Source organism: Ancylobacter mangrovi, assembly GCF_024752335.1.
In the GTDB taxonomy this organism is placed as follows: domain Bacteria; phylum Pseudomonadota; class Alphaproteobacteria; order Rhizobiales; family Xanthobacteraceae; genus Ancylobacter; species Ancylobacter mangrovi.
Map to the genome: position 1 here is coordinate 833,279 of NZ_JANTHY010000001.1, position 52,605 is coordinate 885,883.

The window sequence follows — 52,605 nt, forward strand, 5'->3', positions numbered from 1 at the left end:
TCACGGTGCAGTGGACCGGCTCGTCGCGGAGCGACAGGCCCACATAGCCCTGGCTCGCGTCGATGATGCGGGTTGCGCCGCTAATGTGCTTGATCAGCATGACGTCTTCACCCCACGTTCCTTCGGAAATCGATCACCATCCGGGTGAGCTGGCGCACGACGTCATGCTCGGGCACCTTGGCGTCGCGCATGGCGACGGAGACGGCATAGAGCTGCGCCGCGATGAAGAGAGGATCGATGCCTCTCTCCTCCCACCACCATTCCTCGCCATCGCGGTGCTGGGCTCCCGAGCTCATCGTGTGAAGCCAGACACACAGCGGCACTGCCCATTTGTCGTCAGGCTTCGTTCCGATCCCGGTAATGCCCTTGCCGTGCAGCGCGCTGGCGTAGCGGATATGGGCGGCCTCGCCGGCGGGCGCCGTGCCGCTTACGAGGCACGGGAGCTGGCGCAGGATCCGCAGATGGGTCTCGTCCTTCAGGCGGGCCCTCGGCGCCGGGAGCGGGCGCTGACGCTTGCGACGTGCGCTCTTGAGGTTGGGCCTGACGCCCGTCTCGATCCGGAACGCCATGCTCACCGTCCAAAGCGTGTAATCTGATAGTTGTCGCTGCGGCGCGAACTGCCCGAACGCGGCATGCGTGCCGGTCGATAGGCATCCGACGCCGTCGGGAACGGCGTGCCATCGGGTCCACGGTTGGCGATCGACAGAAGGACATCGCCGACGCAGGGGCATCCGGGCTTCGGCCAGTCGGCGAGGTTGCGACCTCGAAGGTGCCGATCAATCTCATCCTGCGACGGGGGCAGCGGCGGCGGTTGGTCGAAGTGGCGGGCCCGGAAGCCATCGTAATGGAAATCGCCGCTTACAAGGCCGCCGGCAAGCCAGACGCGATACAGGTAGGCAAGAACCCCGTATCGGTTCGCCTGCGTCGGCAGCCATCCTCGAGCCTTCAGCAGGTACTCGACATAGCAGTGATCGAGCCAGAATGGCGGGCGCCACCGGGTGGCGCGATCGACCCTCACGGCACCGGCCGGCACGATGGTGCGGCCTGCGATCTTCGTGAGCTGGAGACGGCGCGGTTCAGCCATCGTCCCGGTCCCGCCGCCGCCGCGCCAAGGCGCGAAAGAAGAGCATGCTGGCCAGGCAGATCAGCAGCCCCAGCACGAAACCCGAGATTTGGTAGCGGTTGACAACCAGTAGCGCGATGAGAGCGGAGCGGAGTTCATCCATGGGCCGCTCCCGCGAGGTCGATGTGATGGCGGTGGACGGTGAAGGTATAGGCGGCGACCCAAGGGTCGGCGGCCCACGCATCTTCGCCGTTAATGGCGTTCCAGAGCCACCCGTAGGCCGTGATCGCCGATCGCGACGTCACTTCGCCTTCCTCGTCGTATCCACAATGAAACCGGCCGCTTGGGAGTGGCAGGACTCCCTCTGCCCGCGCATCCTCCTCGCTGATCTCCTGCAAGCGCTGAACGCGCACGTCTGTCACGATCAGGGTGAGGCGGGAATGGCGACGCGGCATGAAGCGACCGAGGCGCTGGTGCCAAGCCGGCGTGGCTGGATCAGACTGATGTCGCCCTTTCCGATAGACCGGCGGTGGGTCGAACAGGACGACGTCATCATCGGGAACGAATCGCCACTTCTGTCGGCCGCCCTTGCGCGTGACCCCTCCGGGAACGGGCTCCCAATGACCGCGCTGGAAGTAGGCCTCGCGGACCCAGAGGCGGTCGCCGGGCTGGATGCGCGACCAATACCGAGCGGATTCGGGGAAGCCCTCTTCGACATGGGTTCCTGATGAGCCGACAAACCCGCCGTTGCGGCCATCCCACGACCAAGCGCCATTAGGCCGTACCGTGGGCTGAGGCTTGATGGTCCGCCGCGTCTGCGTCTTCGCGCCGGCGAGCAGAGCGCGCGCCATGGGCGCCGAGAACGGGATGGGGCGGTCAGCCATGGTCGCTCTCCTTGATCATCCTGCACAGCGCAGCGGAGAGAAAGCCGGCACCGAATCCGAATGCCCCTGCCAGCCAAAGGCTGAGGAGAAGAGACCAGAGCGGGAGCGGGACGGAGATTGTCATATGGCTGGCCTCTCGACGTCCGGCTGGTCGACCGACAGCGCCACCGTCAGCGGCTGGACCCATATCGGGTCGGCGGAAAGCATGAAGCTCTCGCCCGCCCAGGCGAGCAGCAGCGTGCGGCCCATGACGGACGCGATCGCCGCGGCGGCATCGGGCGGCACGGCATTGCCGATGCGCTCGCGCCACGCGGAATCGCTCCGGCCCTCCAGCGTAAACAGCGTCTCCGGGTCGACGAGACTCTGCAGCGCGGCGAGCTCGAGCGTGGTGAACGGCCGATGCCAGGTGCCGTCGAGGGCGCGGATGACGGCGACCAGATTGGTCTTGCCCTCCGGGAGGGCGTCGATCGCGGCGACGGCCGCCCCCGGCGGGCGCGGATCGGCAACCGACCAATGGCCGTTGTTGTTCTTTGCGAAGGCCGGCACCGCGCCGCTCGTCTCCTCCCAGCCGGTGACGCCGTAGTGTCCGCCGGTGAGGTAGACGTTGCGGTCCTCTCGGCTCAAGGCGGCCGGCCGGGGATCGGCGACGCAGAGAGCGCCTGAACCGACCCGATCGGAGCCGATCACGGCCTTCGAGGCGTCATCCCATTCCTGCACTGCCATCTTGTTCTGGTGCGTGCTCGCGGGCCATCCCGTTCGAGGATCGGCGACAGCGAAGGCGCCGTTGCCGGCGGTAGAGGCCGAGATGACGACGCCGGACGCCTCGTCCATCCGCGTGACCCGGTATTTCGTCTGCTTGTAGTCCGGCCGGTCGCTCGGGCGCGGGTCCGCCACGGCCAGGCCGCCGGCGGGGCCGCCCGGGCCGGCGATCGCCGGCGAGGGCGCGCCGAAGGGCACGATCCGGAAGGTGTTGTTGAAGCGCGGGGCGCCCTGCAGCCGAGGATCACACACGGCGTAGGGCCCGGTGCCGACCGAAACGTCGCCCTTCACCGTGGCGGCGGTCCTGTTCCATTCTCGAACGCCGAGCTGGACCGACTTCGGGTACCCGTCGACGCGCGGATCAGCGACGGCGAAGGTGCCGTTGGTCGGTAAGCCGCGGCTGGTCACGGCGCCGCTGTGGTGCTCCCAGGGCTGCACGCCGAGAACGCCGCGCTGCCAGTCGGCATCGGGCGCGATGCCGAAATCCTTCAGGACCCCATCGGCGACACCGAGACGGTTGAGCGAGCGCCAGTCCGAGCCGGCTTCGACGAAGGCGAGGCGCACCCATGTCTTCCACTGGAGCGAGGGCACACGGTGCATCGGCCCGCCGTGCGTCTCGTCGCCCGGCAGCGGGAGCTTCTCGATGATCTCGCCGACACCGCGCAGCCGGCGCTTGGGGGGCTCGTAGAGGAAGGGCGGGACCTTCACCTGGTGGCGGGCGACCAGCAGGAAGCGCTTGCGGCTCTGGGCGAGCCCGCCAATCTCGCCGCAATCATGCGTGGTCTCGGCTACGACATAGTTGTAGCTGCGCAGCAAGGCGACGATCTGGTCGATGAAGTGACGGCCCCGCGTGGCGATGCGCGGCACGTTCTCGAAGATGAACAGCTCCGGAGGGTCGTCCGACCAGGCATCGAGCGCCAGCCACAGGCCGCGGAAGGTGAGCCGGTTGAGCGCCTGGTACTTGGTGCTGAGGCTCTTGGTCTCCGACAGCAGGCCGGAGAAGCCCTTGCAGGGGAACGAGGCGAAGACGATGTGCGGGCGCTCGTAGTGAGCGGCGCGCCGCATGTCCTCCGCGGTCGCCTCGCGCCAGTCTGCCGGCGGCTCGTGCCCTTGGAAGTCGTGATACTGCAGGCGGTCGAACAGGTCGATCACGGTGCCCGGCACGCCGGCCGCGCGGCTGAAATCGCGGATCGCCGCAGCGTCGCTGTCGACGCCGCCGATGCAGCGGAACTTCGCCCTCAGCGAGCCGACGCGCGCCTGTCCCTTGTTGAAGCCCTTGGCGCCGCCGCCGAGGCCGCAGCAGATGTGGAAGTGTCGGATTTCGACGTCGCTCATCACTCCGCCGCCTCCGGCTGATCCGCGGGAGCCAGGAAGTCGAACAGCGTCGGAACGGCCTTCTTGCGTTCGATCGCCTCGAGGTACTTCACGCCGTCGAGGAAATAACTGTGGTTGAGCTCGGCGGCTCGTCCGCGCCGGCCGAGATGCAGGGCCCGGTAGGGCACCGTGAAGAGCCCGCCGAAAGGATCGAAGACGAGCTCGCCGGGCGCCGAGTAGCGGGTAATGCAGCGGTCGACGACATCGAACTGGAGCGGGCAGACGTGGAGCTCCCGGCCGGCCGAGGCCTGCGCCGTGTTCAGCGTCTTCATACGGTCGATGTCGTGCCAGACATCCGGCCGGCTGCTGCCGGGCCAGAGCGCCATGAACACGGCCGGCAGGACGCCGCGATAGTCCAGCTCCTCGCCGATCCGCACATGCGTCTCGTAATCGTAGACGGTCTCCATGCTGAACTGCCTGAAGACCTTGCCGATGACATCAGGATCGAGCTTCGCAAGCTCGTCCGCCGTCAGCAGGCGGTTGCCGCTCGACCGCCAGCGGGCATGCGCGTCGGTCTGCCAACGAGCGCGGGAATAGCCGGTGCCGGGCACCGGGCGTCCCTTGTCGTTGAAGGAGACGATCGCGCCATCGGGCATCTCGACGACGGGCATCTCCTTCACCACGCGCTGGTCGGCATAAGAGCGCGAGCGGTCCGTTGGCAGCTTGCGGAACACCAGCAGGAATTCCGGGCTTCCGAAGCCCATCTTCGTGCTGTCCTTGGCATTCTCCGAATAGCCGAGCCGGTAGGTCTGGTTGTTCTCGCGCACGACGTCGGTGTCGATCACCGCCATGCCCATGTAGGCAAAGCCGTGCCTCATGAAATGGAAGAGCGTCTTCGCGTGGAACGGGTTTACCGTCGGCGTCCCGGCGCCGGTGACGGAGCCGAACAGGATCCGGTCCTTTACGTGGATGCAGCATTCGCGACCGGGCTTCAGGATCCGCAGCAGCTCCGGCGTCAGGAAATCCATCTGGCCGAAGAAGTGCTCATCATCGTCGGTGTGGCCGAAGTCGTCATAGGTCGGCGTGTACTCGTAGTGGTTCGAGAACGGGATCGACGTGACGATCAGGTCGACGGAATCGGCGTCCATCCGCCGGCACTCCTCGACGCAGTCATTGTTCGCCACCTGCCAGCCTTGGCCGCTGGCCTCGATCCGCTCGATGCCGATCGAGCGTTGCAGGACCTCCGCCATGCCGGCGAGACTGAGCCCGTATTTGCGAATGATCTCGCTCATGCGCGCGGCCATTTCCTCATGGCGCGCCCACTTGGCCTCGAGGTCGCGTCGCGCCGGCCGCATGCTCTCGGGATAGATGACGTCGATCTCGACGGGATGGAGCTGGCCAAACCGCTGGATGCGGTGGACCGCCTGGATGAAGTCGTTGAACTTGTGCCCCACGCCGAGGAACGCCGCCTTGTGACAATGGCGCTGCAGGTTGCAGCCGGAGCCGAGCATCACCGGCTTGGCAGCGAGGAACTGGAAGGCACCATCCGAGAAGCCGATGACGCGGCCCTCGCGCTCCTCGAGCTCCTGCGTGCCATAGACGGACCGGACGCCCGGCACCGCCGCCTCGATCGCCCGGCGCTCATCCTCGAGGTCATGCCAAAGGATGCGATGGCTTGTCGGATCGCCGGCGATGATCTCCTGCATCCTGGCGATGCAGGCAGGCAGGGCGGCGCGCCGCTCGCGCGCTTCCTGCGACAGACCTTTGGCCTCGGGACGGATCAGCGCCAGCTGCCCGTCGCGATCGGCCGTCGAGCCGACCAGGTCGACCGGCACCTCATGCCAGCGGACGGTGAGCGGCGGGAGGTCGTAGCCTTCATCGGAGAAACCCAGATCCGACGGCTTCTGGAGGAAGACGGCCCAGGTGGACACCCACATCCAGAACTCATGTTCCTTGTGCGGAAAGAGCGTGAGATCGCCTGCCTTTTCCGAGTTGCGTTGGAAGAAGCGTGTCAGCGCCTGACCCGTATCCATCACGCCAAGGAAGCCGGCGTAATGGATCAGCTCCTTGAAGCGGTTGGGCGAAGGGGTGGCGGTGGCGACGAAGCGGAACCGCGCCTTGTCGAAGAGCGGCAGGAAGGTCTGAAACGTCTTGGAGCCGAAACTCCGCAGGATCGACGCCTCGTCGAGACTGGCGATGGCGAAGTTGCCGGGGTCGAGCTTGCCCTCACGGATGCTCTCGTAGTTCGTCAGGTAGATGTGGTCGCCCTCAGCGCGGGCCGCGTGGAGTTCGTTGTCTGACTGAACGAAGCGAAGCGAGACCGCGAACGCGTCGTGGAAGCGCTCGCGCGCGTCGCGGAAGAACTCCTGACGCACGCCGAGCGGCAGCACGATCAGCGCCTCGCCGCCGACGCGGGCCTTCAGCAGCCGGCAGAGCTCGATCTGCGTCGAGGTCTTGTGCAGACCAAAGCTGGCGAAGATGGCCCGGCGCCCACCCGCCGCTGCCCATTGGACGATGCTTCGCGTGAAGGGCTTGAGCGCCGGGTTGATCCCGTCCAGCGGCACGGAGATGCCGGTCGACGGGGCAACCTTCATTTTCGCTTCGAGGAACCGGCGATAGGAGAGGGGCGCGTTCATGCCACCAACTCCGAACTCGTCCCAAAATCCTCACGGCGGCCGTCCGGCCCTATGGCGTGCAGATGATGGGGAACGCGCCGCACCTCGCGCTCCGCCTCCGCGCGGGTGTACCGGCCGGCGCTCACCACGTCGGTGGTGTAGCCACAATAATCCGCGCGATAATAGGCGTCGTTCTTGCGGGACCAAATGCGGTAGGTCGGTTCCGAGCCGAACAGGATCCGGCGCAGGACGTCCGCCCGGCGGAAATCGTCACGCCGGATGGCCTTGGCCAATTCTGCCTCGAGGCGCACGCGGCGCTCACGACCGTTGCGCTTGCGACGGACGTCCTCCGGGCACTCGACGTAGATATCGCGGGAGCAGACGTTCAGCAGCGCATACGGCCCGGCAACGACCCACCACATGTTGTTGATGTGGTAGAGGGCCGTGCCCCGCACGATCCGCCCCTTGTAGTCCTTCGTCCAAACCGTCATGCCCTGTTCAAGGAGACAGCCGTCGCGGCTACGCCGATTTTCATCGCTCTTGCATAGCGGCCGTCCGAGTGCCTTGTCCGAGTGCCAGCTCTCGGCATAGCTGCTCTCGACGAAAGCTCGGGCGGTGATCTTTCCCGACGAGGGATGAGGTCGCGAACGGCTGACCGAGATCTGAGCCCGTTGTTCGCACCAGGAGGAAATGACGGTTTCGAGCTGTCGCATTCGCAACCGATCGAGGTAGTCGAAACGGTCTATCCTGTTGGAATCGTACCGGTGCCCGTTGACGTGATCGCTCTTCCACGTGGTGGCCCAGAACTCGAAGGTGATCGCGTGCCCGCAGATGTGAAACTCGGCGCGGATCTCTCCCTTGCGGGCGATGCGGTGGTTCTTGGAAATCGACCGGTAGTGCGTGTGCACGCGCGGATCGCGCCCGACCGTCCAGCCCCGCGCACGAAGCAGGCGGATCAGGCCGTCGAAGATCTCGGTCTTGAAGGTTGGATCGTTCGGATCGCTCTGCCAGATGCCGATATGAGCGTCGGTGAGGCGAATTTCGAGGTGCCGGGTCATGTGTCTTGAAAACCCTTCAATCGCAGCCGGGGCCAACGGCGCCGGGATTGTCCGGGAGCGCGAGGTTCATGACGCCGCCCTCCGGTATCCGGCGACGGAAAGGCACTTGAAGATCTCTTCCGCCTGGGCGACGTCGGGGTACTCTTCCGGCGTCCAGTCATCGGGCGCGAAGGTTTCGAAGAACACGCCGAGTGTCTCGATTATCTCGGGAAGAATCGCGATCGCTGCGGCATGCAGCCGGTCCTGATCGCTTATCGGCTCGAACGGATCACCGATGACGCAGACCGGCGTTCCGTCCGCCGCGAAGACGGTGAGGTCGTCCGCTATCGTCCACGGACCGGCGGCCAAGCACTGCTTGCTCATGATCGTTGTTCCTCTGGAGAAAGACCGGAGCGATCAGTCATGGGCGGCCTCTGGCCGATATGCGGCGATCTTCTCCGCCGTCTCCCAGCAGGCGGCGCAGATGTCGTTAAACGACGTGCACCGCGCCGCATGCCATTCCCGCCGATATTCATCGGCGGCATCCGGCGGCATCCTTTCGATCGCGGCTTCGAACAGCCGACGGTCGGACGGGTTGCCCACGAGAAACGACCGGTAAGCCAGCGCATAGGAGGCCAGACGCTCGGCGTCGCTCCAGAGCGCGTCGTACCGAGACCCCAGATCGTCGATCTTCGGTTCTTCGCCGGTCTCGGCGTCCTTCACGAAATACGGACCCTGCAGCATCCGAGCCGCAATGAAGGCCGCTTCCTCGACGGTCGCCCGGAAGGTGATCGCGTCCGAGGGATTGATCAGCTCATAGAGGCGCCGCTCAGACATGGCCGGCCTCCCGCATGAGGTGAAACTCGATGGAGAGATCCGGCGCGCAGAGCGGCGAGCGCGGAATGACGACCGATGCCGCCGGCGCCGTCTCCAGCTTCCCATGACCTTCCAGGAAGACCGACAGACGGATGGCGGTGCCGGTCGGATCCTGCAGGATGCTCTCGAAGGCGATGTCGAGCACCGGCCCGAGGCGGCGAACCGTCTCGCGGGCGCGCAGCTCGTCGGCGCGTAGGCGTGCCGCCATGCGCCGGGCGTCCTGTCGGTTCGCTTCCAGCCCGAGCAGCTTCATCTGCGAGCGGGCCTGCTGGATCGGGTCGCGATGCATCCAGACCGTGAGCGCCCGTGTGCCGATCGGCACCGGGAAGGCGGTGGGGTCGATCCATTTGACCGCGCGCCCGCGCATCTGCCGAAGGGTGGCCTCCTGGTGCTGGCCGGGCCGCATCTCGTCGAGTTCATAAGCCGGACGGCTCCCAACGACCGGAAAGCCGCCGCGGTCGAGCATGGTCATCACCAGCGTGGTGCCGCAGCGGCCGAGCCCGGCGACGAAGATGTTCGGGGCGTCCGTCATGGGCGACCTCCGGTTCCGATCCGCTGGTGCTCGCCGCACGAGCCGTGCATGTCGGTGCGCGGCCAGCCGAGATCGTTTGGCGGGGGAAGCCGCCGGCACTCGCCCCGCTGCGAATAAGCGGGCCCGCGCTTCCAGAAGCGGCAGTTGCGGCAGGCGCCGGGATCGATCGCGGCGCGGCGCAGAATGGCGCGCATGTCCAGTTCGGCCGCGCAGGGACGCCGTATCCAAGCGGCGATGCGCTTGACGAGGTCAGCCATGGCCCTGCACCTCCGGGAAGGCGCGGGCGGCGGCCTGGCGCAGCTCGGCCTCGATCTCGTTCCGGATCCTCGCCAGGGTCTTGTCGACCCATTCGAGCATGTCGTCCGGGTGGGCATCGGAAGGAGGCGGCGATCCCGCAAGCGCCTTCGAAGCGCCGGCACAGAAGCAGGCGGCGCGCCCCGTCATGCCGACAAGGAGGCGCTCGACCTCCGCGGGCGACAGCCCACACGCGACGATGCGCGCCATCAGGTCGTTGATCTGAGCCTTGATCGCCAGCGCGGCCGCCGCGAATTCCGGGGTTGCATGAACCTCAGCCATGGGCGCCTCCCGAGAGGCCGGCGCAAAGGCTGTCGTTGCGCCGGCCGGCAGCGGCGAGGCGGACCGCCTGCCGGCGGTGATCGGCGATTTCCCGTTCGTCGTAGCCGGCGCTCAGCAGGAGAAGCGCGACCTCCCGCTCGTCCGCCAGATCGCAGGTGGATTGCGCCAGGCTGACAGCCATGGCGTCGACGATCTCGTCGTGCTCACGCATGGGGCACCTCGCGCACGTCGTCCTGGAAGGGTTGGGCGTAGGGATCGGATGAGCCCGGCGCAGGGAAATCGTCCTGCCAGGCGGTGCGGAAGCCGACCCAGAAGCCGAGCGGCCCGAAGATCATAAGGCCGAGGAGGAGGCCCAGCAGCGCGCCGCCGAGGGTCAGGAAGGGAAGGGGGCATGCCATCAGGCGAGCCTCCCGATGAAGTCGTTGCCGAGGGCGCGCTCGATATGGATGAGCGCTTCGCTCCTGCGGCCGATCGCCAGCTCGGAACGCGCGAGGCAGATCTCGTCGTTGGGGGAGATCGCTGTGCCTTGTACGGTGATCTTCTCGCGTGCGAGCAACTTCTCGGCGTCGGCACTTTCGATGATCTGCCGGTCGATCAGTTCCTGAAGAAGCTGGCCGGTGTCGAAGTCGCTCAGGTCGACCTCCACCTGCACGCGTTCGATGGTGCCTCGCTGTTTCCAGACCATCACATCGCTCCCGTGAAGACGCCGGCCCAGAAGGCGAGGGCAGAAAGGAAAAGCCCGAGGGCGCAGAGATCACGCAGCATCGCGATGGCCATGGTCGGCACCCTTGTGTGCGGCGTTGCGATCGGCGCGCCTGAGGCGAACCCGGGCCTCGCGCGCCTCGTCCTCGGAGACGATGCCGTCCGGCCACCCGTCGAGGTCGATCCGGGCGGCGCCGGCCGTCATGGCGCGCAGATAGGTGCGGCCGTGGACGTAGTCCGAAAGCGCTTCGTGCAGCCGGCGGGCGCTGATGTCCGGCGCGGCGGCGCGGGTGGCCTGCCGGATGCCCTTCTGCAAAGGCAGCTTGGGCTGGCCCTTGGGCATGAAGCAGCGCGGAAAGCGCTGGACCAGAAGCTCACGGGTCGCCTCGGCGCGGGTCTTGCGCAGGCGCCACTTCTCGACGGGCGTCTCAGCGGCGTTCACTGGCGGGCTCCTCGGTGCGGAACGGGCGGTCACGCATGTCGCGCGAGCGCGCCTTGAGCGAGCGGATGTGGGTGGAGAGCGTCTCGGCGAGATCGAGTGCCTGGAGACGCAGGGTCTCGAGTTCCGAGGCCGCGAGCTCGATGGCGCGGGCCGCCTGGAATTCGGGCGTCCGGGCAAGCTGGGATTCCTCGGCATGGGAATGCGGGATCATGCGCTGGCCTCGTGAAAGAGAAGGGCGGCCGGATCGACTTGGGATTGTGAGGGAGGAGCGATCCGGCCGTGGCGGGACGTGCGGCCGCCGGAGTTGGTTCAGAAGGGGATGAGAGCGTCCTCGTCCAAGCCCTCGATCCCCAGCGAGACGCCGGGATTGAGCATGGTCGTTTCGACATCGACGCGTCGCGACACGCTCACCGCCGCGAGAACGAAGAACGAGACGCCGGGATGGTTTCGGGCGAGACGCGCGGCCTCGTCGCGCGCCGACGCATAGGTCTTGTGCCGAACCGTCGGCTGTCCCTGGCCAAGCCCGTAGACCATCCAGAACATGTGCTGCTTATCGGACATGACGCGAACTCCATCAGCGGTTGGCGTGCCCGGCGGTCGGTCGGGCTGGGGGGAGCGGTTGACCGCCGCCGGGCACGCGTCAGCAGGAGCGGCTGATGGAGTTACGCTAAGTGGGTTATTTCCCACTGTCAATCTATAAGTGGGAAATAACCCATAATTTAGAAAAGCCGACTACCGCCGCCGATTGGACTCGACTCAGGAGCGATCATGTTTGAGGATATGGAACATAACAAGAACATTGCAGGGTGTGAGGTATCATGAACGAAGCGGAAAAAGGGGACTATGATCGCCTGGCGGCGCGCTTCCGGCTGCATCTGAGGTGCGAGCATTGCGTCGCCGAGAGCCAGTTTTTCGTCGACGTCCCGCGCGTGGATGATGCGCCGACCGGGATCGACGAGCTGCTCGAGAGTGCCTTCCTGGAGCGCCAGCGCTTCGTCTGCAGCATCTGCGCTAACCCGATCGGGCTCATTGCTGGCGTGGTGCAGCTGAGACTGCCGGAGGCATGCGATGCGTGATGGGGTCGGACAGGCTCGCAACTATGCCGAGTGGATCGCCATACGCGTGTTGGGCGCTCTCGCGAACGATGCGTTGCGCCTCGAGCGCTTCCTTACCGAGATGGGGATCGAGGCGAGAGCGGTCAGGACCTGCGCAAGCGATCCGCGCTTTCTCGCCTCGCTTCTGGACTGGGTCGCCGAGGAGCCGGCGCTTGCCGAAGCGATCATGTCGGAAACCGGCATACGTGCCGATGACGTCACCATGGCGCGCCATGTGCTCCGCGGAGGCGATGAAGAAACATGCCTGCCCATGCCAGCCGGCCGCCGGCCGCGCCCGCGGCATTTTCCCTGAAGGAGACGAGGTCATGCCCAAGAAGACATTCTTTGTCGTTCAGCCCTTCGAGGCGCTAAAGCGCGGGCGGATTAAGGCCGGCATCCCAATGGAAGCGCGCGATGCCGAGGATGCCAACCGAAAGGCCAAGCGCTTAAGCTTGGTGAAGGCCGGCGCCATCGCCTTTTCGACCGAAGTGGAGACCGAGAGCGGCGATGCTGAGCCGCCGGTGCTGATCGCGGCTTATGGCGACGTTCCAGAAGAAGGGCTCGACGCCAACTAACGGTTCGCGATGTTCTGCTGCTGATCCCAACGCATTATGCTACCGTTCTCGCGAGCCGAATGACGCACGGAGTCTCCTGTGCTGCAGCGTCAGGTCGGGCAAAACATGAATCGTACAATACTGCGGGGGGATAGATGGCGTTCTTCGATGATGACCAACTGGAAGCGCTTCGGATTGAGCAGATGGTGTTCCATCTAGTAGGCCCAACCGAGGAGCATTTCGTTCGACTTGAAGTCATAGAGCCCGGTCGTTTCGCCGGGTTCTTTTTGGAGCGGATTGGCTCGGTCAATGGTGGAGCTCCTTATGTGTTCACCGATGCATCAGCAACTCGCGAGCGTCTTGGGCGGATTGCTGCTGATCCTAGGCGTTTCCAAGAAGAGAGTGAGAAACTGGCCGAAGATTTTCAGCGCCAGCACGGCGGCTCGACCGCGGCGGGGGCCTTTATGGTATTTCGTTTGAGGGCCGGAGAAGAAGAGTATTTTGCCTTGCTCAAGTACGACGACGAGAAAGTGCTCACGTACGATGTGACAGACGCGGCGGGCGGCCGAAAGCGCGTCAGCCTCGACTCGCTGGAGCGGACGTTTGTGCAGAATCGCGAAGCACTGCAGAAGTCCGCGCTAATCCGTTTGACTGATGATGGGGGTGAGTTGACGGTGCTCGATCGTCGCAACCAGCAGAAGGTGGCGAGGTATTTCGAGGCGTTTCTCGCAGCCAAGCGTCTCCACGATGATGCGGAGTTGAGCGAGAAGCTGGTTAAGGTCGTGCGCGACTTGATCCGTGGCAATAAGGACTTGGTATCTCCGGAAGTTTTTCGTGAGGCCAATCGTCGTACTTACGACGCGGCCGCCGGAGGTGGCGCCCTGGGAATTGACGATCAAAAGCGCTTCCTCGAAGCGGTCGTCGGGCAAAACCTCCCGGACGGTCATCCCTTGGTGCAAAAGTTTCGAAATGCGCTGAAGCGAGAGCGGATCGAGGGGGCGCCGGTTGTGCTCACGCCGGAGAAGGTGCGGCCGCCCGCGCTGTGGCGCTATGTGACAAGAAATCAGATCCAAATCCGCGTGCCCGACGACATGTTGGGCGCAATTGAAGTGGAAGATGAACGGATCATCATCCACGATCGCCTTGAGCAGCAGTTCGATGAACCCGAGGGACGTCGCTAATCTCCTCATCGCCACGGCGACGGAGAATGACATTGATGAGCGTCCAAACCTCCTGATCCTCCGGGCGGCGTTGGCGGACGATGATCTGCGCGCTCGGTGGCTTCGATTGCGCGCGGCGCCGCCGTCGTACATTGCTGCGGTGACCATCACCGAGGCGGACGGTGACGGGCAATTGGAGTCCGATGCCGAACCGGGTCCAGAAGAATTTTTTAGAATTTCGGTTTCGAAGCGGCAGGTGGCAGGACGGTTGTGCCTTTTTTTGGCTAGATCAATGACCCGTTGGGAGAAAGATCTCGCGACAGTTGATCACGTTTTCATTGCCGATATGGAGCCGCATGAGACCTTTTCAACATACCGGAACCGCTTACAGCTCTGGACGAATGATGAGCCCGAGGGATTCGCGCCATCCGAACCGCTTCCAGATCCGAGATCCTACGTCAGCGATTTTACCGGCAGAATGCTGGTACCTGGTGATGTAAGGCCGTGGCTGATTAGAGGAGCGCCCGAACGAGTGGGAGAGACTTATGCAGTCTGGGGGATTCTGGCCGCCCGGCGTCTGTTGGCGGCGCTGTCGGATAGAGTGTCGTTTGCCGATGGCGTGACGAATTATCATTTCAGTGGGCCACCTTCGTGCGCGGTGGCGATGAACGACGCCGAGGCGCTAAGCCTCATGCCGCGCCTCCAGGAAGGTGCTGCTTGGGTGTTTCCGGACGCGAAGGACGCAGACACGCGGCACCTGCTGTTGGCAGCCGAATGGGCCAGAACTCATAGAAGAGGCGAATTGCGTGACCTGGGCGATGGTGCGTTGGATTCAGCCAAAGCCGCCTACGCCGCGTATGTTAAATCTGGAAGCAAGGACACGCTGAAGGCGCTGGCAGAACTACGCAAAGCTGTCGTCGATGAGGGGCAGAAGTCCGCTCAACGGGCGCAGGAGCTTGCGGGAGCCATGTGGAAGGACGTTGCGATCGCAGCGTTGCCTTTTGTTCTCAAAATATTACCCGATGCCGGAAAGGCGTCAAGTCAGACGACGGCAGCAATGCTAGCGTTAGGCGCAGTGGCATTTCTGGTGTTTTCGTTCGGCATTCAAGTTTTCATTAATGAGCGGTTTTTTAGGCAACAGAAGGACGGCCGCTCTATTTGGAAGCGCGAGATTAACACGGTGCTTCGACAACAAGATGTAGAGGAGCTTAGCGAGGAGCCGCTTCGCGCGAGCATCGAAGATTATCGTAGGGTTCGTCTAGCGGTGGGGGCTGTATACGCCATTCTTATCTTTATCCTGCTTATGTTTGCTGTCTCCAATCTTAAGCCGTCCGAGATCGCACATGAGCCCGGGTTCAAATCCGGTGAGGCGGCAGCAGCGCACGATCTTGGGAAGCAAGATTAGATCGCTACCGGAACGAAATCGGAATCGTGTTCATGATTTTCCGCACGAGCCCGAGCACCTCGACTGTTCGACCGTCATCGGCCTCGAGGTCTCGGTTCACGACGATCGGCTTGTGCTTCGGATTGGTGGACCGGGGATGAAACTCGTAATGATCCTCGAAGATGGCGAGTTGTTTCACGGAGCGCTCGCGCATCTGCCCGCCATCGCGCGTCTGTTCGATCACAACGACCATGCCGTCCCTTAGCGGGACCCGCCCGCGAAGGTCGTCGAACATCACGCTGATGATTCGGTCCCCCGGCATGATCGGCCGCGGCTTGAGGTCGTTCATCGAGTCGCCGGCGACGTCGTTGGCGAAGAGGCGGCCCTGCGGAAAGTCGGGGTCGCGGGTGTCATAGATAAGCTCGTCCTGGACATCGTCGAACTGATCCACTTCCCGCCAGGATCCGGCTTCGATTGATCCTTGGAGGCGAACGGGAATGAGCGCGGCAGTTACCGGCTGAAGTTCATTGGACGATACGTCCGACTTTCCTTCGAGGGCTGCGTTAAGCTGTTGGACCGACCACCCCAGAGCACGCGCGAGGAGTGGCATGCTCGACTGACGGACCGAGGCCTTACGCCCCATCACAATGTCCCGAATGAAGGTGCGCTCCATGCCCGCTGCTGTGGCAGCTTGAACCGGGCCGATATCGAGTTCCTTCAGGCGGCCTTCGACGACCCGCTGCAGCTTACTCTCCATGTTGGGAATTATCCCACAATTCAAAGTGGGTTACCGCGTGGGAAATTCATGTTGCGAAGTGGGAATAATCCCACTATCTATGCGACATGGAAAATGAGCTCCGGTCCAATCTTCGTGTCTGCGCTGAAGCCTACGCCACGGCTAGAGGTTTCGAGCTGTCTACCGTCGGACGTCTGGCGGCGAATGACGGCAGCTTCTTCTCCAGAATTGCGTCCGGTCGCTCCTTCACCGCACGCAAGTACGACGAGATCATCCGCTGGTTTTCGACGAATTGGCCGTCTGGAGTGGAATGGCCCGAAGGGGTTCCGCGTGCGCCGGTGAACGTGGGCACCATGCCCGACGCCGGCACCTCCGAAAATGATAATCGCGAGGGCGTTTTGCCATGACGAAACGCCGGCAGCCGGGCTCTGCCCATGAGGCTCTCGACCGCATGTTCGACGGGATCGGCGAGCGCCATGGCGAGAAGGGATCGCCGACCGAGGGCGTGCGCGTCGTCGCCTCGTTCCTCGACATCGCCGAACCGACGCTGCGCAAGCAGCTCGACCCCGACCAGAAGGGTTCCGAGGTCTCCTACGCACGCGTCGCCCAGCTCACCCGTCATTTCGGCTGCATCGAGGCCGCCCAGCACCTGGCGCTCTGTGCCGGCGGCGTGTTCCTGCCGCTGCCGGACGGCGAGGGGAAGTTCGCAGAGCTCTCCAGCACGATGATGCAGGAGGTGGGCGAGGCGCTGGTGCAGCTTTCGGCGAGCCTGTCTCCGACTTCGGAAGGCGGCGCGTCGCTGACGCCGCGTGAAATAGCGACGGTGCTGCCTCTCGTCGCCGACGTGCTGGCCGTTACCAGCGCCCTCTACAGCGAGTTGGAGGCGGCTCATGCCGCCAAGGAAGACGCTTTCGACGAGGTGCCGCCGAATGTGCGGCGCCTGCGCGAGTGATCCCATGGCGAGGATCTATGTGCGCACCGCCGATCCTCCCGCCGACCGCCTGCAGGCCGCGCAGCAGAGGCTGCGCGTCGCGCGCAACGAGAAGCGAGCCGAGTACGCCCGGCTCCGCAGGTATCACCGGCCGCGGGCGTCGATCGCCCGGCAGCTTGAAGAGATCACTACGGCGCTGCTGCGGGCCGAACTGAAAACGATGCCGATGCGCCGTGACCGGCCCGTGCCGGTCGCCGATCTCTTCGACGCGTAGCTCCCGCGGCACCGGCCGCACGTCCGCCATCTATCAAGGAAGGGATTCCATGTCCGACCAGCCGAACGACCAACCTTTTTCCGACGCTCCCGCGAGCTTCGCCAAGGAGCAGCTCAAGGCCTTCATCGAGCGTATCGAGCGGCTCGAGGAGGAGAAGAAGGCCATCGCCGACGACATCAAGGACGTCTTCGCCGAGGCGAAGGGGACCGGTTTCGATCCGAAGGCCCTGAAGGAAATCCTGAAGATCCGCAAGCAGGACGCCGACCAGCGCGCCGAGCATGACGCGATCGTCGACCTCTACCTGCAGGCGCTCGGGATGATCGGGTGACGCCATGACGGACGAAACTCCGCGACGTCGCAAGATCGAGCCGCTCGCGCTGCCGGGCATCGAGCCAGGCGGGGCCGCCGCCGAGGTTGCGCGTCCGGAGTTTCGCTGGGTGCGGCCCGGCACGCTCCGCGTGGACGAAAACTACCAGCGCAATCTCTCGGATCGCTCCATAAGCCTGATCCGCCGCATCGTCGCCGATTGGGACTGGCGCCGCTTCAAGCCGCCGATCGTGGTGGAGGTCGAGGGCGCGCTCGACGTGCTGGACGGCCAGCACACCGCGATCGCCGCCGAATCCCACCCGCAGGTGACTGAAATCCCGGTGATGGTGGTTCGTGCCGAGAGCCGGGAGGAGAGGGCGCAGGCCTTCATCGGGCACAACCGCGACCGGATCGCGGTCACGCCGACCCAGCTTCACGCCGCGGCCGTCGCGGCGGGCGATCCGGAAGCGTTGACGGTCGATCAGGTCTGCGCCCGCGCAGGCCTGCGGATCCTGCGTGTATCGCCGGGCAACGGCGCCTTCAAACCGGGCGACACCATGGCAGTCGGCGCTATCGGTGCGCTCATCGGGCGGCGCGGCGCGATGCGGGCACGCCAGATGCTGGAAGTGCTCGGCAAGGCGCGGATGGCGCCGGTGAGCTTCGCCGCGATCCGCGCGACCGAGATGCTCCTCACCGATCCCGAATATGCCGGCGAGATCACGCCGGAGGACCTGTCGAGCGTGATCATGGCGCTTGGCCCCGAAGGTGAACGTCAGGCCAAGCTTTTCGCTGCCAGTCACGGCATTCCGCTTTGGCGAGCGCTCGGCATCACCTGGTTCAAGAGGCGCCCCCGTGGACGAAAGCGCGCGGGTTGAGGCCCTCGAAGCGGAGAGCGAGAGGCTGCGTCAACGCGTCGAACAGCTCGAAGCGGCAATGGGCATGGATTTCGTCGCGCCGGTCGAATGGCGCCTGACGAGCAGCGAGTGCCGCGTGTTCGGCGTGCTGCTGAAACGCGAGGTCGCGACCAAGGACGCGATCATGGCTGCGCTCTATCGCGCAGATGGCCGCGAGGAAGCCGAAATGAAGATCGTGGACGTGTTCATCTGCAAGATCCGCCGCAAGGTGAAGCCGTTCGGCGTCGTCATCGTGACCCGCTGGGCCGTCGGCTGGTCGCTGGAGAGCCGGGCCGAACTCGCCCAGGCGCTCGGAGGCGGCGCATGACCGGCCGTCTCCTGCCCAACCTGACCAATCCCCTCGACCGGCCGGCAGCCGTCGTCCCGTTCCCGGTGGCTCGCCGGGGCGGCCGGCCGGCGAAGCTGCCGGAGGCCGATCTCCGTGCGGCCGTCGAGGAGGGATTGAAGGACCCGGAGATAGCGGAGCGGTTCGGCTGCTCGCGCCAGTATGTCTATCTGCAGCGCAAGCGGCACGGATTGCTCCGCCCGAAGGGACCGCGGCGGAGCAAGTCGCGCTTCGCGCCGAAGGTGGCGACCGATCGCGCCGTGACCATGCCGCCGGTCGACCATCCGGCGCTGACCGAAGACCGCACGCTCTACCCGGCCACGGTGACCGGCGTCGACGGACTTCTGAACGTGCTCGTCTCCGGTGCCAACCACTGGAAGATCGGCGGCGAGATCCGCAAGGGGCGCTGGGCCGGGTTCCCGGTCTATGCGCTGACGCTCGAGGAACGCGCGACCTGCCCGGCGTCGTGCCGGCACTGGCGCTCCTGCTTCGGCAATCACATGCACTTCGCCAAGCGCATCCGCCATGGCGAGGCCCTGGAAGACCGGCTTGCCCATGAGGTGGCCATCCTCCAGTCCCGCCACCCGCGCGGCTTCGCGGTTCGCCTGCATGTGCTGGGTGACTTCTATTCCGAGCGCTACGTCGCGCTGTGGGCTTCATTGATCGCCTGCTTTCCGGCGCTCCACGTCTTCGGCTTCACCGCCCGGATCGACGGACGGCGCGACCCTGTCGCCCGGGCGCTGGTCCAGCTCACGCTCGTCCACTGGGACCGCTTCGCTCTGCGCTTCTCGAACGCGCCGATCGACGAGTGCTCCACGGTCACGGTGGAGCATCCGCGGCAGGTGCCGGCGGACGCGGTGCTGTGCCCGCAGCAGACGGGGAAGACGGAATCCTGCTCCACCTGCGCTCTGTGCTGGCAGAGCCGCCGGCGCATCGCCTTCCTGCAACATTGAGGTCGGTCATGGATACGATTCAGCACGTCACGGAGAACGCGGGCGAGGCATGGGAACGGGTGCGCCGGCGGCTGCGGGTCGAGATCGGCGAGGAGATCTATGGGAGCTGGTTCCCGCGTCTCCGGCTGGAGGGCATGACCGGCGGCTGTGTCCGGCTGTCGGTGCCGACGCGGTTCCTCCGGTCGTGGATCCAGCAGCACTATGCCGATCGCCTCGCCGACCTCTGGCGTGAGGAGGCGGGTGTCGAGCGGATCGACCTGACGGTGCGCACGGCGGCGTTTCGCTCGCCGACCGCAATGCCGGCCGCCGCGCTCACCATCGCAGCCCCGGTGCCGCTCGATCGCGCGCCGCCGCTCGCTCCGATCTGTGTGCCGGACCCGAACGGTTCGCCGCTCACGCCCGGTCTGACCTTCGACAGCTTCGTCGCAGGGCAGGGGAACGCACTTGCTCTTGCCGCCATGCGCAAGGCCGCGGCGGAGGAGGCGCGCTTCAGCCCTCTGCTGCTGCATAGCGGCCCGGGGCTGGGCAAGACGCACCTATTGCAGGCGGCGGCACGCGAGGCCGGGCAGGGCGCCGCGCTCTATCTCGGTGCCGAGCACTTCATGAGCCTGGCCGCCGGCGGCGGCGCGTTCCAGGCGAGCGCGCTGCGCGAGGTGGCTTGCGGCGTCGGGTTGCTGCTGATCGACGACATCCACCGCATCACCGGCAAGGGCGCATACCGGGAATTCGCGGCAATCGTCGAACTCCGGCTTTCCGCGGGCAAGCCGTTGATCCTCGCCGCCGCGATGCCGCCCTCAGAGATCGAGCATCTGGATCGGCACCTGCGCTCCCGCCTCGCGGGCGGGCTGGTCGCCGAGATCGATCCCATGGACGCGGTCCTGCGGCGGGACCTGGTCGCCGCACGGATCGCGGCGATCGCGGTGGAATTGCCCGGGTTCGTCGTTCCCGCCCGCATCGTCGACGCCATCGCCGGTCGGGGCGGGCTGAACGGGCGCGATATCGGCGGTGCTTTGAACTGGCTGCGCGCGCAGTTCGAGCTCACCGGTGCCGTGCCCCCCATCGAGCAGGCCGACGTCATCCTCCGCGGCTTCCTGCGCAGCGTCTTCGGGGGCCATCAGCGGTTGCGGATCGACGACATCATGCGGGCCGTGGCCCGGCATTATCGCGTCTCGCTTCCGGACCTGCTGTCGCAGCGACGCACAGCCGACCTGCTGTGGCCGCGTCATGTCGCGATGTACCTCGCCAAGGAACTGACCATGCGCTCGCTGCCGGAGATCGGCCGGCGTTGCGGCGGGCGCGACCATACGACCGTGCTGTCGGGCGTGAGGAAGGTAGCGAGGCTGGTCGAAGCCGACCCGGACCGACGAGACGAGGTGCTGGCGCTCAAGCGGGCGATCGGAGGCGAGGCATGAGCGGCTGGTACTTCGATCCGTTGCCGCCATTCGGCTTCGACCTCGTCGAAATCGACCCGGCCTGGCACTTCAATCTCTACTCGGCCAAGGGGGCGAGGAAGTCGCCTCAGGCGCAATACGCGACCATGTCGGTCGATGAGGTGAAGGCTCTGCCGGTCGGCAACCTGCTCGCGCCCGGCGGGGTCTGCATCATGTGGACGACCTGGCCGCTGGTGGCGATCGGCGCCCATGTCGAGGTGATGAAAGGCTGGGGCATTCAGCCGGTGACCGGTGGCGGCTGGGCCAAGCGCACGGCGAGCGGCAAGTCGCAGTGGGGACCGGGCTACGTCGCCCGCTCACTCCATGAGCCTTACATCATCGCCCGATTGCCAGACTCGTCCTGGTCGGGCGCGAGCTTTCCCAATTTCGTCGAAACGCTGGAAGCCGATTCCATAGACGGTCTCGCGCGCGAGCATTCCCGCAAGCCGGACGAGTTCTATGCGCGCTGCGAGGCGGCATGGCCGGAGGCTAGGCGCGTGTCGATCTTCGCCCGGCAGACGCGGGAGGGCTGGGCGAGCTGGGGCAACGAGGCGACGAAGTTCGACGAGGTGTCCGCACCGCGCGAGCGGCTCGGCCTTATCCAATCCATATCGGAGAAGCAGTTATGAGCCGTGTCGTAGACGGCCTTTGGGTGGCTGCCGCTGCCGACGGCTTTGGCACCGTAGATTCCGACGAAGAGTTCTTGATCGAGGGGATCGTCAGAACCCTGCTCGATCGGCCATCACAGAATCACGTGCCGCTCGCGCACCCGGCTCTTGCAGATGCCGTGGCTTCTGACGCTGAGCGCGCGGCATCAGTCTATGTGTTCGACGCTTCGGCGGTCCATGTGGCCGAAAGCATCATGGCAAAGGCCGAGCGTTCAGCCTCGATGTGGGGGCTCTTCCGGCCGCCCGCCGATCTCTCCCTCTTTGATTTTCCTCACCCCTTCGGAGACGGCGAGTTTGGACGCGTTGGGGTCCTCGTGAAGAAAGCCGATGGTCCGAACGAGGTCCAACTGGACATCATTACCCTTTTCAAGGGGCGGGTTCGCGCGTGCGCGGTGCTTGATGTTGGACCATCGCAGAGCGGATCCGGATTTGACTTAACCTACACGTGGGCGGCTGAATGGCTGAACTCTATGTCGGCAGACGACGCCGAAGGTGTGTTGAACTGGTTTGCCGGCATTGTCGTAGGTTTGTCCATTTTTCTTAGCATCGGTGGGGCAACGGTCTCGGAACGACGCCCCCTGCGTCGGGTGCAATCTCGCATCGCTCGCCGCCTCCCGGCAGCGCCATGCGTCTATTCATTCAACTCGGTGCGGCTGAACTTCCCCAATGGCGGTATTGGGCGAAATCGACGCGTCACGTTCGAAGGTCGGACCGGCGTCCGCCGACACGAAGTCCGGACACATCTCAGGGAGATCACGCTCAAGTCTGGCGACCGAGTTCTCCGCTGGATAGCCGCGCATTGGCGCGGCAATGCCCGCTTGGGCGTCGTGGTCAAAGAACGGAACGTAACGACCAGGTCGGCGAAGGGGCCGGCATGATGCGCGAAGTACTCACCGATCGCCCCGCTGATGAGGGCTTCGAGATCGGTACGAGCACGGGGCTTGAACGTGTGCTCAAGATCCTGTCCGGGGCGCGCTTTCCGCTGACCGGCGAAAAGCCGCTGCAGGCTGCGATCGAGGCGCACATGATCGAGATCGGTCTCCCCTTCGAGCGCGAGGTGACGCTGGGCCCCGGCGACATCGTCGACTTCATGGTCGGAACCGTCGCCGTGGAGGTGAAGATCAAGGGGCAGCGCCGCGCGATCTTCCGGCAGTGCGAGCGTTATGCCGGCCATGGCAGCGTTTCCGCCATCCTGCTGGTGACCAATGTCGCCATGGGCTTCCCGCCGGCGCTGAAGGGCAAGCCGACGGCCGTCCTCAATCTCGGGAGGGCCTGGCTGTGAGGATGTACGGCACCCTTCACTTCGACGGCGAGCGGTGGGTGATGTCCGGCCTCGAGCCGCACGTCGCCATCAAGCTGAAAGCGATTTTCCCGGGCGTGCCCAAGGCATCGGCTGGGCCGTTCACCTTCCGGGACGGCGTCGCCATGGCGAGTGACCTCGAATGGTTCCTGCACCGCTACCCGATGGAGATGGCGGAGGCGGACCGCGCGCGCATGCTCGCCGGCCGGGCCGCCTTCACGGATCGGCGCAACGACGTCGAGCGCATCTTCGTGCCCGATTGGACGCCGCCGGCGACGCTCGGCTTCCAGCCCGGCCGCGAGCTCTATCGCTACCAGGCGGAGGCGGCGGAGGTCATCCGCAAGCTCGGCAGGCTGCTCCTGCTCGACGATGTCGGGCTCGGCAAGACGGTGACGGCGCTCGGCGCGCTTACCGATGGCGAAAGCCTGCCCGCCGCCATCGTCGTGCAGCCGCATCTGCGCACGCAATGGAAGAAGGAATACGTCGAGAAGTTCACGACGCTGCGGGCGCACATCATCCAGGGCACGCAGCCGTATGACCTTCCCGAGGCCGACCTCTACCTCTTCAGCTATTCCAACATCGCCGGCTGGGTCGACGTCTTCGCTACCGGGAGGTTCCGCGCCGTCGTCTATGACGAGATCCAGGAGCTTCGCACCGGCACCTCGACGGCCAAGGGGCAGGCGGCGGCGATCCTTTCTGCCAACACCCGCATGCGCATCGGCCTGACCGCGACGCCGGTCTACAATTACGGGCCGGAAATGTTCCACGTGGTCGAGGCGATCGAGCCGGGAGCGCTGGGCACCTATGAGGACTTCCTGCGCGAATGGTGCAGCTTCGGTGGCCGCAAGGCGATCGTGAAGGACCCGGACGCGCTCGGCACCTATCTGCGGGAAATCCAGCTGGTGCTGCGCCGCGAGCGGGCTGGCGGCAACGTCAACACCATCCCGATCGAGGTCGACTATGACGAGGATGTCGAGGCCGATTCCCTCGCGCTGATGCGCACGCTGGCCTCGACTGTGGTCAGCGGATCGTTTGCGCAGAGAGGGCAGGCGGCGCGTGAGCTCGACATCATGGCCCGCATGGTGACGGGACTCGCCAAGGCCAAATCGGTCGCGGCCTATGTCCGTCTGCTGCTGAACGAAGGCCTGTCGGTGCTGCTGGCCGGCTGGCACCGCGAGGTCTACGACATTTGGGGTCGGGAGCTCGGCGAGTTCGATCCCGTGCTCTACACGGGCAGCGAGACGCCTTCACAGAAGGATCGGGCCAAGGCTGCCTTCATCAACGGCGATACCAACCTGATGATGATCTCGCTGCGCTCCGGCGCCGGCCTCGACGGCCTGCAGCAGAGATGCAGCCACGTGGTGTTCGGCGAGCTCGACTGGTCGCCCAAGGTCCATGAGCAGGTCATCGGTCGCCTCGACCGGCCGGGCCAGAGCGAGCAGGTGACGGCGATCTTCCTGCACGCCAATGGCGGCTCCGATCCCCTGATCGTCAGCATGCTCGGCCTCAAGGCCAGCCAGGCGCAGGGCATCGTCGATCCGGGCAAGGGTGTCATGCCGGTGATTACGGACGCCAGCCGCATCCGGGCGCTGGCAGAGCGATTCCTCGGAGCAGAGGAGGCTGCGGAATGACGGGCGCGCCCACGGTCTATAGGTCAGTGGCCGAGAGGTGCACCCCGGTTCCATCGCGCCGGTATCGCACCGAGACCGCCAGCTCGATGGGAACCCGGTGCGCCATGAACGCCCGGAGCGGATCTCCGCCCGCGCCGAACTTCTTTCTCAGCGCCTCGGCCGAGATCGAGCACGTCACGTCCTGTCCCGTCGTCGCGTCCCGCATCGGAAAGCGGATGGTCGTTTCGTCGTCGAATGTCGGCTCGCCGCTCACGCGCATCAGCGCCATGATCCACATGCCCCCGCCCCTTGGACACCAATTGTGCAGCACGGCAGCGGCGGAGGTGAGGTAGCATGATCACTGCCTCAGCTCTCATCTCGTGCGCCGCCTCAGCAAGCGAGGATGCGTGATGGGAGATTTCAACCTCATCTCCCCTCCCGCACCGAAGAAAGCGCGCGTGCGGTGCGGCGGCTGGTCTTGGGGGCCGGTCGAAGGCGCGAAGCTGCGGGTGCTGTCCAACGGCGGCGGCATCCAGTCGTCCACGCTGATCATGATGATGTGCGTGGGCGAGTTGCCATGGGTCGACCACATCATCAACGCCGATCCCGGCGACGAGCTATCGGCGACCTATCGCCACCTCGAATGGCTGGAGGCGCAGGTTCTCCGTTACAGCAATGGCCGCGTGATGATGCATCGGGTGAGCCGGGGCGGCCGGCTTTCGGATCGCATCCGAAATCGTGCGACCGGACGCGGCGTCATCAACCAGGACCGCTTCGTCACGATTCCCGCGTTTACCGGACGCGGCGGGCAGGGCAAGCGCCAGTGCACCCGCGAATTCAAGATCGAGCCGCTGGAGAAGAAACAGCGCGAACTGCTCGGCTTTGCCCCGCGCCAGCGCATCCCTGCCGGCTCATGCGAGGTCTGGATCGGCATATCGACCGACGAGGTTGTGCGGGCGGGCGCGGCCTTCACGTCATGGACCGTGAACCGCTACCCGCTTCTCGAAAAGCGGATGTCGCGTATGGATTGCGTGCTCTGGCTGCAAGAGCGCGGGTTCCCGGTGCCGCCAAAGAGCGCTTGCATCTTCTGCCCCTACAAGACGAACGCCGAATGGCGCTGGCTGCGCGACAACGACCCGCAGGCGTGGGCCGATGCCGTCGAGATCGACCGGCTGATCCGAAATACGCCCAGCATGCGCGAGCAGGAGTTCTTGCATCGCGATCGTGTGCCGCTCGACCAGGTCGACCTGCGCACCGACGAGGAAGCCGGCCAGGGCATGCTCATGGTCTGCGAAGCGGGGTGCGGTCTGTGAGCGTGCAAGCCGTCGCCTGGGCTCTGGATCAGTACATCCGCGACGCGGCGACCAAGCTCGTGTTGATCTCGCTTGCGAACTACGCGGACAAGAAGACCGGCGAGTGCTGGCCGACGATCGCCCGCATCTGCGAGGAGTCATGCCAGTCCAAGAGCACCGTCCTTCGCCGGCTCGACTGGCTAGTCGAGCATGGGCTCGTCGTCAAGAGTGAGATGCATGAGACGAGCGGCCGCCAGAAGGCGAACCACTATCGGTTGGTTCTGTCGCGGCTTCTCACCCAAGATGATGTTGCATCGTTGCAAGGACATTCCGAGAACGTTCGCGAGGGAGGGTGTCAGGCTGAAACCCTCCCGATGCAGGGGGAGGGTGTCACGGTAGACACCCCCGAGGGTGTCACTGCTGACACCCCCATAGAACCGTTAGAAGAACCGAAGGTTACCCCCATAGCCCCCAAGGGGGCGGGGGAGGCGAACGATCGGGATGAGGAATTCGAGGAGTTCCTAGGGGCCTACGATCCGCAGCCCATGGCATCGAGGCTTACGCCACGGCGCCATTGGAACCGGCTGACGGCTGACGAGCGCAAGCGAGCCAAGGCGGCCATAGGGCCCTACCGGGCCGCATGCGCTGCCGAACGGCCGAAGCCTCGCAAGATGCTCGATCCGAGCGCCTACCTGTCGCGGCGCATCTTCGACAATTTCGCCGGCGCGCTGAAGCCACGCCCCCCGGAGGCCCCAGCCGTCGCGGCGCTTCGGCGATCCGCCGGCGCGGCATTCGCAGGCGCCCGTTTCGTCGAGTGTGGCACGTCCGCCTGGAAGGCGTGGGAGGCCGTTGCCAGCGAGGCCGCGTACCCGCTGAGGGCGGTCATTCTCCCGCCGCGACCGATGGCCGGACGCGATCGCGAAATGACGGGTCGGTACTTCCCCAGCGAGTGGCCGCCGACGCGGGACGGACCCGACCTCCTGCAGAAGGCGGCAGGCGAGCGATGAGTGACGGAGAGGGACATGCAGGAAGCTACCAGGCGCACGGCGCATGACAGGGTCGAGGCCGCGACGCGCCGGCTCGAGAAGGCACTTACGCTGAACGAGCGGGACGCCAAGGCGTTGGCGCGAGCGGAGGGCAGGGGAAACACCGAGCGGGCGGCTGAGCTGCGCCGGTCGATCGGCAAGCGCGCGCTTCAGGCCAAGGCGCAGGAGCGGATTCTCGCCAAGTACCGGCCGATCATGCAGATGTCCGACTATGCGGGGCGTCTAGCCGCGCGTTGCGCCGCCAGCCCGCCAGCGCCGGCACCGAAGGCCCGAAAGCCGAAGAAGCTGGCTCGCCAGCCGTTTCGCATTCCCGACGACATCCCGGCCGACCTGCCGGGACGCCGGGAGCGGAAGGAACGCTTTGTGCCGAGCCCGGCGGATGGGAAGCCGCTGGCTGTCACGATCAACGTCCATGAAAGCCCCGTGTCCTACATGCTCGCCGCCGGGACGATCGATGAAGCGGAGCACCGAGCGGCGGATCAGTTTCGACGGCTTTACGAGCGCGCCGGCATAGGAAACCTGAAGGCGATCGACCCGGCCCGGGAAGTCGTCGACGGCACGTCGCCGCAGCCGGATATGAATGTCGACGCCATGGAGGCGCAGGCACGATTGCGCGAGGCGAGGGAGCGTCTGGGCAAGACGCTCTACGGCTACACGGTGGCCGTCGTCGGCGAACTCGTGCCGATCAAGCAGATGGCCGAACACTACGGGCGGTTGTCCGGAAAGCGGGCCGAGGGGTTCGTCTCGGGCCAGGTTACGGCCGCGTTGGATTTGCTGGCGGAGCTCTGGCGGGAAAAGCCTCCGACGCTGCCGAAGATGCGGTCGACACGAGAGAGCACAAGCGGACCCGCAACCGAGTGGGACGTGACGGACAAGGGCGATCTTCGCAAGAGGCAGAGCAATGCGGAGAGGCTGGGCGGCGCCAATGATGCTTGATCCGAAGGGGTGAACGATCAAAGCTCTCGAATGGTCGCCATCGACCCAGGGCCCGCCTGTAACGGAGCATCGCCCCATGACCTCCCTTGAGAAGCAGTTCGACCAAGCGATGTTCGAGGTCTACCGCCGTGCGAAGGAAGAGGCGCACTACAATGCGACGATTTTCCTTCAGATGCTTACCGACAACGGTGGCTTGCGGACGGCGAAGACGTTGATCAATGCATCGAAGCCGTCCGACGGCTATACGGCGCTATATATGCGAAAGCGGCTTGATCTGACCGTCGAGGCCGTCGTTGTAGAAGATAGTCGGTGGCACGGCCTCTTCACCGAAAGAGAGCTTTCCCGCGCTCGCCATCGGTTGCGCGAGTACCAGTATCAGCCTCGCGTGCAATCAAAGTCGAACGAAGGCCGCGCTGACGCTTGACGCGGGCCCCCAAATCAGACCTAATTTCGTCAAGCTCGATAGATGCGCCCGGATGCTGATTCCGGGCGTTTTTCGTTTGGGCTGCGGATTGAAGCGGGGAGAGCCCCGAGAGGACAAGCCGCCATAGCGGAGAATGGCCCGAAGCCAGACCAGTCACGTCTGGCCGCCCGAACCATTCGCTCCAAGCGGCAACGAGATGACCTGTCCACGGGATGGGGATCGCGGCTGAATGCATCCCGCAACATAGCCGCGAGAGTTGGAGAACGGGTCCGCCAAAGAGTCGGTATGCGGACGGCCGGGCATAGCTTGAGGCTAGGCAGGGCGCCGACTAGGCCCAGGTCATTACCTTCGACGCGGTTTCAAACGGCAGGCTGGATGCTCGTCGGGAGAGGGCGCAGCCGCGTCGATCACTTTTCGGGCCACGGCTTCAGCTTGTGGTAGAGCGCGGTGCAAGCGAGGGCGATGCTTAAGGGAACGATGACGGCTTCGCCGTTGTCTCGCCTGGTGCCCCGCTCATAGAGCTCAATGGAACTCTTCGAGATGCCCAGCTCCTCGGCGGCCTTCGTCTGCGAATAGCCCATGATCGAGCGCCAAGCCTTGAAGTCGTCGGGGGTCATGGTATCTTCTCCGTTGAAGGGGTGAGACGCCTTTCGATCCGGTGGGAGCCGGGCTTTCGCCCGACTCCCGTTCTCTTAGAAGCTGATCCACAGGTGCAGGTGCCAACCGCAGAACCTGAGTTTCAGCCTAAGCCGGAGTTTCAAGCGTCTCACCTCCTTCCGATTGCCGGGCCACAACGACCCGGTAAGGATGTTGTAGCGTACTCAGTACGCAATAGCAACGGATAAATACCTGACTCAGTATGAATTTCGCCTGCTGCGCGTTTGCAGCGGGCTTTTTCGCTGATGTCCCGTTGATCGCCGCGGCAGGCGCCATGAACCAATTCAGCACTATGGGGCGGAAGCCAGCTCGCGCACGCGGTTACGACGGTCGTTGGGAACGGGCCAGAGCGCAGTTCCTTGCCGAGCATCCGTGGTGCGTGCGCTGCGCAGAGCAGGGGACGCGGACCGCCGCAACCGTGGTCGATCACATCATCCCGCATCGATACGGTCAGGCGCGGACGCCTGAGGAGAAGGCCACCGCGCTTCGGCTGCTGCGCGATCCGGACAACTGGCAAGGGCTCTGCGCGACCCACCATTCCAGCACGAAGCAACGCGAGGAACGCAGCGGCGGCCGATGCGGAACTACCGTCGACGGGCGCCCGATCGATCCGAGCCATCCCTGGAACCGGCGGTGACCCCCGGGGGGTATCCGATCTCCGGGCGATTGGGGACCCGGACCGGCAGGGGCCAAGCGTTCGCACTGCGAGCAGATTTTGGAAGGGGGGTTTCCGCCACCCCCATAGGGGGTGAACATGAAACTTACCTCTGTCGAAGGTGGGGATGGCGCGCCGCCGGAGCCCGACTGGGCTTCGCAGTACACCGATGAGCTCGACATCGTCGAAGCGAAGGAGCGCTGGGGCATCGTGACCCGCGAGCTGCGGGAGGCCGGCACCTTGGCGATGGTCAACGGGCACACCGTGCAGCGGCTCGTCGAGTTCTACGTGGTCTATCGCCGGGTCGCCCGCCAGGTCGGCGAGCTCGGAGCGATCACCCGGGCGCGGCGGACCAAGGTTCCACAGACCAGCCCCTATTGGACCGTCATGCGGCAGGCGGACGAGCATATCCGCATGAACGAAGCCGAGCTTGGTCTCTCGCCCCTGCGGCGCAACAAGGCCGGGAAGGTGCAACGTGGCAAGAAAGCCCCGCGCGCCGCGGACAGTTACCTCGGATCGCTATCCAAATGACCCGACCAGCCATTGGGCCCATGATGTCGCCGAGGGCCGCATCGTCGCGGGCGAGCTCGTGCGGCATGCTGCTGAACGGCACCTCCGCGACCTGAAGGACGGCCCGTCGCGCGGCCTGTACTGGCGTCCGGAGAAGGCGGCGCATGCCATCGGGTTCTACCCGGCGATGCTGACCATCACTGAGGGGACTAAGGTCGGGCAGCCGTTTCAGCTGCTTCCCTGGCACACCTTCGTGGCAGGTTCGCTGTTCGGATGGCGCAAGGACAGCGGCCGGATGAGGTTCCGCAGCGGCTGGCTGGAGACGGGAAAGGGACAGGCAAAAAGCCCCTTCATGGCCGCCACCGGCCTCTACATGAGCGGCTTCTGTGGCATCCACCGTGCTCGCGCCTTTGCGATCGGCCAGGACAAGAACACGGCGAACGTGCTGTTCAAGGACGCTGTCGCCATGTGCCGGGCGCCGATCCCGGGCGGAGACGAGGATGATACCCTGGTCGCCAGCGGCCATGTCGTGGTGCGCGGGGAGGGGGACAACGCCTGGAAGCTGGAGTTCATCGAGAGCGAATCCATCTTCCAGTCGCTGGCGAACGGCGAGGCGATCTCGGGTCCGAAGCCGACCTTCGTCGGCGCGGACGAGATCCACGAGTTCAAGAACAACACGTCGATCGAACTGTGGAAGGCGGCGATCGCCAAGATGCCGGGCGACGCCTTCATGCTGCTCGGCACCAACACGCCATCGTCGACGCAGATCGTCGGCACGGAATATTCGGAGTTCTACCAGAAGGTCGCACTCGGCGAGATCGACGACGACGAGGCCTTCGCCTTCGTCGCTCGCGTCGACAAGGCCGACCGGGAGACCGTGTTCGACAACGAGGAATGCTGGCCCAAGGCGCTTCCGGCGCTAGGCGTCACCTTCCCGATCGAGAACATCCGCGGCCAGGTGAAGACCGCCAAGTCGCTGCTCTCGACGGCGCTCTCGCTCAAGCGCCTCTATTTCGGGATTCCCATCGGCGCGACCGAATTCTGGATCGCCGAGGAGGCATGGTCGGCGGTCCAAGGAAGGGTCGATGCCGACGAATTCCGGGGGTGTCCCTGCTGGCTGTCGCTCGACCTCTCGCAGAAGAACGACCTGACAGCGCTGACCGCGGTGTGGCTCAAGGACGGGAAGCTCTACGCCAAGACCTGGTACTGGACCACGAAAGACGGGCTCGAGGAGCGGGCGAAGGCCGATCAGGCCCCCTATGACCGCTGGGCGCTCGAGGGACATATCACCGCCGTGGACGGAGCGGTCATCGACAAGAGCTTCGTGGCGGCGAAGGTTGCCGAGATCTGCGCCTCGCACGAGGTGCGGTGCCTCGCCTTCGATCCGGCGGGTATCGGTTCGTTCATGGAGGCGTGCGAGGACATCGGCTTCCCCGTCTGGCTCTATGAAGGCCCAGACGCAGATTCCGGCAATGGGCTGATGTTGGTGCCGCATGGCCAGGGCACTCGCATTGTCTTCTACAAGCAGCTCGACGAGAACGGTAAGCCGATCGAGCGGCTTTGCATGCCGAGGTCGATCGAGCGGCTCGAGGATCAGATCCTCAATAAGTCGATCGTCATCGACCACACGCCGGTGACGTATGCCTGCGCTGCGAATGCCCATGTCATTTCGGACGGCATGAACAATCGGGCCTTCGACAAGAAGCGCTCCCGCGGGCGTATCGACGGCATGGTGACGATCGCCATGGCGACGGGCGCCGCTTCGTGCGATCCGCGCGGCGCCGAGACCGGCCAGCCTGAAATCTATCTGCTGTGAGGACCGCCATGGCGAGCAAGACGCGCATCGACTTCGTGTTCGACGGCATCGGCGTCATCGGAACGATCACCATCGTAGTGGGCGCCGGCATGATCTACTTTCCCGCCGGTCTCATCGTTGCCGGCCTGATCCTGCTCGCCATTGCGATCCTCGGGGCCCGCACCTGATCATGGCTGGAATGCTGCGAAGGATCTTTGGCGCCCCGGCCGAAACGAAGTCCGTGGACTTCTCTCCGGAAGTGTGGGCCGCGATCAATGGCGGGTGGGGAGTTCCCACGAAATCGGGCTCCAGCGTTTCGTTCAACAGTGCCCTCGGCCAGTCCGCGTTCTATCGCGGCGTTCTGGTTATCGCCGACGGCGTTGCTCAGTTGCCCGTGGAGATCTACCGGAGAGTGTCCTCCGGGCGAGGGGCTGAACCGGCTTATGACCATCCGCTCTACGACATGCTGATGCATCGTCCGAGCGGGCTCCAGGACGCACCGACGTTCTTTCGGACCGTGCTCATGCATGCCGTGGGCACGGGGAACTCCGTTTCCTATCGTGTCGTCGTCAACGGTCAGCTGCGGGAGCTTCTACCTTTCCGCCCGGAGAATGTTGGGATTGATATCGACCCCATTCTGAGCCAGCCAATCTACGATTGCACCTTCGAGAAGGGGGCCTTCACGCGGCTTGGACCCGATGATGTGTTCCATCTTCGAGGTCCGAGCTGGATGCCATACAAGGGCATCGATCCTGCCGTGGTCGGCCGCGAGGCCATTGGTCTTTCGCAAGCTACGGAGGAAACTCACGCGAGGCTGCACAAGAACGGGACCAGGCCGAGCGGCGTTCTCTCGACAGAGAACAAGCTTGATCGCCCGCAGATTGACCTGCTCCGGGAGATGTGGACGCAAGCCTATGCCGGCGCCGAGAATTCATCGAAACCTGCGATCCTGACGGGCGGCCTGAAGTGGGAGCAGCTCGGCATGAAAGGCGTGGATGCCGAGCACCTCGCCACGCGCAAGCATCAGATTGAAGAGATCGCCAGGCTGCTCGGTGTTTTCCCGATCATGCTTGGACATGCGGGCGATCAGTCGCCAACTTTCGCGAGCGCCGATGCGTTTCTTGAAGCCCATGTCCGCTACACGCTGCAGCCGTGGATCAAGAATGTCCGCTCGGCGATCGAAACGCAGCTCCTGACGGCCGAGGAACGTCGACAGGGCTATTTCGTCCGTATCGACACCAGCGAGCTTCTGCGCGGCTCGCTGAAGGATAGGACGGAGTATTACAAGGCGGCGCTAGGCACCAATTCCTCGCCGGGCTGGCTCAAGCCGAACGAGATCCGTGAGGACGACGGTTGGAACCCGGACGATGACCCGGCCATGGATCAAGTCTGGCAGCCGGCCACCATGGCGCCGGTGAACGCACCGGCGGGTACTGCCGACGGGGCGACCCGACCGGAGGAGAAATCGAGCGCTCCGCGCTCCCTCTATGTCAGCCGTCCTCTCAGAAATGGGGCCGAATTCCTTCGTTGGGCACGATCGCAGGGCTTCCGCAATCTGCTTCCCGTCGAGGATCTGCACGTCACGTTGATCCACAGCCGCAATGCTATTGACTGGATGTCGATCGAGCGGAGCTGGAATCCCAACGATGAAGGCGAGATTGTCATCCCGCCGGGCGGCCCTCGGATCGTTGAGACCATGAACAGCTCGAAGGGCGCCGCCGTGGCCCTCAAGTTCGTTTCGGCCGAACTCGAGTGGCGTCATGAGCAGATCATCGAAGCCGGCGCCAGCCATGACTGGCCCGACTATCAGCCGCACATCACGTTCACGTACGAGCCGGGCGACGTCGGTCTCCAACGGGTCGAGCCGTACCAGGGCAAACTGGTCTTCGGCCCGGAACGTTTCCGAGAAATCGTCTCCTGAGGAGAAGATCATGGAACTCAGCGTCATCGGCGTGCCGTTCGAGATCAAGTTCGCCGCGGATGAAGCCCTGGCAGGGACCTTCGAGGGCTATGGGGCCGTTTTCGGGAACGTCGATTCCCATGGGGACGTGATCGAACCGGGCGCTTTCACGAAATCTCTCCTGGAGATGGAGCGGGCGGGCCGCGGCCTTCCGCCGATGTACAAGATGCACGGCATGACCACCGGCAATCGGACCGACCCGATCGGCATCTGGGAGGCGATGTCGGAGGATGCGAACGGCCTCTACGTGAAAGGGCGGCTCGTCGGGCTCGATACGGAGCAAGGCAAGTGGACATATGCGCAGATGCGCGAGGGTGCCCTGAAGGGCCTTTCGATCGGATATCGGGTGCCACCTGGCGGATCGCGCAGAGGCAGCGGGCGTACCGGAGATCCGCTCCGCACGATCAAGTCGGTAATCCTGAGAGAGGTCTCTCTGGTCGACAGTCCGTCGAACGTTCTTGCCCGCATCTACAGCGCCAAGTCGCTCGATGACGATGGCGGCAGCTATGCCGACGAGATCAAGACCATTCGTGATTTCGAGGAGTTCCTACGGGACGTGGGTGATTTCTCGCACGCAGCCGCCAAGGCGATCGCCGCTGGCGGCTTCAAGGCAAGACCGGAACCTCGGGACGAGGACGGGGAAGCCCTCAAGGCGTTCATTGCGGACGCCGCCAACCGCCTCCGGGGCTGCTGAGCTCCATTCCAACACCGAGGATGACATGAAAAAGTTCTCCATCGTTGCGATGGCGGGCGCGCTTGCGCTCGCCGTGATCCTGGCCCTCTCGGCCGACCTGTCCAGTCATCTCGGCGTCTTTCACGCCGCGGCGGCCGGCCTCGATATGAACCATATGCTGATCGCCATGGCCGGAGCGCCGGCACTGGCCGAGGAGGTCAAGGCGGCCGTCGATCCGCTGATGACGGCGTTCGAAGAGTTCAAGAAGACGAACGACGATCGTCTGCGAGAGATCGAGAAGAAGGGGAGCGCCGATCCCGTCACGGCCGAGAAACTCGGCAAGATCGAAGCGACGCTCCAGCAGTATGAGGGCCTCAACCAGAAGATCACCACTTCGGCAGAGCAGGCGAAGGCGGCGAAGGAAGCGAGTGATCGCATCGAGGTCATGCTCAGCCGGCTGCCGAAGAACCTGGCGCAGGATGCACGCGGCGAGGATGGATGGAAGACGACGGCCAATGACTGGGCACGCGCTGTCGTGCACGCTCACGCCGTGGGCGTCGTGAACCTGTCGAAGGACGAGCAGAAGATCCTCGCTGACATCGCCGCCGAGGCCAAGGCTCTGAACGTCTCGACCGACACCGCCGGCGGCTATCTCGCGCCGACCGAATATGTGCGCGAGATCATCAAGGGGGTGACGGAGATGAGCCCCGCCCGTGCTCTGGCCCGGATTCGGAATACGGCGGCCAAGTCCGTGGAGATCCCGAAGCGCACCGGTCAGTTCGCCGCGCGTCGCGTCAACGAGCAGGGCACCAAGTCCGAGACCACGGGCCTCGCCTATGGCCTCGAAGAACTCCAGGCGCCCGAGATGTATGCGCTCGTCGACATCACCAACCAGATGCTCGAGGACAGCGCTTTCGACATGGAAGCCGAGATCCGGGAAGAGGCCTCGGAGCAGTTCGCCGTCCGGGAGGGCGCCGAGTTCGTCTCCGGTACCGGCGTCGGCGAGATGGAGGGAATTCTCATCAATGGCGGCGTCGGGGAGAATGTCTCCGGCTCCGCGGCGACGATCGCTGATGTCGACGGGCAGGCGAACGGTCTTCTCACGCTCAAGTACGGGCTCAAGACGGCCTATGCGCGAAATGCGACCTGGATCATGAACCGCACCACCATGGGTTCGGTGCGCAAGCTCAAGGACGCCGAGAAGAATTACATCTGGATGCCAGGCCTCGCGCAGGGGCGCCCCAATACGATCGACGGCGATCCCTATGTCGAGTTCCCCGATATGCCCAGCGAGGCGGCCGGCGCCTATCCGGTCGCCTATGGCGATTTCCGGCGCGGCTTCACGATCGTCGATCGCATCGCCATGGAGATGCTGCGCGATCCTTACACGCAGGCGACGAGCGGGGCGATCCGCTTCATCTTCCGCCGTCGCGTCGGCGGAAAGGTGGTTCTGGCCGAAGCCATCCGCAAGCTGAAGTGCGCGGCGGCCTGACCGCAATCATCTCGCGATAGCACCGGCCGCACGCGCTGCGGCCGGTTCCTTTTCTTCCATCTGGAGGCGCCACCATGCGCGACCTGTTGAACAATATCGCCCCGAAAGTGGCGATCCCGCCCGTCGTCGTCACGGACAATACCGCTCAGGTCGGTTCGGTCATCGACGTTGCCGGCTTCGACTCCCTCACTTTCGTCATCCTGACCGGTGTGCTGGCTGACGCCGACGCAACGTTCGAAGTCCTGGTCGAGGAGGGCGACGTGGCCAACCTTTCGGATGCCACGGCCGTCGCCGATCGCGATCTGATCGGATCCGAAGCCCTCGCGAGCTTCACATTCGCTGCCGACGGCGCGACCCGGAAGGTCGGCTACAAAGGGGGCAAGCGGTTCGTCCGCCTGACCGTCACGCCGAGCGGAAATGCCGGAAATGCACCGATGGCGGCGTTGGCGGTCCTTGGGCATCCCAAGTCCGCGCCGACCTCCAACCCTCCGATCTGATCGCAGGCAGAGCCGAAATTAGGTCGAGCTACGTTCACATCAGGAGGGCCTCATGGCCGAACAGGTTAAGGTGCGTGTGCTGCGCACGGTGCCCGTTTCCGATGACGGAATCCGGTCGCGCCAGCTCGTAAAGGGAACGGTCGACGTGGTGCCGGCCGGGCTCTTCGACGGCCTCAAAGCCGAGGGCTATGTCGATGAGCCGGCTGCCGGCGAAGATGGGGGATCTCCCTCGGGCGGTGCGGGGCAGGGCGCGGGCGGGCCCGTCGAGATCCCCGACGACTGGAAGGATCTGCACCACGCCACCAAGAAGAAGCTCGCCCGCGAGATCAGCGGGCAGGAGCCCGCCGATACCGCGGCGGCCGAAGCCGTCATCGAGGCGGAGATAGCCCGCCGGACGGAACAGCCGGGTTCGTGATGCTTACCATCGTGACGCCGGCGGACGACCGCAATCTGCTGTCGATCGAGCAATTGCGGGTGGCCGCCGGCTTCGCATCGGGCGATGCCAGTAACGACATGGATCTGGCCAGGATTGGCCTCGGCGTGTCGGATCGTATCGCCCGCGAATGCGGCATCGCCGGCGATGGCGTGCGCCCGCCCACGTTGAAGCGGGAGACGGTCGAACAGACTTTCCGCCTGTCGTGCCCCGTATCGCTGCTCCTGCTCGCGCGCCGCTTCGTGTCGGGCGTGACCTCTGTCAGCATCGACGGTGAGGCGGCAGCGACCTCCGACTATGAACTCGACGCCAGTGCCGGGATGCTGCGCCGGCTCCGAGAATCCCGGCCTGCCATGTGGCAGCCGGCGACCGTCGTCATCACTTATGCAGCCGGCTTCGACGACGTCCCCGGCGACCTGGTGCTGGCTGCTTCCGTCGCGGTGCAGGAGCAGTGGTCCGCGACGCAGCGCGATCCGCTGCTAAAGCGGGACCGGGTCGATGGAATCGGCGAACAGGAATTCTGGGTCGGCGGGATCGGCGGCGCCGCACCGAGCGCCTTTTCCTCCACCGTCCAGGCGTTGCTCGAACCGTTCCGCACGATGTGGGTCTCATGACGCCGAGCTCAGCTATCACCGCCCTCGACCGGCAACTTCGCAAGCACGGCCATGATGCCTTGCTGCGCCGGCAGGCCTGGGTGGGAACCGTCCGAACGTCGGCCAATCTGCCAGTCCGTATCTGCCTTCGGGGCTATCGGCCGGACGAGGTCACGGGTGGAATCGTCCAAGGCGACAGCGAGGTCGTCATCTCACCGACCGAACTCGGCGCATCGGCCTGGCCGGACGGTGCCGGCGAACTGCCGCGCCAGGGTGATGTCATAATCTCCGGAAGCCGGTCGCTGGCCGTCATCGCCGTCGATCCGCGCTACATCGGGGGAGAGCTTGTCCGGATCAACCTGCAGGTCCGCGGCTGATGGCGCGGGTCTCGACCCGGGTCGAACCGATCGACCGGAACATCGTGCTCGCCATTCGCAAGGGTGAAGACCCGGCCCAACGCGGCGCCCGGCTCGCCGCCTTCGCCCGTCAGGCGCTTGCGGAGGCGCAGGAGATCAACCGTCAGGCGACGGGCGCCGTGCCGCCGCACGAAACCTTCGTCGACGGACGCCAAGGCGCGCCACTCGAGAGTGTGAAGCCGGATGGCGTCATTGTCTTCGAGTTCGACCTGCTGGGTGATCTGTTCGAATGGGTCGGCGAGATGTTGGTGAAACACTCGCCGGTGCGCACGGGGCGCTATTCCGACAGCCATCTCTTTTTCGCCGACGGGGTGCAGGTCGATCCCGGCGCAGCGCTGCCGTCGGCGGAGGAATACGTCTTCATCAATGTCCAGCCCTATGCCCGCAAGATCGAGCGAGGGCTGTCACCGCAGGCGCCGGAAGGCGTCTATGAGGCTGTCGCCGCCATGGCTCGCGCGCGATTCGGCAATCTCGCCCATATCCGCTTTTCCTACCGGTCTTTCCAGGAGGGCGGCATCGTCGCCTACATCCCGGCCGGCGCGCCGGCGACGCGTGACCGCCGCGGCCGGTTCGCCTCGGGTGCTGGCGTTTCCGAGGCTCGGAACCGCGAGCACGCGACGCGCCGGCCCGCCGTCGTGATCCAGATGAGGTGAGCGATGGCGTCGGCTAGCGTTTTCAGCGCCGTCCAGGCGCGCCTCGAGGCCAACTGGAGCCGGTCTCCTGTCGTCAATCTCAACGATGTCTCCGAGGCACAGGACCCGCCGTGGGTGACGTTCCAGGTCCCGCTCAGCAACGAGGAACAGATCACCATCGGCGCGCCCGGACAGAATGTGTTCCGGGAGAGCGGCGTCCTTCGCCTCGTGCTGGCGATTCCGCGCGGCGCGCGCATCGCGCCGTGGCTGGAATGGATGGACGACCTGCGCGCCCTGTTCCGCTCAAGGCAGTTCGACGGCGTGCGGACCTATGGCGCTTCGCCGGCCGTGCTCGACGATCGCAATGACGACGGCAAGTTCTGGCTGCTGAGCGCGGCCGTGCTCTACGACGCCGACATCCACGCCTGATCCCACTCACCTCTGGAGACACGCCATGTCCTTCGCCGCATCGAGCGAGGCGCGGATCGCCTATGTCGCCGAAGCCACCTTCGGCACCACGCCGGCGACGCCGGCCTTCAAGGTCTTCCGCACGACCGGGGGCGGTCCGCGCACCAACAAGACCACCATCACGTCGGACGAGATCCGCGCCGACCGCAACGTGCCCGACGAGAGCATGGTCGGGATGGACGTCGCCGGTGCCTACCCCTTCGAATTCTCCTACGGGACGTTCGACGACATGCTCGAGGGGGCGCTGATGGGCGCCTGGGCGAGCGACGTGCTGAAGAACGGCGTTACGCCGAAGAGCTTCACCTTCGAGGAGACGCTGGAGCTCGGCGCCACCGACAGCTTTTCCCGCTTCTCGGGCTGCATGGTGAACACCTTCTCGCTGTCCGTGTCGGCGCGGGAGAAGGTGACGGGCTCCATCGGCCTGATGGGCCAGAAGGAAGAGCTCGACACGGCCGTAATCGACGATGCGGCCTACACGGCCGCCAATGCCGAGCCGATCCTCAGCGCCTCCGGCAGCATCGCCTCGCTCGCCATCGCCGCACTCGATCCGGCGCCGAAGCTGCGCTCGGTCTCGTTCGAGGTGAACAACGATCTGCGGACCCGACCGGTGGTCGGCTCGCTCTATTCCGAGGAATTCGGGCTCGGGCGCTGCAACGTCACCGGCACGCTAAACGCGTATTTCGGCTCGAATGCGCTCTACCAGGCCGTGCTCGACCATGGCGGCGGCGCGCTCAGCTTCACGATCGGTAAGGATGCCAACAAGAAGTACACCTTCCTGTTCCCGAAGATCGTGTTCCTGAACGGCGAGCGGCAGGTCGGCGGCAACAGCGACGACGTGATGGTCAACATCCCGTTCCGCGCCGTCTACGACGCGGCGGAGGCCTGTTCGATCAAGATCACGCGGGCGGTGGCGTGAAGACAATCGGTCAGAAGCCCGTCCGTTCGGGCGGCAGGAAGGAAGCCTCCACATGAAGCTGTCCAGGATCCGCAAGGGCGTGCGCAACGTGACGGAAGGGGGGTGGGTCGACCGCATCCCGATCGACGCGCTCGAAGGCGTCGCCTTCCGGGTGCGTGGCGCCCGCAATCCCGACGCGATCAAGCTGCGCGCCGATCTGATCGCGGCGCTGGACGAGGAGCAGCGCAAGGCGCTGCCGGCGGACACGGTCGAGGCGATCGCGACCGAAGTCATGGCGCGGGCGGTCCTGCTCGACTGGAACCTCACCGACGAAGCGGATGCGCCGATTCCGTTCACCCCGGAGGCCGCGCTCGATCTGCTCACCGATCCTGAGATCGGCGAGACGATGCGCGAGGGGGTCGCCTATGCCGCCGCGGTTGTCGCGGCGCAGGGGCGCGATGCCCTGGAGACCGACGCAAAAAACTGACCGACGCCCTGCTCTGGCAGATGGAGTGGGGCGACAAGATCGAGTGGCTCCAGGACCTGGCCGAGGAAGGCGAGGCCATCCCGGCGCTTAGCAACCAGCCGACCATACCGGCGCATCTGGAATTCGCGTGGAGCGCCTTCTGGGCGCTGAAGAACGACCGGCCGCTCGGCTTCGCCATGATCGGCCGCATATCCTTCACCGCGATCGATCGCTTCGCCCGTCGCTATGACGTTCATGGCGACGCCTTCGAGAGGCTCCGCGTGCTGATCGCCGCGATGGACGCGGCATTCGTCGAGAAGGTGATGGCGCGGCCGAAATAGCGCCAGCACATCCTGCAGGGGAATTTCATGGCATCGGTCGAACAGATCCGGCGCGTGGTCACTCAATATGACAGTCGCGGCGCCGAGAAGTCGGTTGCCGACCTCGACGCGGTGGCGGCGGCGCAGGGTAAGGTTGCCGCCACCGGCCAGACGGTGGCGACGGTCACCGATACGGTGACGCGGCGCCAGCTCTCGGCCGTGAATGCCTATGATCGCCTGCGGCGCTCGATCGACGAGGAGTACCGCGCGCAGCAGAACCTCGCGCGCGGCCAGGCGACGCTGGATCGGGCGATGCAGCAGGGCATCATCACGGCGGAGGAATACAGCCGGGCCCTTGCACTGCTGAAGGCCAAGCAGGGCCCGCCGGGCGCGAACGATAACTTCCAGCTGGCCTCGCATGAGCTGACAAACCTGAAGTTTCAGCTCAACGACGTCGCGACGATGCTCGCATCGGGCGCCTCGCCATTCCAGGTCATCGCCACTCAGGGCGGGCAGCTCAGCCAGATCCTCGGCGACAAGGGCGTCAAGGGCGCCGTGCTGGGCATCGGCCAGGCGATCCTGTCGATGGCGACGCCCGTCAACCTGGCTCTTCTCGGTATCGTGGGAGCGGGGCTGGCGGCGGAGGCCGCGTGGTCGGCATTCGGATCGTCGACGAAGTCGCTGAGCGACGACCTGAAAGAGCAGGAACGGCTGCTGAAGCTGGTGAAGGACGCCTATGACGACGTGTCGGGCGCCGCCACCAAATGGAGCAATGCCAGCCGCTCTGCGACGGTGGTCGAGACCACGCAGGCGCTCGCCGATATGCGGGCGCAGGTCAACGATCTTTCCGGCGACTTTCTCCGGGACGTCGGCACGTATGCGGGGCGAGGCGCCCAGCGCCGGTTCACCGTCGGCGGCGACTACGAAGCCTTCGCCGGCCCGATAAACGACTTCCTGGCTTCGGTGAAGGCCGGCGCGCCCGACGTCGACCGGCTCGTCGACAGCATCGGCCAGATCGGCGAGACCTCGCCACAGGTCGCCAAGACGGCCTCGGAACTGCTCGGCATCATCCGCAACGCGGACGACGCGGACAACAGCCTGTCGGCCGCAGCCGGCGGCGCCAAGATGCTCGAGGCCCAGCTTGCCGTGCTCGCCGGCACCGCGACCGATGCGCAGAAACAGCTGGTGGGCGTCGCCGATGCCGCCAGCGACATCGCTTCAGCGACCAAGGCGCTCGAAGGACTGCGGCGCGACTATTCCCGCATCGGCGACCCGCGGGCCGAGTTTATCGGCCGCTATACCGACAATCTGGGGCAAGGGGTTCCGCCGGAACTGCGCAAGCAGATCGAGGAGCAGGCGGCCAAGAACTACGCCGCGGAGCAGGCGCGCGCGGCGGCCGACAAGGCGGCGAGCGCGCGAGCCCGTGACGCGGCGCGGGCGCAGCGAGACACGTTGCGCGACGCCGAGCGCTACTATGAGCAGACCCGCACCGCCGCGGAGCGCTATGCGGCGGAAATCGCCAAGCTGAACGATCTGCTGGCGCAGGGGGCGATCAATCAGGACACGTATACGCGCAATGCCTCGAAGGCCGCCGAGGCGCTGGCGGATGCCGAGAAGCAGGACCTGATGGACCGGCTGGGGAAATCGGCTGACCCGCTGAGCGGCCTGCAGCTCGGAACGATGCGTTACTTCGATTCCCTCGGCACGGAGGCCGAGCGCACGGCCGACCTGGTGCAGGGGGTGTTCGGTTCGCTCGAGGACGCGTTCGCCGACTTCGCCAGCACGGGCAAGCTGGACTTCAAGAGCCTCGTCGACAGCATGATCTCCGATCTGGCGCGCTATGCAGCGCGGCAGGCCATGGTCGGGCTGTTCGGTGGCGGGAATGGCGGCGGTCTCTTCGGCCTGCTCCCCGGCTTCGACACGGGCGGCTATACGGGCGCCGGCGGCCGGAACGAGCCGGCGGGCGTCGTTCACAGGGGCGAATTCGTCTTCTCCCAGGCAGCCGTCCGTCAAGCGGGCGTCGGCCATCTCGACATGCTGCATCGCAGCCTGAAGAAGGGATATGCGGAGGGGGGCTACGCGGAACGGCAGGAGATAGGTGCCACGGCGCGCCAGTTTTCCGCGCCGGGTGGCGTTCATGCTGCGGGTTCCTCCACGGGGAACACTTTCGCCCCCGTTTACAACATCGACGCGCGCGGCTCGCAGATGAGCGAGCAGCAGTTCCACCGGATCCTCGAGGAAAACAACCGAAAGGTATACGCGCAGGTGCGCGGGAGTGTCTCCGGCTGGATTTCCGATGACCGCCTTCGGGCGCCGGCTCAGAGTGGGCTCGGCTGACCTGTGGCGGTGGTCGAGCATGCGTAGGAGATTTCGTGGACGGGCTCGTCCATCTCACGGATAGAGGTGATTTCGCATTGCCTTCCGGATGATCGCAAATAGCCGGACGCCGCTTCGCGGAATGCATCCTCTGTCGGGATAAGGTCTACGGCCCCAAAGGTGTATCCGCGGACAACTCCGGCCGATGCAATGTCCTGTTCAGAAGGCAATATCATCAGCTTTCCAACAGAGGTGTTATCGAAGATAATGTACGCCTTAGAAACATCTGCGATCTTCCCATTTGGAAGCTCACGGATAGCAGGCAATCCATCATCTGGCGGCACCTTATATACTGTACGCGGAATGTCCTTATAGGTGTCTGCGACATACTTGATGTTCGGAGTGCATGCCGTGACTAAAGTCACGGCCGTGACGACCGTTAGCGCCTTAAGTGTCATTGTCACCTCCCTCAAGTCGCAACGGTAACAGCGTTGCCGGAAGTGTCGATGGCCGACGCCTCCGACTGAATCATCATCGCATCATTGGCGCCGTCGGGCCTTTGGCGCGGCCCTACCGATCCATGGATTAATTGCATGGCTGATTTCCCTGCTGCCATCGACGCCCAGCTGGGCGGTCGACTGGTCCGCTGCGGCATCCTCGTGCGTTTCGACTTCCCGACAGGCGCTCTGCGACTGTGGAATGGGGGGCGCGCGCTGCGCACGAATGACGGCTATCTCTGGTCCGGACTTCGTGTGGTCAGCAACATTTCCGGCCTCGGGCAGTCGGTGAACGGCGCGGCCGCGCCGCTCGACCTGACGGTGTCGGGCGTGGATGCGGACTTCGCCGCCAAGGTGAAGGGCGACCGGGCGAACTGGTACGACGCGGTCGTCATCGTGTTCTGGCAATTCTTCGACGAGAACTGGCAGCCGCTCGACCTGCCGATGCCGTTCCGCTTCGCCCAGCTCAAGACCATGACCGCGAGCCGGAGCTGGGACGACAGCAACATGCGGCATGTCTACACGGTCTCGGTGCGCGCCGAAGGTCCGTTCATCAATAATCGCCGGCCGCGCCACGGCTTCTACACCGATGCCGACCAGAAGGCGCGCTCGCCGGGCGACCGGTTCTTCGATCGCGTCGCCGGGATCGAGGGCAGGGTGATCAACTGGCCATGACAGCGGATCTCCCGGCCTTTCTCCGGCGCATGGCTTCCGAGCCGTTCGCCTGGGGACGGTTCGACTGCGCGCTCACGGTGGCGGACTGGTGGCTGGCGAACCATGGCCACGATCCCGCCGCGCGCCTGCGTGGCACCTATGCCACGCGCGAGGAATGCCGCGCGGTCCTGGTGCGGGAAGGCGGGCTTCTCAGGCTGGTGGGCCGCCTCGCCGCGGCGACCGGCGCATCCCGGCTCTATGAGGCGCGGCCCGGCGCCTTCGGCATCGTGCGCCAGCGCGACGAGCACCTCGCGATGATCTGCACGCCGGGGATGCGCTGGGCCGCGAAGTCCGAGAGCGGGATCGTCGCGGTCGCCCATCCCCACCTTGTCGCCATGTGGAGTGTGTGAATGCGCCTTTTTCTCATCGCGGCGATGCTGGCGGCGTCCGTGCTTCCCGCCGCCGCCATGCCACAGGCCGTGGGCGCCTATCTCGCCTTCGCGCTGCTGCCGGCGACGGCGACGGCGGGAACTATCGCGATTGCATCGAGCGCGATCGCCCTCGGGCTCACAATCGGCATTTCCTACGCCGCCAACGCTCTTTTCAGCCGTTCGTCGGGCGCCCCCAAGCCGCAGGACGTCAAGACCACGCTGCGCAATTCGGTCGGGCCGCGCTGGCGCCATTACGGGCAGGTGATGGTCGGCGGGTCGCTCGCCATGATCGAGACCAAGGATGGCGATCTGCATCAGGTCGTCGCCTTCGCCAGCCAGAAGATGCACGCCCAGCTCGGCTGGGTGATCGACGGGCGCGGGGTCGGCATCGACGTGTCGGGCTGGGTGGTCACGGCGCCCTATCCCGCGAACACGGTCAAGATCGAGCAGCGGGACGGTTCGGCTTCGCAGGCCGCCTATGCGAGCCTCGTCACCGCGCTGGGCGATCCCTACTGGACGACCAGTCATCGCGGCGACGGCATCGCCCATGCGTATCTGCTGGCGCGCAACGCCGATGCCGAGATCATCGCCGACGTCTACCCGAACCGCATTCCGTCGCTTCAAGGCATCTTCGAAGCGGCAGAGACCTATGACCCGCGCAGCGCGAGCGTGGTCTACAGCACCAATCCGGCGCTATTCCTGCGCGATTACCTGACCCATGCGGACGGGCTGCAGATCGACCCGGCCTATATCGACGACGAGGATTTCATTGCGGCCGCCAATGCCTGCGACACGGCAGTGCCGATCAAGGCCGGCGGGACGATGCCGCGCTATTTCGGGGCGCTCAGCTACCAGTTCGACGCCGAGCCGCAGAGCATCCTCTCGCGGCTGATCACGATGTGCGACGGCGACATCCGGCTCCGGCCCGACGGGCGGATCGGCTTCCGGGTCGGGGTGTGGGCCGAACCCACGGTGACGATCACCGACGATCAGATCATCGACTACTCGCTCTCGGATGGCGGCGGTCCGCTTCGCGAGGCGAACGAGTATCGCCTCAAATACACCGATCCCGGCCAGTATTTCGCGGAGGTGGAGGCCGAGCCGTGGCGGATCGAGAGTGAGATCGCGGCCTATGGCGAAGTGCGCTCGACCACGATCGAGGCCTTCGAGGTCCAGCATCACAACCTTGCCCGGCGGCTGATGAAGATCGCCGCCTTTCGCGGCTCGCCGCGCTGGCAGGGGACGATCCACACCACCCTCGCCGGGCTGCGGGCGTGGGACGAGAGATGGATCCGCGTCATCATCACCGATCTCGGGGTCGACGAGACGTTCGAAGTCACCGGGGTCGACTTCGACATGGCGAGCATGTCGGTGACCCTGTCCATCGCCTCGTTCTCCGCCGCGGCCTACAGCTTCGACCCGGTCGCCGAGGAAGGGACCGCGCCGACCGCCGCCGAGGCGGTGCCGGAGACCAGCCTGCCGCTGCCGACCGGCTTCAACGCCACCGGCGGATCGGTGGCGGTGTCCGGCAGCACCTCGGCGCCGGCCATCATCACCACGTGGACGCAGGCCGCGCAGCCGGGACTGCGGGTCGAAGTCCAGTACGCCAACCAGGCGGACGGGATCTGGCAGCCCGGCGGGAGCGTCGACGACGGCGAGGAAAGGCTGCAGATCGTCGGTGTCGTCGACGGCGCCACCTACAATGTGCGCGGACGGAACGTCGGCGCCGGCGGCGTCTCGACCTGGGCGGTGATCTCCGGGATCGTGGCGACGGCGGACAACACAGCCCCCGCGGCGCCGAGCATCACCAGCGTCAACGGCACGACGAATGCCACGATCACCTGGCGCAACCCGAACTCGCCGAATGTCGTTGCCGGCCGGGTCTACCGCGATACGGACGGCAGCTTCGCCGGCGCGGACGAGATCTCCGGCCCGATCTATGGCGGCCCGAATGCCGTCCTCTCCTTCGTCGACCCCGCTCCCGGTTCCGGCACCTGCTACTACTGGGTGAAGGTGGAGAACGGGTCGGGTGTGCAATCGGCCGCCGACGGCCCGAATTCGATCACTCTGCCATGACCATAAACTGGCCTTCCTCGCTCAAGCCCAGCCAGATCACCGATCCGGAGCTCGTGGCGTCCTATGCCACCGGCGGCCGGACCAGCAACGGCCTCGAGCAGCGCGTCCTCTCCGATGCGGGCTATTGGCGCCTTTCGTACACCTTCCCGATCCGCACGCGCCAACAGGTGCTCGCCTGGCGGGCCATGGTGAGCCGGATGAAAGCCGGTGAGGCCGTTGTCGCCACGGTCTACGATATGTTCCTCGCCGGGGGCGCGCTCGGCGCGTTGAAGGGGGCCGTTACCGGCGCGGCGCCGGCCGGCGCGACCACACTGGCACTGATGGTGCGCAATCTCTACCTCGACGAAGGGGTGCGCTTCAGCATCGGCGACCGGATGTACCAGGTGACGCAGGTGCTGGCCTATCACCAGGCCGACTCCATCCCCGACTGGCTCTCCACCGGCGCGCCGTGGCGCGATGACGGCGTCTGGTACGACTCGCCCTATCTCGGCCTCGCCGACGTCACGATCTCGATCCTGCCGCCGCTGCGCGAGGCGGTTGTCGAAGGGCAATTCGCCGACTTCGCCAATCTGCGGCTGCTGTGCTGGCCGGAGGATCTGTCGTCGATCCCGCTTGACCTCGACCTCGGCAAGTTCGCCGACCCGACGCTGACGCTCGTCGAAGCCTTCTGACCCTTCCGAGAGGACAACATGGCCACTGAACCCATCGCCGTCGGCGACGACGGCGGAGTCGTCCGCCAGAAGATCAACGCGGCGATCACGGTCGCCAACGTCGAGCCGGCCGCGCGTGCCGCCGCCGATGCGCTGATCTATGAGCAGGTCGGCCAGAACTTCAACGTGATCTCGAAGAACGTGTCGACGGCCTACAACAACATCGCCGCCGAGACGCTGGCGCGCACGCGCGCCGACGAGGCGCTGCTGCGGGCGGCGGTGTCGCTGGCGCCGCGGCCGGGAGCCGCGCCCAGCCACTACACCAATTCGTTCGCCGGCGGCCTGCCGGAGGCGCTGCCCGTGCTGCCGGACAGCCTGGTGGCGACCGGCGACCGCGGCGCGGTCGTGCGGATCGTCGGCGCCGGCATCGTCGCGAGCCGCGACTATGTCGCGGTCGAGCCCGGCCGCACCTTCCGCGTGCGGGCGGCGGTGCAGCGCCGGGTCGATACGCCCGATCCGGCCGGCGACGCGGTGCGCGTGGGCATCGCCTGGTACGACCGCAACCTCGACCCGCTGACCACCACGGCGACCTCCACGCTCAACGATTACACGGCGCTCACCGTCGGCAGCGGGCGGGTGTCGCTGTTCCGGGTGCTGGCGGGCGCTGCGGGCGCCGGCGTCGACGTGGTGGCGCCGGCCGGCGCGCTGTTCTTCCGCATCTATGTCGAGACCTGGGGAACGACGGCGGCGACCGATATCGAGGTGCTGGCCTGCGAGGACATCACCGACGTCGAGGGCTGGTCGCCGGACGTCTCCGCGCTCGAGGGCGATGTCGCTGCCCTACAGAGCCTCGACATCGGCAACCGCCTGACCACGATCGAGGCCGCGCTCGGCACTCCGGACAGCCTGACCTTCCCGACGCTGGGCGACTTCGCCGCGGCCGATATCGGCGCGTCGCCGGACGCGGTGCGGGTGCTCGGCGCCGACGCGCCCCATGACGGACAGGGCTCCTACTGGCAGCGGGCCGATGCCGGCACCGGCACGCGGCAGAGCGCGGACGGCGCCTATTGGCGAGAGGTCCGCTTCCAGCGCTCCTGGCACGTCTATTCCCCGTTCGACTATGGCGGGATCGGCGACGGTGTCGCCGACGACACGGAGGCGCTGCAGGCGGCGATCGACGCCCTGCGCAACGACCCCGCCACGCTCGCCGAGCCGTTGCACAGCGCGAAGAAGCAGATCGACCTGCGCGGCGGGGTGTGGAAGCACACCGACACGCTCAACGCGACCGATATCCAGTGTTGGGGCGGGATGATGGTCGGCGGGGTGCTCTACGGCAACTGCACCGGCAAGCCGATGGTGGACTTCACCGGCGCGCGCGGCCTCTCGTCCAGCACGGTCCACTTCCACGGCGACAAGGAGAACCGGCCCTCGCGCGCCTGGCAGGGGGCGCGATCCACCGTCACCCGCGCCTGCGACTTCATCCGCTTCGACCATTGCCAGTCGACCGGCTACTTCTCCGACATGATCTATTGCGATCACGGCATGGAGAGCCATCAGCAGAACCACTGCAAATGGTTCAACTACGATCCCGCCGGCCGGCTCGCCGCGATCCAGGGCTTCGATACCTTCCCCTGCACCTCCGAATTCACCACGCCGATGACCGGGCCGGTGTCGTGCATCCACAAGCACTATCCGAGCACGTGCTGGATGTATGTGGGCGTCGACGGGGCGCCGATCTCGGCCGTCACCAATGACACCGCGTGCGTGCTGACCACCACCTACGAGCACAGCTTCGAAGTCGGCGACACGGTGGTGTTCTTCACCTTCGGCGGCATGCGCGACGTGATGGACAAGGCGATTGCCGAGATCACGGAGATCGACGGCAACGACATCACCGTCGACTTCGATACCACCGGGGCCGGCACCTATACGGGCGGAGGCACGCTGTTCAAGGCGCAGGACCATCCCTCGCTCTACATCTGCCGGACGCAGGGCGTGCATATCGACTGCGGCTACCTGACCGCCTTCGGCCAGCCCCATATCGAGATCGGCTTCCCCGATGCCAGCTTCACGATGGTGAGTGACCTCAAGCTCGACCTGCTGATGGAGGGCGTGGGCAACCGGGTGAATATCGAGGTCGACCCTGGCGCGCTCGCCTGCACGATGGACGCCTTCAGCCTGCGCACCTACAACGCCGCCGCGACCGAGGGCGTGTTCGGCGTGAAGGCGGGCGCCGCCGGCTCGGTCTCGATCGGGCCGATCCAGATTTCGGCGACGCGCACCCGGTTCGCGATCCCGCTGGTGCGCAGCGGCGATGCCATCGGCATCTATGGCGGCAGCATCCTGTTCGATTCCACGCACCCGACCGCGTTCGCTCAGGTCGGCGGCGGCCTCTATACCGGCCCCTCGGGCAAGATGACGGCGAAGAACATCGCCATCTTCGACACCCGCAACAGCGATACGACCCCGGCCGTCGCGCCCAACAGCGGCGCCTTCGCGGCGCTGGGCGCCTGCACGCTCTTCTGCACCTATCACGACGCGATATGCGTGATTAACCTCGACCTCGCGATCACCACCAACGGCACCGCCGCCGGCAGCCTGCGGGTAACGATGCCGTTCACGGCGGCCCGCGCCTGCACCTTCTCCGGCTGGGATTCCTCGACCGGCGTGGCGGTGATCGGGCTGATGACGACCGGCTCCTCGACGCTGGTCATTACCAGGATAGACAACTCCTATCCCGGCGCCGACGGCACCCGGATCCTGATGTCCGGGCCCGCCTTCGTCCTCCCCTGACCGGCCCTTCCCGCCGCGCCGCTTCCGCCGCCTTCGGGCGGTTTTTTCATGTCCGGAGCCGAGATGACCGCAACGATCAGGATCCCGCTGCACCGAAACACGAGCGCGCCGGCGCCGGCGATCCGCTTCGCCGACATCAACCTCGCCGGCAAGCTGGTCGAGCTCGAGGTGACGCCGCGCGCCGGCGGGGCGCCCTTCACCCTCTCGACGGCGGATGGCGGGCTTGTCTTCGTCGATGCCGATGACGAGGGCGTGGTCGACGGCGTCGTGATCGTTGATCATGGTGCCTTCGTCGATGCCCTGCCGCTGGGCCAGCGTACCGCCGTCGACGTCTACGCGACGTCGGAGGATGGGCGGGCGAAGATCGCCGCCGGCACCATCACGGTCGGCGGCACCGGGGAATATCTTGGCGCCGAGATGGCGGTGGTGCAGGTGCCCGGCCTGCAGGGCGTGCCCGGCTCGCTGACGCCCGAGGCGGTCGCCGCCAGCGCGGCCGCGGTGCAGGCGGCGAGCGTCGCCACCTCGGCCGAGGACGGAGCGACCTCCGCCAAGGGCGAGGCCGAGGCGGCGCGCGACTCCGCGATCACCGCGCGCGACACTGCGGTGACGGCCCGGAGCGACGCCGAGAATGCCCGCGACGGTGCCGAAGACGCGCGCACGGCGGCCGAGACGGCGCGTGATGGCTCCGATACCGCCCGGACGGCGGCCGAGGCGGCGCGCGACCAGGCGCAGCAGGCGGTCGCCAATCCCTCGATCGCCTATGACACGCTGGCGGTGCTCGCCGCCGACCTCGCCCATGCCTCGGGGACGATCGGGCAGGTGCTGGGCGACGGCACCAATGCAGGCTTCTACGTCAAGAGCGGCGCCTCGGGCTCCGGCTCATGGGTGAAGAAGTCCGACGCCACGGTGCCCGGTCTCGGCCTGCAGGCGGCGATCAATCTGGATGCCATCGATACGGTGCAGACCGGCCCGAACATCTTCCCGGATCCGCTGCTGCTTCGGTTCTCGCCTCCGGCGGGCTCGCCCACGACGTGGATCGTCGGCGGTGCCGGCGTGTCGTTGACGGTGGGAAGCACGCGCGGGCGCCGGACCGGCTTGCTGGCGACCGGGAATGTCTCCGTCCGCACCTATCGGGCGGAGATCGCCGGCGACACCTTCTCGGCCGCGCTCACCGTCGAGAATGTCGTCCGCCCTTCATCCGGCAATGTCCGCATCCTGCTGCGCCAGTTCAACGCGTCCAACGCCGAGATCTCGGGCACGCGCCTCACGCTGGCGAACAACCTGCTCGCGAATTCGAACGAGCAGCAGATCACCGTCAGGAACGTCGCGCTCGACGTCAACTGCGTATACATCGACCTTTATGTCGACGCGGGCAGCGTCGTGGGGAATTCGATCGAGTTCAGCCGCGTCAGTCTGGTGGTCGGCGATCACCCCGGCTATCGCCCGGCGCTCGTGCGCGACCGGTCGGTGGTCTATCTGGATCCGGCCGGCGACGACCGCGCCTCGGGCGCTCCGGACTCTCCCGTCGCGACGCCCGATCGCGCCATGCAGATGCTGAAGCGTCCGGACGGCACGCTGGCGGGCGAGATCATCCTGTCGGGTGATTTCACGGGCGGGCGGTTCAGCCTCGGCTACACCGGCACCAACGTCTATTCCCCTGTGGTCGGCGATCTGCGCATCGCTGCCGGCAGCAATGCCCGCGTCCGCCTCATCCACGGCACGCCCTTCACGGGCGCGAGCTGGGCCAAGAGCGCGGGCTACACCAATATCTACGAGGCGGCCATCGCCTATTCGCCGGTGGCGAAGTTCATCTTCGAGCACGAGACGCCGTTCAGCTCGATTGCCATGGATCGGCGGTTCCCCCACCATCGGGGGCGCCAGTACCGCAGCCCCTCGACCCCGATGCGCAAGGCGGCAAGCCTGGCGGCGCTCGATACCGCGCCGGGATCGTGGTTCTACGCCAGCAGCAAGCTCTATATTCACGCGCCCAGCAGCGCCGATCCGACTTCCAGCGGCAAGGTCTACTACGTGCCGCCGAACCTGGTCACGAACCAGAGCGGCGCGGTGAACTACGCCACACCGAAGAAGACCGGCTACCTCGAGATCCACGGGATCGAAGTCTGGTACCCGTACCTCGGCTTCAACTTCGCCAACATCGCCAAGTGGCGCGCGAGCGAGTGCCTGTCCCTCGGCGCCGCGACGACGGGCTTCCAGGGCAACAACTCGTCGGGCGTGCGCGAGATGTGCGCGGCGATCGCCAATACGCAGGACGGCTTCGGCGACCATGACAGCCTGAACCTGGAAGCCGCGAGCTATCGCGACCAGGGCGTGCTCGACCGCTTCCTCTACAGCGCCCTCAATGGCGATGACGGCTGGTCCAATCACGAGCGCTGCAATGCGACCGCGCAGGAGTGCCTGTCCGAATACAATGACGATGGCGGGTTCCTGCCCGCCGGCGGCGCGCACCTTCACGCCACGGGGTGCATCGCGGCGTACAACGGGCAGGGAGCCGGCGTCGACGGCGCGGTCGGCGAAGGCTTCGGCAATCGCGGCGGGCCGGACGGCAACGAGGGCGGGGTGTCGACCGAC

Annotated in this window: 67 protein-coding genes (2 of these 67 only partly in view); 44 read left to right on the top strand and 23 right to left on the bottom strand. The window is 65.7% G+C overall.

Features of this window, described 5'->3' with window-relative positions; genetic code table 11:
* The 19 genes from NVS83_RS04035 to NVS83_RS04125 all read right to left on the bottom strand — a co-directional run.
* On the bottom strand, positions 1-100 hold the start of the coding sequence (locus NVS83_RS04035) for a hypothetical protein (protein ID WP_258738164.1). Its footprint begins 146 nt before the window's first position; the window shows 100 of its 246 coding nt (coding positions 1-100); the start codon lies at positions 98-100; the stop codon falls past the left edge of the window.
* Between the two features lie 7 nt (positions 101-107).
* Entirely contained in the window at positions 108-569 is a 462-nt protein-coding gene (locus NVS83_RS04040; RefSeq protein ID WP_258735074.1) for a hypothetical protein, read from the bottom strand.
* A gap of 2 nt (positions 570-571) precedes the next feature.
* Positions 572-1,084 (bottom strand): DUF4326 domain-containing protein, encoded by a 513-nt coding sequence (locus tag NVS83_RS04045; protein WP_258738165.1) that lies wholly within the window; start codon positions 1,082-1,084, stop codon positions 572-574.
* Positions 1,077-1,226, bottom strand: coding sequence for a hypothetical protein (locus tag NVS83_RS04050; RefSeq protein WP_258738166.1), 150 nt, complete (start codon positions 1,224-1,226; stop codon positions 1,077-1,079). Before NVS83_RS04050 ends, NVS83_RS04045 begins: the two co-directional genes overlap by 8 nt.
* Positions 1,219-1,947: an ASCH domain-containing protein gene (locus tag NVS83_RS04055; protein WP_258738167.1), complete on the bottom strand. Its 729-nt coding sequence runs from the start codon at positions 1,945-1,947 to the stop codon at positions 1,219-1,221. Before NVS83_RS04055 ends, NVS83_RS04050 begins: the two co-directional genes overlap by 8 nt.
* Positions 1,948-2,067: 120 nt before the next feature.
* Positions 2,068-4,041, bottom strand: a complete 1,974-nt coding sequence (locus tag NVS83_RS04060) for a DNA cytosine methyltransferase (protein ID WP_258738168.1) — start codon at positions 4,039-4,041, stop codon at positions 2,068-2,070.
* The gene (locus tag NVS83_RS04065) at positions 4,041-6,656 is read right to left on the bottom strand and encodes a DNA methyltransferase family protein (RefSeq protein ID WP_258738169.1); all 2,616 of its coding nucleotides are present in this window, start codon (positions 6,654-6,656) and stop codon (positions 4,041-4,043) included. The genes NVS83_RS04060 and NVS83_RS04065 overlap by 1 nt, the downstream gene beginning before the upstream one ends.
* Entirely contained in the window at positions 6,653-7,693 is a 1,041-nt protein-coding gene (locus NVS83_RS04070; RefSeq protein ID WP_258738170.1) for a hypothetical protein, read from the bottom strand. Before NVS83_RS04070 ends, NVS83_RS04065 begins: the two co-directional genes overlap by 4 nt.
* Positions 7,694-7,759: 66 nt before the next feature.
* Positions 7,760-8,056, bottom strand: a complete 297-nt coding sequence (locus NVS83_RS04075; protein ID WP_258738171.1) for a hypothetical protein — start codon at positions 8,054-8,056, stop codon at positions 7,760-7,762.
* A gap of 33 nt (positions 8,057-8,089) precedes the next feature.
* Positions 8,090-8,509 (bottom strand): hypothetical protein, encoded by a 420-nt coding sequence (locus NVS83_RS04080; RefSeq protein WP_258738172.1) that lies wholly within the window; start codon positions 8,507-8,509, stop codon positions 8,090-8,092.
* Positions 8,502-9,080, bottom strand: coding sequence for a sulfotransferase family protein (locus tag NVS83_RS04085; RefSeq protein ID WP_258738173.1), 579 nt, complete (start codon positions 9,078-9,080; stop codon positions 8,502-8,504). Before NVS83_RS04085 ends, NVS83_RS04080 begins: the two co-directional genes overlap by 8 nt.
* The gene (locus NVS83_RS04090; RefSeq protein WP_258738174.1) at positions 9,077-9,337 is read right to left on the bottom strand and encodes a hypothetical protein; all 261 of its coding nucleotides are present in this window, start codon (positions 9,335-9,337) and stop codon (positions 9,077-9,079) included. Before NVS83_RS04090 ends, NVS83_RS04085 begins: the two co-directional genes overlap by 4 nt.
* Positions 9,330-9,656 (bottom strand): hypothetical protein, encoded by a 327-nt coding sequence (locus NVS83_RS04095; RefSeq protein WP_258738175.1) that lies wholly within the window; start codon positions 9,654-9,656, stop codon positions 9,330-9,332. The genes NVS83_RS04090 and NVS83_RS04095 overlap by 8 nt, the downstream gene beginning before the upstream one ends.
* Positions 9,649-9,867 carry a hypothetical protein gene (locus NVS83_RS04100; protein ID WP_258738176.1) on the bottom strand — a complete coding sequence of 73 codons (219 nt, stop codon included), beginning with the start codon at positions 9,865-9,867 and terminating at the stop codon, positions 9,649-9,651. The genes NVS83_RS04095 and NVS83_RS04100 overlap by 8 nt, the downstream gene beginning before the upstream one ends.
* Entirely contained in the window at positions 9,860-10,054 is a 195-nt protein-coding gene (locus tag NVS83_RS04105) for a hypothetical protein (RefSeq protein ID WP_258738177.1), read from the bottom strand. The genes NVS83_RS04100 and NVS83_RS04105 overlap by 8 nt, the downstream gene beginning before the upstream one ends.
* On the bottom strand, positions 10,054-10,341 hold the full coding sequence (locus tag NVS83_RS04110; RefSeq protein ID WP_258735058.1) for a hypothetical protein: 288 nt from the start codon (positions 10,339-10,341) through the stop codon (positions 10,054-10,056). The genes NVS83_RS04105 and NVS83_RS04110 overlap by 1 nt, the downstream gene beginning before the upstream one ends.
* Positions 10,342-10,410: 69 nt before the next feature.
* A complete protein-coding gene (locus NVS83_RS04115) occupies positions 10,411-10,800 on the bottom strand; it encodes a ProQ/FINO family protein (protein ID WP_258738178.1) in 390 nt (129 codons plus the stop codon).
* Complete coding sequence (locus NVS83_RS04120; protein ID WP_258738179.1) at positions 10,787-11,011, bottom strand: hypothetical protein; 225 nt, start codon at positions 11,009-11,011, stop codon at positions 10,787-10,789. Before NVS83_RS04120 ends, NVS83_RS04115 begins: the two co-directional genes overlap by 14 nt.
* Positions 11,012-11,109: 98 nt before the next feature.
* Positions 11,110-11,361: a hypothetical protein gene (locus tag NVS83_RS04125; RefSeq protein WP_258738180.1), complete on the bottom strand. Its 252-nt coding sequence runs from the start codon at positions 11,359-11,361 to the stop codon at positions 11,110-11,112.
* A 257-nt stretch (positions 11,362-11,618) separates the two neighbouring features.
* On the opposite strand from NVS83_RS04125, the gene NVS83_RS04130 reads away from it, so the two are divergent.
* From NVS83_RS04130 to NVS83_RS04150, 5 genes are all read left to right on the top strand, one after another.
* Positions 11,619-11,876 (top strand): hypothetical protein, encoded by a 258-nt coding sequence (locus tag NVS83_RS04130; RefSeq protein WP_258738181.1) that lies wholly within the window; start codon positions 11,619-11,621, stop codon positions 11,874-11,876.
* Entirely contained in the window at positions 11,869-12,207 is a 339-nt protein-coding gene (locus NVS83_RS04135; RefSeq protein WP_258738182.1) for a DUF3572 family protein, read from the top strand. The genes NVS83_RS04130 and NVS83_RS04135 overlap by 8 nt, the downstream gene beginning before the upstream one ends.
* A gap of 13 nt (positions 12,208-12,220) precedes the next feature.
* The gene (locus NVS83_RS04140; protein WP_258738183.1) at positions 12,221-12,469 is read left to right on the top strand and encodes a hypothetical protein; all 249 of its coding nucleotides are present in this window, start codon (positions 12,221-12,223) and stop codon (positions 12,467-12,469) included.
* A 134-nt stretch (positions 12,470-12,603) separates the two neighbouring features.
* A complete protein-coding gene (locus NVS83_RS04145) occupies positions 12,604-13,629 on the top strand; it encodes a nucleoid-associated protein (RefSeq protein ID WP_258738184.1) in 1,026 nt (341 codons plus the stop codon).
* Positions 13,565-15,013 (top strand): hypothetical protein, encoded by a 1,449-nt coding sequence (locus tag NVS83_RS04150; RefSeq protein ID WP_258738185.1) that lies wholly within the window; start codon positions 13,565-13,567, stop codon positions 15,011-15,013. The genes NVS83_RS04145 and NVS83_RS04150 overlap by 65 nt, the downstream gene beginning before the upstream one ends.
* 4 nt (positions 15,014-15,017) lie before the next feature.
* Here NVS83_RS04150 and NVS83_RS04155 read toward each other — a convergent pair whose 3' ends face one another.
* Positions 15,018-15,749: a LexA family protein gene (locus tag NVS83_RS04155; protein WP_258738186.1), complete on the bottom strand. Its 732-nt coding sequence runs from the start codon at positions 15,747-15,749 to the stop codon at positions 15,018-15,020.
* Between the two features lie 86 nt (positions 15,750-15,835).
* On the opposite strand from NVS83_RS04155, the gene NVS83_RS04160 reads away from it, so the two are divergent.
* From NVS83_RS04160 to NVS83_RS04215, 12 genes are read left to right on the top strand one after another with little or no spacing between them, the layout of a single operon-like run.
* On the top strand, positions 15,836-16,135 hold the full coding sequence (locus tag NVS83_RS04160; RefSeq protein WP_258735048.1) for a hypothetical protein: 300 nt from the start codon (positions 15,836-15,838) through the stop codon (positions 16,133-16,135).
* On the top strand, positions 16,132-16,680 hold the full coding sequence (locus tag NVS83_RS04165; RefSeq protein WP_258738187.1) for a phage regulatory CII family protein: 549 nt from the start codon (positions 16,132-16,134) through the stop codon (positions 16,678-16,680). Before NVS83_RS04160 ends, NVS83_RS04165 begins: the two co-directional genes overlap by 4 nt.
* A gap of 4 nt (positions 16,681-16,684) precedes the next feature.
* The gene (locus NVS83_RS04170) at positions 16,685-16,933 is read left to right on the top strand and encodes a hypothetical protein (RefSeq protein WP_258738188.1); all 249 of its coding nucleotides are present in this window, start codon (positions 16,685-16,687) and stop codon (positions 16,931-16,933) included.
* Positions 16,934-16,982: 49 nt separating this feature from the next.
* Complete coding sequence (locus NVS83_RS04175; protein ID WP_258738189.1) at positions 16,983-17,261, top strand: DUF2312 domain-containing protein; 279 nt, start codon at positions 16,983-16,985, stop codon at positions 17,259-17,261.
* A gap of 4 nt (positions 17,262-17,265) precedes the next feature.
* Positions 17,266-18,114, top strand: coding sequence for a DUF6551 family protein (locus tag NVS83_RS04180; protein ID WP_258738190.1), 849 nt, complete (start codon positions 17,266-17,268; stop codon positions 18,112-18,114).
* Positions 18,092-18,460, top strand: a complete 369-nt coding sequence (locus NVS83_RS04185; RefSeq protein WP_258738191.1) for a winged helix-turn-helix domain-containing protein — start codon at positions 18,092-18,094, stop codon at positions 18,458-18,460. The genes NVS83_RS04180 and NVS83_RS04185 overlap by 23 nt, the downstream gene beginning before the upstream one ends.
* A complete protein-coding gene (locus tag NVS83_RS04190) occupies positions 18,457-19,431 on the top strand; it encodes a helix-turn-helix domain-containing protein (protein ID WP_258738192.1) in 975 nt (324 codons plus the stop codon). The genes NVS83_RS04185 and NVS83_RS04190 overlap by 4 nt, the downstream gene beginning before the upstream one ends.
* An 8-nt stretch (positions 19,432-19,439) precedes the next feature.
* Positions 19,440-20,843, top strand: a complete 1,404-nt coding sequence (locus NVS83_RS04195) for a DnaA ATPase domain-containing protein (RefSeq protein ID WP_258738193.1) — start codon at positions 19,440-19,442, stop codon at positions 20,841-20,843.
* Positions 20,840-21,490, top strand: a complete 651-nt coding sequence (locus tag NVS83_RS04200; RefSeq protein WP_258738194.1) for an MT-A70 family methyltransferase — start codon at positions 20,840-20,842, stop codon at positions 21,488-21,490. Before NVS83_RS04195 ends, NVS83_RS04200 begins: the two co-directional genes overlap by 4 nt.
* Positions 21,487-22,407: a hypothetical protein gene (locus NVS83_RS04205; protein ID WP_258738195.1), complete on the top strand. Its 921-nt coding sequence runs from the start codon at positions 21,487-21,489 to the stop codon at positions 22,405-22,407. Before NVS83_RS04200 ends, NVS83_RS04205 begins: the two co-directional genes overlap by 4 nt.
* Positions 22,404-22,811, top strand: coding sequence for a hypothetical protein (locus NVS83_RS04210; RefSeq protein WP_258738196.1), 408 nt, complete (start codon positions 22,404-22,406; stop codon positions 22,809-22,811). The genes NVS83_RS04205 and NVS83_RS04210 overlap by 4 nt, the downstream gene beginning before the upstream one ends.
* 2 nt (positions 22,812-22,813) lie before the next feature.
* A complete protein-coding gene (locus NVS83_RS04215) occupies positions 22,814-24,460 on the top strand; it encodes an SNF2-related protein (RefSeq protein WP_258738197.1) in 1,647 nt (548 codons plus the stop codon).
* A 16-nt stretch (positions 24,461-24,476) separates the two neighbouring features.
* Here the strand turns inward: NVS83_RS04215 and NVS83_RS04220 are convergent, their stop codons facing one another.
* A complete protein-coding gene (locus tag NVS83_RS04220; protein WP_258738198.1) occupies positions 24,477-24,737 on the bottom strand; it encodes a DUF1488 family protein in 261 nt (86 codons plus the stop codon).
* 112 nt (positions 24,738-24,849) lie between these two features.
* Between NVS83_RS04220 and NVS83_RS04225 the strand changes: the two genes are divergently transcribed.
* The 4 genes from NVS83_RS04225 to NVS83_RS04240 all read left to right on the top strand — a co-directional run bounded on the left by NVS83_RS04225 (position 24,850) and on the right by NVS83_RS04240 (position 28,137).
* Positions 24,850-25,752, top strand: a complete 903-nt coding sequence (locus NVS83_RS04225; RefSeq protein ID WP_258738199.1) for a hypothetical protein — start codon at positions 24,850-24,852, stop codon at positions 25,750-25,752.
* Positions 25,749-26,738, top strand: a complete 990-nt coding sequence (locus tag NVS83_RS04230) for a helix-turn-helix domain-containing protein (protein WP_258738200.1) — start codon at positions 25,749-25,751, stop codon at positions 26,736-26,738. The genes NVS83_RS04225 and NVS83_RS04230 overlap by 4 nt, the downstream gene beginning before the upstream one ends.
* A 15-nt stretch (positions 26,739-26,753) precedes the next feature.
* Positions 26,754-27,713, top strand: a complete 960-nt coding sequence (locus NVS83_RS04235; protein ID WP_258738201.1) for a hypothetical protein — start codon at positions 26,754-26,756, stop codon at positions 27,711-27,713.
* Between the two features lie 76 nt (positions 27,714-27,789).
* Positions 27,790-28,137, top strand: coding sequence for a hypothetical protein (locus NVS83_RS04240; protein WP_258738202.1), 348 nt, complete (start codon positions 27,790-27,792; stop codon positions 28,135-28,137).
* Positions 28,138-28,544: 407 nt separating this feature from the next.
* Here NVS83_RS04240 and NVS83_RS04245 read toward each other — a convergent pair whose 3' ends face one another.
* Complete coding sequence (locus NVS83_RS04245) at positions 28,545-28,754, bottom strand: helix-turn-helix domain-containing protein (protein ID WP_258738203.1); 210 nt, start codon at positions 28,752-28,754, stop codon at positions 28,545-28,547.
* A gap of 242 nt (positions 28,755-28,996) precedes the next feature.
* Here NVS83_RS04245 and NVS83_RS04250 point away from each other — a divergent pair, with 242 nt between their 5' ends.
* The 17 genes from NVS83_RS04250 to NVS83_RS04330 all read left to right on the top strand — a co-directional run bounded on the left by NVS83_RS04250 (position 28,997) and on the right by NVS83_RS04330 (position 42,936).
* Positions 28,997-29,431: an HNH endonuclease gene (locus NVS83_RS04250; RefSeq protein ID WP_258738204.1), complete on the top strand. Its 435-nt coding sequence runs from the start codon at positions 28,997-28,999 to the stop codon at positions 29,429-29,431.
* A gap of 117 nt (positions 29,432-29,548) precedes the next feature.
* The gene (locus NVS83_RS04255) at positions 29,549-29,980 is read left to right on the top strand and encodes a P27 family phage terminase small subunit (RefSeq protein ID WP_258738205.1); all 432 of its coding nucleotides are present in this window, start codon (positions 29,549-29,551) and stop codon (positions 29,978-29,980) included.
* 58 nt (positions 29,981-30,038) lie between these two features.
* Positions 30,039-31,775, top strand: coding sequence for a terminase large subunit (locus NVS83_RS04260; protein WP_258738206.1), 1,737 nt, complete (start codon positions 30,039-30,041; stop codon positions 31,773-31,775).
* Positions 31,776-31,783: 8 nt separating this feature from the next.
* Complete coding sequence (locus tag NVS83_RS04265; RefSeq protein ID WP_258738207.1) at positions 31,784-31,942, top strand: hypothetical protein; 159 nt, start codon at positions 31,784-31,786, stop codon at positions 31,940-31,942.
* Positions 31,943-31,944: 2 nt separating this feature from the next.
* Positions 31,945-33,675 carry a phage portal protein gene (locus tag NVS83_RS04270; RefSeq protein WP_258738208.1) on the top strand — a complete coding sequence of 577 codons (1,731 nt, stop codon included), beginning with the start codon at positions 31,945-31,947 and terminating at the stop codon, positions 33,673-33,675.
* 10 nt (positions 33,676-33,685) lie between these two features.
* Positions 33,686-34,408 carry an HK97 family phage prohead protease gene (locus tag NVS83_RS04275; RefSeq protein WP_258738210.1) on the top strand — a complete coding sequence of 241 codons (723 nt, stop codon included), beginning with the start codon at positions 33,686-33,688 and terminating at the stop codon, positions 34,406-34,408.
* A 25-nt stretch (positions 34,409-34,433) separates the two neighbouring features.
* On the top strand, positions 34,434-35,879 hold the full coding sequence (locus tag NVS83_RS04280; protein WP_258738211.1) for a phage major capsid protein: 1,446 nt from the start codon (positions 34,434-34,436) through the stop codon (positions 35,877-35,879).
* Positions 35,880-35,953: 74 nt separating this feature from the next.
* Positions 35,954-36,376: a hypothetical protein gene (locus tag NVS83_RS04285; RefSeq protein ID WP_258738212.1), complete on the top strand. Its 423-nt coding sequence runs from the start codon at positions 35,954-35,956 to the stop codon at positions 36,374-36,376.
* A 52-nt stretch (positions 36,377-36,428) separates the two neighbouring features.
* Positions 36,429-36,791 carry a hypothetical protein gene (locus NVS83_RS04290; protein WP_258738213.1) on the top strand — a complete coding sequence of 121 codons (363 nt, stop codon included), beginning with the start codon at positions 36,429-36,431 and terminating at the stop codon, positions 36,789-36,791.
* Positions 36,788-37,423, top strand: coding sequence for a hypothetical protein (locus NVS83_RS04295; RefSeq protein ID WP_258738214.1), 636 nt, complete (start codon positions 36,788-36,790; stop codon positions 37,421-37,423). The genes NVS83_RS04290 and NVS83_RS04295 overlap by 4 nt, the downstream gene beginning before the upstream one ends.
* Complete coding sequence (locus tag NVS83_RS04300; RefSeq protein WP_258738215.1) at positions 37,420-37,779, top strand: hypothetical protein; 360 nt, start codon at positions 37,420-37,422, stop codon at positions 37,777-37,779. Before NVS83_RS04295 ends, NVS83_RS04300 begins: the two co-directional genes overlap by 4 nt.
* Positions 37,779-38,471, top strand: coding sequence for a hypothetical protein (locus NVS83_RS04305; RefSeq protein ID WP_258738216.1), 693 nt, complete (start codon positions 37,779-37,781; stop codon positions 38,469-38,471). Before NVS83_RS04300 ends, NVS83_RS04305 begins: the two co-directional genes overlap by 1 nt.
* A 3-nt stretch (positions 38,472-38,474) precedes the next feature.
* Positions 38,475-38,879: a hypothetical protein gene (locus NVS83_RS04310; protein ID WP_258738217.1), complete on the top strand. Its 405-nt coding sequence runs from the start codon at positions 38,475-38,477 to the stop codon at positions 38,877-38,879.
* Positions 38,880-38,904: 25 nt separating this feature from the next.
* Positions 38,905-39,834 carry a phage tail tube protein gene (locus NVS83_RS04315; protein ID WP_258738218.1) on the top strand — a complete coding sequence of 310 codons (930 nt, stop codon included), beginning with the start codon at positions 38,905-38,907 and terminating at the stop codon, positions 39,832-39,834.
* 52 nt (positions 39,835-39,886) lie between these two features.
* A complete protein-coding gene (locus NVS83_RS04320; protein WP_258738220.1) occupies positions 39,887-40,300 on the top strand; it encodes a phage-derived protein YdaY family protein in 414 nt (137 codons plus the stop codon).
* Positions 40,301-40,320: 20 nt separating this feature from the next.
* The gene (locus NVS83_RS04325) at positions 40,321-40,620 is read left to right on the top strand and encodes a phage tail assembly chaperone (RefSeq protein ID WP_258738221.1); all 300 of its coding nucleotides are present in this window, start codon (positions 40,321-40,323) and stop codon (positions 40,618-40,620) included.
* Between the two features lie 27 nt (positions 40,621-40,647).
* Positions 40,648-42,936 (top strand): phage tail tape measure C-terminal domain-containing protein, encoded by a 2,289-nt coding sequence (locus NVS83_RS04330; RefSeq protein ID WP_258738222.1) that lies wholly within the window; start codon positions 40,648-40,650, stop codon positions 42,934-42,936.
* Here NVS83_RS04330 and NVS83_RS04335 read toward each other — a convergent pair.
* Positions 42,918-43,373, bottom strand: coding sequence for a hypothetical protein (locus NVS83_RS04335; protein ID WP_258738223.1), 456 nt, complete (start codon positions 43,371-43,373; stop codon positions 42,918-42,920). The two genes, NVS83_RS04330 and NVS83_RS04335, sit on opposite strands and share 19 nt — an antisense overlap.
* A gap of 135 nt (positions 43,374-43,508) precedes the next feature.
* Between NVS83_RS04335 and NVS83_RS04340 the strand changes: the two genes are divergently transcribed.
* The 6 genes from NVS83_RS04340 to NVS83_RS04365 all read left to right on the top strand — a co-directional run.
* Complete coding sequence (locus tag NVS83_RS04340) at positions 43,509-44,087, top strand: hypothetical protein (RefSeq protein ID WP_258738224.1); 579 nt, start codon at positions 43,509-43,511, stop codon at positions 44,085-44,087.
* Entirely contained in the window at positions 44,084-44,476 is a 393-nt protein-coding gene (locus NVS83_RS04345) for a DUF6950 family protein (RefSeq protein WP_258738225.1), read from the top strand. Before NVS83_RS04340 ends, NVS83_RS04345 begins: the two co-directional genes overlap by 4 nt.
* Entirely contained in the window at positions 44,477-46,573 is a 2,097-nt protein-coding gene (locus NVS83_RS04350) for a phage tail protein (RefSeq protein ID WP_258738226.1), read from the top strand.
* Entirely contained in the window at positions 46,570-47,244 is a 675-nt protein-coding gene (locus NVS83_RS04355) for a hypothetical protein (protein WP_258738227.1), read from the top strand. The genes NVS83_RS04350 and NVS83_RS04355 overlap by 4 nt, the downstream gene beginning before the upstream one ends.
* 18 nt (positions 47,245-47,262) lie before the next feature.
* A complete protein-coding gene (locus NVS83_RS04360; RefSeq protein ID WP_258738228.1) occupies positions 47,263-50,016 on the top strand; it encodes a pectate lyase family protein in 2,754 nt (917 codons plus the stop codon).
* A gap of 63 nt (positions 50,017-50,079) precedes the next feature.
* A protein-coding gene (locus NVS83_RS04365) for a hypothetical protein (protein WP_258738229.1) crosses the window boundary here: on the top strand, positions 50,080-52,605 show its 5' portion. It continues 228 nt past the right edge of the window; only the first 2,526 of its 2,754 coding nucleotides appear in the window; its start codon is at positions 50,080-50,082; its stop codon lies beyond the right edge, outside the window.

Coding starts and splice junctions, on each gene's coding strand:
- NVS83_RS04155 (WP_258738186.1), bottom strand. CDS start 15,749: ATGGAGAGTAAGCTGCAGCGGGTCGTCGAAGGCCGCCTGAAGGAACTC.
- NVS83_RS04090 (WP_258738174.1), bottom strand. CDS start 9,337: ATGGCTGACCTCGTCAAGCGCATCGCCGCTTGGATACGGCGTCCCTGC.
- NVS83_RS04360 (WP_258738228.1), top strand. CDS start 47,263: ATGGCCACTGAACCCATCGCCGTCGGCGACGACGGCGGAGTCGTCCGC.
- NVS83_RS04050 (WP_258738166.1), bottom strand. CDS start 1,226: ATGGATGAACTCCGCTCCGCTCTCATCGCGCTACTGGTTGTCAACCGC.
- NVS83_RS04085 (WP_258738173.1), bottom strand. CDS start 9,080: ATGACGGACGCCCCGAACATCTTCGTCGCCGGGCTCGGCCGCTGCGGC.
- NVS83_RS04200 (WP_258738194.1), top strand. CDS start 20,840: ATGAGCGGCTGGTACTTCGATCCGTTGCCGCCATTCGGCTTCGACCTC.
- NVS83_RS04150 (WP_258738185.1), top strand. CDS start 13,565: ATGAACGGATCATCATCCACGATCGCCTTGAGCAGCAGTTCGATGAAC.
- NVS83_RS04355 (WP_258738227.1), top strand. CDS start 46,570: ATGACCATAAACTGGCCTTCCTCGCTCAAGCCCAGCCAGATCACCGAT.
- NVS83_RS04140 (WP_258738183.1), top strand. CDS start 12,221: ATGCCCAAGAAGACATTCTTTGTCGTTCAGCCCTTCGAGGCGCTAAAG.
- NVS83_RS04290 (WP_258738213.1), top strand. CDS start 36,429: ATGGCCGAACAGGTTAAGGTGCGTGTGCTGCGCACGGTGCCCGTTTCC.
- NVS83_RS04240 (WP_258738202.1), top strand. CDS start 27,790: ATGACCTCCCTTGAGAAGCAGTTCGACCAAGCGATGTTCGAGGTCTAC.
- NVS83_RS04205 (WP_258738195.1), top strand. CDS start 21,487: ATGAGCCGTGTCGTAGACGGCCTTTGGGTGGCTGCCGCTGCCGACGGC.
- NVS83_RS04160 (WP_258735048.1), top strand. CDS start 15,836: ATGGAAAATGAGCTCCGGTCCAATCTTCGTGTCTGCGCTGAAGCCTAC.
- NVS83_RS04040 (WP_258735074.1), bottom strand. CDS start 569: ATGGCGTTCCGGATCGAGACGGGCGTCAGGCCCAACCTCAAGAGCGCA.
- NVS83_RS04135 (WP_258738182.1), top strand. CDS start 11,869: ATGCGTGATGGGGTCGGACAGGCTCGCAACTATGCCGAGTGGATCGCC.
- NVS83_RS04270 (WP_258738208.1), top strand. CDS start 31,945: ATGGCTGGAATGCTGCGAAGGATCTTTGGCGCCCCGGCCGAAACGAAG.
- NVS83_RS04110 (WP_258735058.1), bottom strand. CDS start 10,341: ATGGTCTGGAAACAGCGAGGCACCATCGAACGCGTGCAGGTGGAGGTC.
- NVS83_RS04345 (WP_258738225.1), top strand. CDS start 44,084: ATGACAGCGGATCTCCCGGCCTTTCTCCGGCGCATGGCTTCCGAGCCG.
- NVS83_RS04310 (WP_258738217.1), top strand. CDS start 38,475: ATGGCGTCGGCTAGCGTTTTCAGCGCCGTCCAGGCGCGCCTCGAGGCC.
- NVS83_RS04265 (WP_258738207.1), top strand. CDS start 31,784: ATGGCGAGCAAGACGCGCATCGACTTCGTGTTCGACGGCATCGGCGTC.
- NVS83_RS04130 (WP_258738181.1), top strand. CDS start 11,619: ATGAACGAAGCGGAAAAAGGGGACTATGATCGCCTGGCGGCGCGCTTC.
- NVS83_RS04280 (WP_258738211.1), top strand. CDS start 34,434: ATGAAAAAGTTCTCCATCGTTGCGATGGCGGGCGCGCTTGCGCTCGCC.
- NVS83_RS04350 (WP_258738226.1), top strand. CDS start 44,477: ATGCGCCTTTTTCTCATCGCGGCGATGCTGGCGGCGTCCGTGCTTCCC.
- NVS83_RS04095 (WP_258738175.1), bottom strand. CDS start 9,656: ATGGCTGAGGTTCATGCAACCCCGGAATTCGCGGCGGCCGCGCTGGCG.
- NVS83_RS04045 (WP_258738165.1), bottom strand. CDS start 1,084: ATGGCTGAACCGCGCCGTCTCCAGCTCACGAAGATCGCAGGCCGCACC.
- NVS83_RS04215 (WP_258738197.1), top strand. CDS start 22,814: ATGTACGGCACCCTTCACTTCGACGGCGAGCGGTGGGTGATGTCCGGC.
- NVS83_RS04210 (WP_258738196.1), top strand. CDS start 22,404: ATGATGCGCGAAGTACTCACCGATCGCCCCGCTGATGAGGGCTTCGAG.
- NVS83_RS04285 (WP_258738212.1), top strand. CDS start 35,954: ATGCGCGACCTGTTGAACAATATCGCCCCGAAAGTGGCGATCCCGCCC.
- NVS83_RS04315 (WP_258738218.1), top strand. CDS start 38,905: ATGTCCTTCGCCGCATCGAGCGAGGCGCGGATCGCCTATGTCGCCGAA.
- NVS83_RS04245 (WP_258738203.1), bottom strand. CDS start 28,754: ATGACCCCCGACGACTTCAAGGCTTGGCGCTCGATCATGGGCTATTCG.
- NVS83_RS04125 (WP_258738180.1), bottom strand. CDS start 11,361: ATGTCCGATAAGCAGCACATGTTCTGGATGGTCTACGGGCTTGGCCAG.
- NVS83_RS04335 (WP_258738223.1), bottom strand. CDS start 43,373: ATGACACTTAAGGCGCTAACGGTCGTCACGGCCGTGACTTTAGTCACG.
- NVS83_RS04175 (WP_258738189.1), top strand. CDS start 16,983: ATGTCCGACCAGCCGAACGACCAACCTTTTTCCGACGCTCCCGCGAGC.
- NVS83_RS04225 (WP_258738199.1), top strand. CDS start 24,850: ATGGGAGATTTCAACCTCATCTCCCCTCCCGCACCGAAGAAAGCGCGC.
- NVS83_RS04165 (WP_258738187.1), top strand. CDS start 16,132: ATGACGAAACGCCGGCAGCCGGGCTCTGCCCATGAGGCTCTCGACCGC.
- NVS83_RS04325 (WP_258738221.1), top strand. CDS start 40,321: ATGGAGTGGGGCGACAAGATCGAGTGGCTCCAGGACCTGGCCGAGGAA.
- NVS83_RS04065 (WP_258738169.1), bottom strand. CDS start 6,656: ATGAACGCGCCCCTCTCCTATCGCCGGTTCCTCGAAGCGAAAATGAAG.
- NVS83_RS04100 (WP_258738176.1), bottom strand. CDS start 9,867: ATGCGTGAGCACGACGAGATCGTCGACGCCATGGCTGTCAGCCTGGCG.
- NVS83_RS04255 (WP_258738205.1), top strand. CDS start 29,549: ATGAAACTTACCTCTGTCGAAGGTGGGGATGGCGCGCCGCCGGAGCCC.
- NVS83_RS04190 (WP_258738192.1), top strand. CDS start 18,457: ATGACCGGCCGTCTCCTGCCCAACCTGACCAATCCCCTCGACCGGCCG.
- NVS83_RS04330 (WP_258738222.1), top strand. CDS start 40,648: ATGGCATCGGTCGAACAGATCCGGCGCGTGGTCACTCAATATGACAGT.
- NVS83_RS04340 (WP_258738224.1), top strand. CDS start 43,509: ATGGCTGATTTCCCTGCTGCCATCGACGCCCAGCTGGGCGGTCGACTG.
- NVS83_RS04300 (WP_258738215.1), top strand. CDS start 37,420: ATGACGCCGAGCTCAGCTATCACCGCCCTCGACCGGCAACTTCGCAAG.
- NVS83_RS04250 (WP_258738204.1), top strand. CDS start 28,997: ATGAATTTCGCCTGCTGCGCGTTTGCAGCGGGCTTTTTCGCTGATGTC.
- NVS83_RS04275 (WP_258738210.1), top strand. CDS start 33,686: ATGGAACTCAGCGTCATCGGCGTGCCGTTCGAGATCAAGTTCGCCGCG.
- NVS83_RS04320 (WP_258738220.1), top strand. CDS start 39,887: ATGAAGCTGTCCAGGATCCGCAAGGGCGTGCGCAACGTGACGGAAGGG.
- NVS83_RS04080 (WP_258738172.1), bottom strand. CDS start 8,509: ATGTCTGAGCGGCGCCTCTATGAGCTGATCAATCCCTCGGACGCGATC.
- NVS83_RS04075 (WP_258738171.1), bottom strand. CDS start 8,056: ATGAGCAAGCAGTGCTTGGCCGCCGGTCCGTGGACGATAGCGGACGAC.
- NVS83_RS04220 (WP_258738198.1), bottom strand. CDS start 24,737: ATGTGGATCATGGCGCTGATGCGCGTGAGCGGCGAGCCGACATTCGAC.
- NVS83_RS04305 (WP_258738216.1), top strand. CDS start 37,779: ATGGCGCGGGTCTCGACCCGGGTCGAACCGATCGACCGGAACATCGTG.
- NVS83_RS04070 (WP_258738170.1), bottom strand. CDS start 7,693: ATGACCCGGCACCTCGAAATTCGCCTCACCGACGCTCATATCGGCATC.
- NVS83_RS04145 (WP_258738184.1), top strand. CDS start 12,604: ATGGCGTTCTTCGATGATGACCAACTGGAAGCGCTTCGGATTGAGCAG.
- NVS83_RS04120 (WP_258738179.1), bottom strand. CDS start 11,011: ATGATCCCGCATTCCCATGCCGAGGAATCCCAGCTTGCCCGGACGCCC.
- NVS83_RS04180 (WP_258738190.1), top strand. CDS start 17,266: ATGACGGACGAAACTCCGCGACGTCGCAAGATCGAGCCGCTCGCGCTG.
- NVS83_RS04235 (WP_258738201.1), top strand. CDS start 26,754: ATGCAGGAAGCTACCAGGCGCACGGCGCATGACAGGGTCGAGGCCGCG.
- NVS83_RS04105 (WP_258738177.1), bottom strand. CDS start 10,054: ATGGCATGCCCCCTTCCCTTCCTGACCCTCGGCGGCGCGCTGCTGGGC.
- NVS83_RS04170 (WP_258738188.1), top strand. CDS start 16,685: ATGGCGAGGATCTATGTGCGCACCGCCGATCCTCCCGCCGACCGCCTG.
- NVS83_RS04195 (WP_258738193.1), top strand. CDS start 19,440: ATGGATACGATTCAGCACGTCACGGAGAACGCGGGCGAGGCATGGGAA.
- NVS83_RS04055 (WP_258738167.1), bottom strand. CDS start 1,947: ATGGCTGACCGCCCCATCCCGTTCTCGGCGCCCATGGCGCGCGCTCTG.
- NVS83_RS04060 (WP_258738168.1), bottom strand. CDS start 4,041: ATGAGCGACGTCGAAATCCGACACTTCCACATCTGCTGCGGCCTCGGC.